Raw genomic sequence first — 55,913 nt, forward strand, 5'->3', positions numbered from 1 at the left:
TATCGAACGGGCACTGGAAAAGACGGGAAAGAGCAAGGGCGGGCTTGCCCGAGCAATGGGCGTTCGGGCCGGAGCGGTGTCCGAAATCCTGTCGGGGATCCGCTTGATCAAGGCATCGGAGATCGCCCCGATCATGGAATACCTGGAGCTGAATTCGGTGCCGATCGTGGGCCGGGTCGGCGCCGGCGCCTCGATCCAGCCGGAGCTTGAGCAGGTCCCGCCGGAGGGTCTCGGCGAGATCGAGCTCCCCTTCCCGATGACGGAGGAAACCGTCGCTTTCGAGGTTTCGGGCGATTCGATGCTGCCGAAATACGAGAACGGCGATGTCATCGTGGTGTATCGCGAGCAGCGCTATCCGCTGTCGAGCTTCTACGGAGAGGAAGCTGCGGTCCGGCTGAAGAGCGGCGAGCGCTATCTGAAGACGATCGAGCGGGGCAGCTCGTCCGGCACGGTCAACCTCAAGAGCTTCAATGCCAAGCCGATCAATGGCGTCAAGCTCGAATGGATCGGCGAGATCTGCGTCACCCTGCCCCGCGGCCAGATCGAAAGGCTGCGCGGCAAGACAGCGGCGAAGGGCCGTAAATCCGCCCGGTCGCAGGGCGGACGGTCGTCCGAGAAATAGCAGCGTGGCTTCGGGGACCGGCCTGACCGGTTCGGGTGCCTTCGGCCCGAATCGGTCGGAGCGTCTGCGCCTGGGTTCCGATTATCGTCAATTTCCCTTGACATAATTCCGATTATCGGAAATAATAGCCAACGAACGTCAACGCATCGAACCGCCAGGCAATGCAGTATTTTGTTGTGATGATCGACTATGGCCGCCGTGGCCGCGAGGCGATCGTCGATCCCGAAATGACGCGGCGCGAGGTCGTCTCGCGGGTCGCGTCAGGGGAATACACCAACATCAGCTTCATCCACGAGGTTGCCGAGTGCTCGGTCGAGGATATCACGGACGATATCCTCGCGGAGGCTGCCCTGCCGGAAGTCGCCCTGACCGGCGCAAATCTGCAAGCCAATACACTGGATCACACCCGCGACCTGCGCAAACACGAGCCGGTTTGACGGCGCTCACACGGTGATTGCGAAAACGTGATCTTTCTTGAGCTGGCCACTTGGCCGGAACCCGAAACAGACTAGATAGGGTTCACGCAGAGTCTATTCGGACCGGGCGTGGGTTCCCACTAGATTAGCGATCGTTTTCCCGGGCCGGCAGATTTCAGCTTCAGATGACTTCGACAACAAACGCCGAGATCGCGAGGGCCGATGGCGATCTCAGGATCGCGCTGCTGCTTGGCATCGCAAACTGGTTTCTGTTCCTGGATCACGTTCCGCACAATGTCGTCAACGCGCTGACCATGCGCAATTTCGGCTTTAGCGGCGCGACCGACCTGTTCGTATTCGTTGGCGGTTACGCGACGACGCTGATCTACACAAGGATGGCGGTGGAGCGCGGAATGCTGGTGGCGGCCACTCGCATCTTCAGGCGCGTGTGGCAACTTTACGCCGCCTACATCGTTCTTTTCGTCATCTATGTCGAATTGATCAGCTATGTTGCGGCCCGGACTGCGGCACCCGAGATCATCAGCGAGTTCAACATCACCGGGTTCATCGACCACGGGATCCGCACGCTGATCTACGGTCTGTTTCTGCAGGCCAAGCCACTCAATCTCGATGTCCTGCAACTCATTATCGTTCTGATGGCGTTCCAGCCCATTGTCGTGTGCGGGTTGTTCTATGCTCCGAACGCAACGCTCGCCGGCTCGACGGCCCTTTATGCGACCGCTCGCATGCTCGACTGGAACCTGACGTCATACCCGGATGGACGCTGGTACCTTAACCCCCTCTGCTGGCAATTGCTGTTCGTGATGGGTGGCTGGCTTGCGCTCGTCGGCAAGCGGTTCGCGCCTGAGATTCGCGCGCTGCAGGCCACGCCAGCGCTGCGCGCTGCGGCCCTGTTGTATCTGGTGTTCGCTCTCGCGATCGTCTCCAGCACCGACATTCCGGCACTTGCCCAGATGATGCCGAGCGGATTGAGCGATATGCTCTTGCCAACCGAACGGGAGGACATCGCGCCGCACCGCATCCTGCATTTCCTGGCCCTGACATTCCTGTTCACCCTGCTGGTGCCGTGCAATTGGGAACATTTGCGATCTTACGCCTTGCAACCGATCATCAAGTGCGGCGAGGAATGGCTCGCCGTATTCTGTGCGGGCGTTTTCCTCTCCTTTGCCGCGCACCTGATCCTGATTACAGGCCCGAACTCGGCGGTCAGGCAGGTCGCGGTCAGCATCGTCGGCATCGCGGCGATGATCGCCGTTGCCTACTACGTCTCGTGGTCGAAGCAGCAGGACAACAAATCGACCGTCGGTGCTCATTCCTGAACTCGGCGGTCTAGTCGACCAGCGTCGCGCGCCTCAGCCGTGTCTCACTGTCATGCAGCATTGCGGTGTCGAGGCCCCCTCGCGCAGCTGCATCCGCAGCGCAAGCGAACAGGCGGTAGAACTGCAACCCGTCATAGGCGACCAGCAACAGATCGACACCCGCGTTCAACGCCTCCACGACCGCGGTGCAGACATCGTGCTGGTAGATCGCGCCCATCACCAGATCGTCCGTCATGACGATGCCCTGGTAGTTCCAGCTTTTCCGGATCAGCCCGTCGATGACGGCCTTTGAATGCGACGCCGGCCGTCCGGGGTCGAGCGCACTCACCGCCACATGCCCGACCATCAAGTGCGCGCCGGTCGACGACAGCACATCGCGGAACGGGCGCCAGTCGGTCGCGGCGAGCTCGCCGACCGGCGTATCGAGATCGGCGTTGAAATGATGCGTGTCGGCGTGCACACGGCCCAGTCCCGGAAAGTGCTTTACGGTGGCGCTAACGCCCGCGGACTCGAGACCATGAATGTAGGCATCCGCGATCGCGCTCACCTTGGCCGGGTCATCGGAGATCGCGCGCTGATTGATCAGCGTATTGAAATCGAGCCGGTTGTGCTTCGCCACCGGCCGCAGGTCGAGCACCGGGGCAAAATTCAGGTTGATGCCAAGTGACGCCAGCTCGCGTCCATGGGTGCGCCCGAACTCCTCGGCTTTGGCTTTTTGCTCATCCGGTGCCAGCTCGGCCAGGGAGGCCAGTGCGGGCAGCCTCGTGAGCGGCGGTGCCAGATGCGAAACCATGCCGCCCTCCTGATCCGTCGCGACCATCAGCGGCGGCAGCCTCGCGGCCCGCCGCCTGGCCTGCAGCGTGGCGATCTCCGCCTTCAACGCCTCAGCCGTCCTGCCGGCGACGTTGCGCCGCGTGACATAGATGCCCGCCACGAACCCCTTCTCCACAAGCGGCGCGACCTCGTCGACGACCGATAGCCGATGACGAAATGCTGCCCGAGCGACCGCGCGAGAACCGGCTCAGTTCGGAGAACGCGGTGCTTGCGCACCTCGAACACACCATGCGCGGCAAGCATCGCGAGCGGCGGCAGGCACCACAGGATAACCAGGAGCTTTCCTGCAGGCGCCCGCCTGCGCGACGCGGCGCTGCGGACCAGCACGAACGCGACGGCGATGCTTGCGACCACGACGAGAAGATTGCCCGTCCCGCGCAACGGCACGAGATACGGATCATTGCTGTTGACGCCCGCAAGGACGAATCCGAATCCGGCGATCCAGAGCAGGATAATGCCGATGCATTTGCTGACTTGCATGAGACCACGCGTGGCCGGAGAGGCCGATCGGCGTCGTCCGTATCAGACGAGATTCGCCGGCGCGAGCCGATAAGTGGCGTCTGCACGCAATCTGCATAAGAATCCTGACCTCTTGCTGATCGCATTCTCACCCTCTGCAAATGCATCGCTCAGCTTCGGCACGCTGTGGGCCGGATATCAATCGCTCACGGTGGGCCAACCCGCACGAGCCCTTACCGACCGTTAGGAGGCCGATCCGTTCTTGTCTCCCGCCGCAGTTGCCTTGTAGAACAATTGCAGCAATCGAGAGCAAGGCGTGGCCGGGACGCCGCATTCGGAGATGCCATTGACCCACCGTATTCTCGTTGTCGACGATGATCCGCATATCCGCGAGGTCATTCGCGTCGCCCTCAGGAAAGCCGGCATGAACGTGGCCGAGGCCCGCGACGGCAAGGAGGCGCTGACCCGGTTTGCCGGCGAGCGGCCGGACCTGATCGTACTCGACATCGGCATGCCGGAGTTCGACGGCCTCGACGTCTGCCGCGAGATCCGCAAATCGTCCGATGTGCCGATCCTGTTCCTCTCCGCCCGTGACGAGGAGATCGATCGGATCCTCGGCCTCGAGATCGGCGGCGACGACTATGTGACCAAGCCGTTCAGCCCGCGCGAGCTCGTCGCGCGAGTGAATGTTATCCTGCGGCGCCTGGCCCCGCGGAAGGCGGGGCCAAGGACAGAGACCGGCGTGCTCTCCCCGGGGACATCTCTCGGTTGACCCCGAGCAGCATGTGGCAGCATTCGCAGGCGTGCCGCTCCGCCTGACCGCGATCGAGTTCGGAATTCTGCGCGCCTTCCTGACGCGGCCAACGGCGGTGTTCAACCGCGAGCAGATCATGAGCGCGGCCTACCAGCTCAATATCCAGGTGTCCGACCGCACCATCGACAGCCACATCCGCAACATCCGGGCCAAGCTTTCCGCCGCGAACTGCGACAACGTTATCGAAACCGTTCACGGCGTCGGCTTCAAGCTCGGTCGCTGCGAGCAGCAAGCATGACATCGTTCCGCGCCCGCCAGAAGTGGCGACCGTCGCTTGGTCTGGTCATCTTCACGGTGCTTGCCTCGGTCGCGGCGCTGCCGCTGATGGGGCTGTTCTTCTTCCGCCTCTACGACAACCAGCTGATTCACCAGACGCAGGCCGAGCTGATCGCGCAGAGCCGCGTGTTGGCCGCGATCTATGCGCGGGACGTGCAAGCACGGCTCGGCAATGGCATCCCGCTCGGCGCTTCGGTCCCTCAGGAGGCCCTGCCCGACCCCAACGACCAGGTGACGCCGATCCGACCCGCGCTCGATCTCGCCGGCAACGACCTGCTGCGGCGACGGCCCGATGCGCTGCCGGCGGCGAAGCCGGCGGATCCGGCCTATGTCGAGATCGGGACCGCGCTCATGCCCATCATCCTGGAGACCCAAAAGGTCACACTGGCGGGTTTCCGTATTCTCGATCCGCAAGGCGTGGTGATCGCCGGACGCCAGGAAGTCGGACAGTCGCTTGCCCATATCGAGGAAGTGGCCGCGGCGCTGGGCGGCCAGTATAGCGCCGCGCTCCGTATTCGCATGCCGGACAAACCTCCGCCACCGATCTATTCGATCAGCCGTGGCGTCGGTGTCCATGTCTTCTCGGCGATGCCTGTGATCGTCAACGACCACGTCGCCGGCGTGATCTACACGTCGCGGACGCCGAGCAACATCTTCGATCACCTCTATCAGGAGCGCGGCAAGTTCCTGCTCGCCACATTGGCCGTGCTGCTGGCAACGGTTGCGATCGGGTTGATGTTCTCATGAACCGTCACGCGTCCGATGCGCGAGCTCGTCGATCGCGCCGTGCGGATCGGCCGCGGCGACCGCAACGCGTTTCAGCCGCTGCAGCACTATGGCACCCGCGAGCTCGCCCAGCTCTCCGACAGCTTCCTCGACATGGCCCAGCAGCTGTCGCGGCGTTCCGACTACATCGCCACCTTCTCGGCACACCTGACGCACGAATTGAAATCACCGCTGACATCGATCAGGGGCGCGGCCGAGCTGCTGCAGGAGTCGCTTCAGAGCAAGTCGGACACGCTGACCCGATCCGAGCAACAGAGTTTCATCTCGAACATCCTTGGCGACGTCGCGCGGCTTGACGTGATGAGCCAGCGGCTGCGCGAGCTGGCGCGCGCAGAGAGCGCTCCGCAGAACGAGCAGACCCCGCTCTCCGGCGTCATCGCGAACCTGAAGCGCCGCTTTGCGCAGCGGACAATCGTGGCCAGCGGCGACCTCGACCGCCCGATCGGGATGTCCGGCGAGAAGGCGCTGATTGTGCTGGCGCACCTAGCCGACAACGCGTTCCGTCACAATGCCAGATTGGTGCAGCTCGAAGCGACCGCCGAAGCCTCAACCGTCAGGGTGACGGTGAGCAACGATGGCGACGCGATCTCCCACGCCAACAGCGACAAGATCTTCGATGCCTTTTTCACCACCCGCCGCGACAGCGGCGGCACCGGCATGGGGCTCGCGATCGCGCAAGCCGTCATGGTGACACATGGAGGTACGATCCGTCTGCTGCCCGCCAGCCAGGGCGTCGCTTTCGCACTGGAGTTTCCCGCGGTCTAACCGGCTTCAATCCCGCTCGATGATGATCGCGGCCGCCGTGCCGCCGGCGGCGGCGCTGAGCCGTCGAGCACACCGGAGGAATTTCCCGCGCGGTGGACAAAATTGATCGAGATCTGGTTGCCTCTCAGCATCCGCTTCTAGCCGGTCGGCCGTCGCGCGCTCACTGCTTGAAATCAAGCGCATCGACGTCCTCGTGTGATCCCTTCCGCCCTCGCGGTCGCGTCGGCGCAAGGCCGCCCGCGCTCTCCGGTTGTCCGCTCAGGCATGCTCAGCCGAGCCCTGCTTGACGCGCAAATTCGTTTGTGCGCAGCTGCTCAAAACAACAAGGCTACTCAGGGGCAGGAAAAATGGGCGGGCTTCGACAGGCGCTGGCCGGTTACGGCTTCCTCATCGCATCGATTAATCTGGCTGCAGCAGCGGAGCCGATCAAGCTGCGGGTCGCTGACTCCTTTCCGAAAGGCCACTATCTCGTTCGCCTTGTGCTCGAGCCCTGGATGGCCGAAGTCCAGAAGCGCACCAACAACGCCGTGACGTTCGAGCACTATCCCGCCCAGCAGCTCGGCAAGGCCGCCGACATGCTCAAGCTGACGCAAACCGGCGTTGCCGACATCGGCTATGTCGCGCCCGCCTATGTGTCCGACAAGATGCCGGTCTCCGAAGTCGCGATGCTACCCGGCGCGTTCGAGCATTCCTGCCAGGGCACGCTCGCCTATTGGAAGGCCGCGCGGAGCGGCGTGATTGCACAGCAGGATTATACCGCAAACGGGATACGCCTGCTGCTCGCGGTGAGCCTGCCGCCCTATCGTATCCTGACCGTGAAGCAGCCGGTGAAGGACATAGCCGACATCAATGGACTGAAGCTGCGGTCGACCGGCGGCGCGCAGGACCTCACCTTGCGCGCGATCGGCGCGGTGCCGGTGCGCATGGCGGCACCCGATGCCTATGAGTCGCTGTCGCGCGGCACGATGGACGGCCTGCTGTTTCCGCTCGAGAGCGTCGTCGCCTATGGCGCCGACAAGCTCGTGAAACATTCCACCGACGGCTTTGGCTTCGCGAGCTTCGTGGTCGCCTATTCGATCAGCGAGAACGCCTGGAAGAAACTGTCGCCCGAGATCCAGAAGGCGATGATCGACACCGCCGAGGAAATCCTGCCGTCCGCCTGCAAGGAAGTGCAGAAGCAGGACAGCGAGACCATGAAGTCGATGGAAGCCGCAGGCGTCAACTTTGACACCCTGCAGCCTGACGTCGTCGCAAAGCTGAAGGACCTGACGAAGGGCGTCGGCAAGGCATGGGCCGACGGGCTCGACGCGCGCGGCAAGCACGGCAGCGACGCCCTGAAGGAATTCAGCGCCGCCGTTGCGACCGTGCCGGTTCAGTAACGCGGACGGAGCCCAACGTGATCAAGACAAGTCTGAAGGCTCTGACTGCCATCGAAAAGGTGACCTCGGCCATCGCCGCGGCGATGATGTTTGCGATCATGATCATCGTCTTCTCCGATGTCGTGATGCGCTACGTCTTCAACCGGCCGTTCTCCTGGGCCTATGATTTGATCTCGCTCTACGTGATGGCCAGCGTGTTCTTTCTCTCCCTCTCCGGCACCTACGCGGTCAACGGCCATATCAGCGTCGATATCCTGCTGCCGCGCTTCTCGGCGATCATCCAGCGCCTCTGCGTCATCGTCTCCAACCTCGTGGGCCTCGCAATCTTCGTTCCGATCACCTGGCTCGGCTATCAGCGCGCGCTCGACAATTATGTCTCGGGCGACGTCATGGCCGGCGCGATCCCGTGGCCGACCTGGGCGTCCTCGATCTTCGTCCCGGTCGGTGCGGGAATTCTCGCGCTGCGCCTCGCCGTTCATCTCATTGCCAATACCGCAAGCCTGCTGACCGGCGAAAACCTGCTGCCGCTGCCGGCCATCTCCGGTCATTCGGACAAGGCTGCCGGAGGTTTCGAATGATCCCGACCTTCATCCTCGCGCTGCTGTTCTTCCTGCTCGCGATCGGAACACCGGTCGCGTTCGCCATGGCATTCTCCGGCGGGCTCGGCCTCTATCTGACCGGCGGCCTGCCGATCCTGCTCGGCGTGCTGCAAACCACGCCGCTGTCGGCCGTCACCTCCTACGAGTTGATCACGATCCCGATGTTCCTGTTGATGGCAGACTTGGTGCTGCTGTCGGGCGTCGCCGACGATCTCTTCAAGACCGCTGCGGCCTGGGTCGGACGCATCCCCGGCGGTCTCGGCATGGCGACCGCGCTTGCCGGTGCCGGCTTCGGCTCGATCTGCGGCACCAGCACGGCTTCCGCCGCGACGCTGTCCTCGACCAGCCTGCCGGCCATGATCCGCCAGGGCTACGAGCCCAAAATGGCCGCCGGCGTCGTCGCGATCTCGGGCACGCTGGCGATGCTGCTGCCGACCTCGGTGGCGCTGGTGATCTTCGGCCTGCTTGCCGAGGTGAACATCGGAAAGCTTCTGATCAGCGGCATCATCCCGGCGATCTTCGTCACTATCATCATCATGTCGACGATCTATATCCTGGTGTTGCTCGATCCCTCCCGCGCACCGACGATATCGGCTGTGACATGGTCGGAGCGATTCAGCCTGCTCTGGCAGGTCAGCCCGATGGTGGTCCTGTTCTCGATCGTGACAGGCACGATCTATCTCGGGATCGCGACGCCGACGGAAGCCTCGGCGTTCGGTGCGTTCGGGGCGTTCTGCCTCGCCTGCTGGAAGCGCAAGATCAACCTGACCTCGCTCTACACGACATTACGGCATGCCGCCCAGGGCACCTGCATGATCGTGCTGATCATCATGTGCGCGCACATCTTCGGCTATTTCTTCACCCTCACCCAGGTCACGCAGAACATCGTCGGCTGTCGCAGGGCATGAAGGTCATCAATTTCAGCGCCGACGACAAGAAGGTGTTCGACGCCGCCTTCAAGTCGGTGGCGCAGGATTGGGCGAAGGACGTCGACAAGCGCGGCAAACCGGGCACCGACGTCTTCAAGGCCTTCAGCGAAGCACTGGCTGCAACCCATTGAGCCCGGCATCGACGAGAGACAAACCATCCGCGCCGGCGGGCCCGCTCGCTGGCGTCAGGATCGTCGACCTCACCAGCGTGATGATGGGCCCTTACGCGACCATGATCCTTGGCGACTACGGCGCCGACGTGATCAAGGTCGAGAGCCCTGATGGGGACGTCATGCGCCACGCCGCCCCGATGCGCCATCCCGCGATGGGCGCGATGTATCTGCAGGGCAATCGCAACAAGCGCTCGATCGTGCTCGACCTGAAGAAGGCCGGCGGTCACGCGGCGCTGCTGCGGCTTGCCGCGGACGCCGACGTGTTCGTCCACAACGTCCGTCCTGCGGCGATGGCACGGCTGAAGCTCGGCGCCGACGATCTCCTCGCCACCAACCCTCGGCTGGTCTATGCCAGCCTTCACGGCTTCGGCGAGACCGGGCCCTATGCCGGCCGTCCCGCCTATGACGACCTGATCCAGGGATTGACCGCCCTGCCCGCGCTGACCGGCAGGATCACCGGCGAGCCGCGCTACTCTCCGGCGACCATGGCCGACCGCATCGTGGGTCTTAATGCTGTCCACGCAATCCTGGCGGCACTGTTTCACCGCGCGCGCACCGGAGAAGGCCAGGCGATCGAAATCCCGATGTTCGAGACCATGGCGCAGTTCGTGCTCGGCGATCACATGGCCGGTCGCAGCTTCGAGCCACCGATCGGGCCGCCCGGCTATTCCCGGCTGCTGTCCCCCGACCGCCGCCCGTACCAGACCAGCGACGGCTACATCTGCGCGCTGGTCTATTCCGACAAGCAGTGGAACGCGTTCTTCGCCAAGATCGGGCTCATCAATGAAGCCGACCGCGACCCGCGGCTGAACAGCATTTCGGCACGAACGCGGAACTACGACTTCGTCTACGACTGGTTCTCGCGGATGATGAAGACCCGCAGCACCGCCGAATGGCTGCGCTTCTTTGCAGAGGCCGACATTCCGCACGCGCCGCTGCATGATCTCGACAGCCTGATCGACGATCCGCATCTGCAAGCCGTGGGGCTGATCCAGTCGCTGGATCATCCGACCGAAGGCACGCTGCACCTCGCCGGCCCGGCCGCCACCTGGAGCAAGACGCCGCCATCGATCCGGGCCTATCCACCGAACCTCGGCGAGCATGGCCGAGAGATCCTGCGCGAGGCGGGACTTGCGGATGCGGAGATTGCCGCCCTCCTCGAGGAGGGCGCGCTGATCGAACCCGACTGACTATTTCCTGCGCGACGCCAGGATCTTCTCGGCAGCGCGCAGATGCGGCTTGTCCAGCATTTTGCCGTCCATCTTGGCGACACCAGATGGATTGTCGGCGAACGCAGCAATTACCCGCTCCGACCAGGCGATCTCCTCGTCGGTCGGCATGAAGGCCGCGTTGACGACATCGACATGCTTGGGATGGATCACGGCCTTGGCGAGGAAGCCGTCCTGCCGGGCGGCGATCGCCTCCGCCTTCAGCGCATCGAGATCGTTGATATCGGTGGCGATGGTATCGATCGCAACCACGCCGGCGGCGGCCGCGCCGATCAGACAGAGATCGCGGGCGAGAATGAAGGGCGAATGATAGCGGCCGTCGGTGCGGTTGCGGGTTGCGCCGAGTGAGGCGGCAAGGTCCTCCGCGCCCCACATCATGCCCCAGAGCCGCGGGCTCATGTTCTCGAAGTCGAGGATTTTCAGCACCGCCCGCGCCGTCTCGGTGGCCACCGTGACGATCCGCGTGGTTCCCTGTGCGATACCTGAGGCGGCCTCGAATGCATCGAGATAGAGCGCGAGCTTGTTGACGTCGGCGGCGCCCGCGCATTTCGGCAGCACGATGCCATCGGGCCTCCCGGGCATCACCGCTGCGAGGTCGCCGAGCGTCAGATCGGTGTCGAGCGCGTTGACCCGGATATAGAGCTTCTGGTCCGGATTGCGCGCATCGAGCATCTCGCGCGTGATGCCGCGCGCAACGACCTTCTGCTCCGGCGCGATGGAATCCTCGAGATCGAGGATCAATGCGTCGGCCGCGGTCTTCTTCGCGCTCTCATGTTTCCGGGTGCTATCGCCGGGAACGAACAGGAACGATCGCATCGTCTATGCCTTCGGCTTGCAGTGCATCAGGCCGGTGCGGCGGCAGCTTGCCACCACCTCGCCGCGCTGGTTGGTCATGGTGTGCTCGAATTCGACGATGCCTTGGGTCGGCCGCGACTTGCTGGCGCGCTTGCCGATGATCCTGGTATGCGCTTTCAAGGTATCGCCGTGAAAGACTGGTTTCGGAAACTTGACGTCGGTCATGCCGAGATTTCCGACTGTGGTTCCCAAGGTCGTGTCGTACACGCTCATGCCGATCATGATGCCGAGCGTATAGAGGCTGTTGAACAGCCGCTGGCCGAACTCGGTCTTCTCGGCGAAATGCGCGTCGAGGTGCAGCGGCTGCGGGTTCATCGTCAGGAGGCTGAACATGGTGTTGTCCATCTCCGTCACGGTCCGGCTGAACTCGTGATGGAATTCCTGCCCGACCTCGAACTCTTCGAAATACAATCCAGCCATTTACCGTCCCTTGTAGTTGGGCGTTCGCTTTTCAACGAACGCATTCAGCCCTTCCTGGCAATCTTCTGTCGAGGCGACCACCACGAAGCTTTCCGCCGTGTTCTCCACCGAGCGGCGGAAATCGGCATCGACCGCACGCATGAAGGCGTCGCGGCCGATCTTCATCACGATCGGCGATTTCGCCGCCAGCTTCCGTGCGATCTCGCGGGCCCGCTCCAACGCAGTGCCCTTCGGCACCACTTCGCTGAGCAACCCCATGCGATAGGCGGTTGCGGCGTCGAACGGCTCGCCGAGGAACAGCGGGCCGAACGCCTGGTGCTTCCCCACCAGCCGCGGCAACTGTACGAAGTGGATCGCCGGGATCAGGCCGACATCGATCTCGGGATAGCCGAAGGTCGAGCTGTCGCCCGCAATGATCATGTCACATGATATCGCGATCGTCATGCCGCCGGCGCGCACCGCGCCGTCGATCGCCGCAATCGTCGGCTTGCCCATGCGGTACTGCGTATCGTTCAGCGCGAAATACAGCCGCTCGAGGAATGCCTTGGTCTCGATCGCGGGCTTGCCCCTGACGATGTCGAGGTCGAGGCCGGCGCAGAACACCTTGTGGGCGCTGCTGATGATGACGGCGCGCACCGCGTCATCATCGCGTGCTTTCGCCAGCGCCGCCAGCAACGCGTCGATCAAGGGGATGCTGAGCGCATTGACCGGCCCGCGGTCCAGCACGATTTCCGCAATCTGGTTGCTGACCGAGTAACGAACGAGGTCCGTGCTCATGATGTCTTGCCTCCTATCATCGCTTTGGCCTGCCGCACCGCGCCCGACAGCAGCAAGCCGTCGATCTCGACCGAATCAAAACCAGCCTCCGTCAGCACCGCGCGGCTGTCCTGCCCAACGTCCGGCGCGGGACAAAGATGATCCTCGGACAGGCTCGCGATCCCCGGCGTCCGCGGCGAATAGACCGCGCCGACGCCGGGCGTATCCTGGCGGACCGACGCGCTGGTCGCCTCGACATGCGGGTTGCGCAGCCATTCGCCGGGATTGAGGATCCGCTCCGCGATGATATCGGCGGCGTGCAGCCGCGCGAGCCACGCATCCGTCGGCTGCGTCAGGAACACCTCGCGCAGCTGCGGGATCAGCGTGTCGGCCGCGTCCGCACGCCTGGCGAAGTCGGCGAAGCGGGGATCTGTGGCCAGAGCCTCGCGGCCGATCGCACTGCACAGCCGCTTGTATTGCGGCTCGTTCACCAGCGTGACCATCATCCAGCCGTCCTGCGTCTGGTAGGTGCCGGCCGGCACATTGAGCGCGCGCGGGACACCGCCCTCGAGGATAAACTCCGCGACCTTGTGCCCGAGCAACGCCGATGTCGACTGGCAGAGATTGACGTCGATCCAGCGACCAGTGCCGACGGTCGCACGCGCGAACAGGGTCGTGGCAATGGCCTGGAACGCGTAGACGCCGGTGACGACGTCGGAAATCGTGGTGCCGACCCGGTGTGGCACGCCATCACTGCCGACATTGACCGACACCAACCCCGAGAACGCCTGCGCCACCGAGTCCGAGCCGGGGCGCTTCGAGTATGGCCCACTCTGCCCAAATCCGCTGACCGACAGATAGACCAGGCCCGGATTGTCGCGCGACAGGCTCTCATAACCGAGCCCGAGCCGCTCCGCGACACCGGGGCGAAATCCTTCAATCAGCACGTCGGCCTCGCGCGCCAGACGCTGTGCGATCGCGATCCCGTCCTTGTGCTTCATGTCGAGGCACAGACTGCGCTTGCCGCGATTGTAGACCGCCGACAGCGTCGTATGATTGCCGTAGGTCGTGCCGAGATAGCGCGACCAGTCGCCCTCAGGCGGCTCGACCTTGATGACGTCGGCGCCATAGACCCCAAGCAGCATCGCACAATAGGGCGAGGCGATTCCCTGCCCGAAATCCAGCACTTTCAACCCGCGATACGGCGCCTCGTGCGTCGGCGTCAACTTGCCCGCCATTTGTCCTCCCATGACAGTCGAAGAGCCCTACAGCGCCAGGTAACGCTGCCGGATGTTGTCGTTGGCCTTCAGCTCATCGATGGAGGATGTGTAGACGATCTGTCCCTTGTCGATAACCGTCGCGTGGCTCGCAAGGCCAAGGCAAAAATGCATGTTCTGCTCGGCGATCAATACTGTGGCACCCGTGCCGCGGAGCTGCCGCAGCAGTTCGCCGATGCGCTGCACGATGATCGGCGCCAGCCCCTCGCTCGGCTCGTCCAGCAGCAGCAGCACCGGATTGCCCATCAGCGTGCGGGCGATCGCCAGCATCTGCTGCTCGCCGCCGGAGAGCCGGCCGGCGATGCGATGCCGCAGCGGCTCCAGCAGCGGGAACACGTCATAGACGCGGCGGATCGACCACTCATCCTCGCCGTCGGGCCCTTTCTTCTGGCCGATCACGAGATTGTCCTCGACCGTGTGCTCGGGAAAGATTTGGCGGTCCTCCGGCACGAAGCCGAGCCCGGCCCGCGCGATGTGATGCGGCCTCATCCCGGATACTAGCTGATCGCGCAAGGTCACCTTGCCGCGGCGTGCCGGCGCCAGGCCCATAATCGCCTTCATGGTGGTCGACTTGCCGGCACCATTGCGGCCCAGCAGAGCCATGGTCTCACCCTTCCGCACGGACAGACCGACGCCGAACAGGATCTGGCTCGTGCCGTAGTAGACGTCGAGGTCCTCGACCTGCACCACCGGTTGAGCGCTCATGCGACCGCTCCCGCGTGGTCGTCGCTGCCGAGATAGGCCTCGATGACGGCCTCATTCCTGCGGATCGCATCCGGCGTTCCGGTCGCCATGATCCGCCCATAGCATAGCACGACGATCTCAGGCGCGATCTTGAACACGATATCCATGTCGTGCTCGATGAACACGACGGTGATCTTTTGCTTCTCCCAGAGCTCGCGCACCTTGTCGATCATGCGCCAGCGTTCTTCGGTGCCCATGCCCGCGGTCGGCTCATCGAGCAGCAGCACCTTGGGATCGAGCACCAGCGCGAGCGCGATATCGAGCAGCTTCTGGTCGCCATGCGACAGCGTCGCGGCGGTCCTGTTGCGCTTGCCGACGAGGCCGAGCAGCTCCATCGCATGCTCGGCGCGGTCGCGCGTCTCGGCCAGTGGAAAGCGGCGATGCATCACGCCGGCGCGACGCTGATCGGCACAGACCGCTGCCAGCATCGTCTCCTCGACCGTCAGCGACGGAAAGATGCTCGCGACCTGGAAGGCGCGGCCGATACCGTGGCGCACGATCTCCGGCGGAGTCTTGCCCGCCATGTCGACGCCATTGAGCAGGATCTGGCCGGCATCCGGCCGCAGCGCGCCCGTGATCAGGTTGAAGAAGGTGCTCTTGCCGGCGCCGTTAGGGCCGATCACGGCGGTGAGTGAGCCGTCGGCGAAATCGAGCGAGACGTTGTCGGTCGCCTTGACGCCCCCAAAGGATTTCGAGAGGGCGCGAATCTCCAGCATGGCTAACCGCGCCCCTCGCCGCGACGCTGCGCGAACCATTCGACGACGAAGTCCATCAGGCCCTTCCGCAGGCCGATGGCAAAGAACAGGATCACGATGCCGAGTACGATGCCGTGATACTCGGTCAGGCGGGTGACGGTGTCGTTAAGGATCAGCAGCAGCACCGTTCCGACCATCGGCCCGAGGAAGGTGGTCACGCCGCCGAGCATGTTGATGAAGATGCCCTCGCCCGAGACCGTCCAGTACGCGAATTCTGGATAGGCCCCGGAGACGAACAGCGCCATGATGATGCCACCGGTCGCCGCGAACAGCGCCGCCAGCACGAAGATTACTAGCTTTGCGCGCCAGACGTCGATCCCGATGAAGCTCGCCCGCGTGGCGTTGTCGCGGATCATGCGCAGCGTGTACCCGAACGGCGACTGCGCGATCTGGCGCATCAGCAGCAGCCCGATCACCAGCAGCGCGCAGCTCGTGATGTAGAGATGCAGATGGTTCGAGAGGTCGATGCCGAGGAACGGCGGCCGCGGAATGCCGCCGCGCAAACCCTGGTCGCCGCCGGTCAGCGACTGCCACGACAGGATGGTCGAGTGGATCAGCATCTGGAACGCCAGCGTGACGAAGGCGAAATAGATCTCCTTCAGCCGCACGCAGATCGCGCCGATGACGACGGCGACGACGACGGTTATCGCCAGCGTGGCGACAAAAGCCACCGGGATCGGCACGCCAGTCTTCTGCATCATCAGGCCGAAACCATAGGCGCCGAGGCCGAAGAACATGCCATGCCCGAACGAGATCAGCCCGGTGTAGCCGACCAGAAGGTTGAGCGACGTCGCGAACAGACCGTAGGCCGCGCAGCGGATCACGAAGTCGAGCAGCTGCTTGCTGCCGAAGACCATCGGGAGCAGCACGAGCACGGCAAACGCCGCGAGCGCGATCAAAAGATCGCGATAGCGCTGCGGCCTGGCGTCGATCCGGGGCACTTCGAGCGGCTGTGCGCCTTGGCCTGCCTGCAACTCGGTCATGCGACCTCCTTGCCGAACAGGCCGGTCGGACGCGACACCAGCACGATCACCATGAAGAGATACATCAGCCCCTCGGTGAACAGCGGGAAACCAAGCGATCCGAAGGAGCGGATCAGGCCGATCAGGAGGGCGCCGATCAGGGCCCCCAGGATCGAGCCCATGCCGCCGATCACGGTCACGATGAAGGACTCGATCAGCACCGAGAAACCCATGCCCGGCGTCAGCGAGCGCACCGGCGCGGCAAGCGCTCCCGCCAGTCCCGCCAGCATGCCGCCGAGCGCGAACACGCCGCCATAGATCAGCCCGGTGTTGATGCCGAGCGCCGACACCATTCCGGGATTGTGCGCAGCCGCCCGGATCACCTTGCCGATCCGGGAGCGTGCCAGCCCCAGCCCGAGAACCACCGCGGCCACGAGCGCGACCCCGATCAGCAGCAGATAATAAGGTGGCACCACGCCGCCGGCGATGAACAGCGGCGGCACCTGGAACGCGGCCGGCATGCCCATCGACCTGAATTCAGGTCCCCAGATCATGCGAACAACGTCGTCGAAGATCAGCACGAAGGCGTAGCACACCAGAAGCTGCATCAGCACGTCGCGGCCGTAGACCCGGCTCATGAAGGCGCGCTCGAAGATCAAGCCGAGGAGCGCGGTGCCGACGGCGCCGCCCAGGATCGCCAGCGCAAAGCTGCCGGTGAACTGATAGGCCGTCATCGCGAAATAGGCGCCGAACATATAGAAAGCGCCGTGGCTGAAATTGACCACCTTGAGCACGCCAAAGATCAGCGTCAGCCCGACGGCGACAAGGAACAGCAGCATGCCAATGATCAGGCCGCTGGTGGTCTGCGTCACCAGGCATGCAGGACTGGTGAGGCAACTGGCGAGCGCGTCGAGGTCCACGAGAAACATCCATTACGGCGGGCCGTAACGCCGGCGCGCGACAAACTTCAGACGAAGGGCGGAGGCAGCGGGTCGCTGCCTCCGCGCCGCATGCGGATCAGGTGTAGCCCTTGCTCTTCTTCCACTCGGCCTCGAGCTCGAAGATGGACTTCCAGTCCCCGGCCTTCACGTCGGGCACGTAAGGCTCCTGCGGGATCGTGGTGCCCCAACCGATCGCGTAGCCGACCAGCGTGTGGTCGTCGGCGCGCATGGTGACGGTGCCGTCGGCACCGAACGGACACTTGATGGTGAGCCCGGTGAGGGCCTCCGCGACCTTCTTGCCGTCGGTCGAGTTCGCCTTCTTGACCGCCTCGTTGAGGAACATGACCGCCGTCGCGTTCTGCCAGGACCAGTTGGTCGGGTACTCGTTGTACTTCGCCTTGTAGGCATCGCCCCAGGCTGCATTCTCCGGCGTCGGCGGGAATGTCTTGATGTAACGATCGCCGGAATGGATGCCCTTCGGCAGGTTCTTCACCACCGTGAGCGCGGTGTAGTCGGCCATGTTGACCGCGAACACCTCCATCTGGGTGAACATCGCGTAGATGTTGGCCTGGTCGATATAGGAGGTGAGATCGCCGCCCCACAGGCAGGAATAGAGCGCCTGCGGCTTCGCCTGGAGGATCTTGGTCACCACCTCGGTATAATCGGGCTGGAACAGTTTTGGCCAGGACTCGCTGATGATCTCGACATCGGGCGCGAACTTCTTCAGATACAGCACGAACTCGCCGGTGGTGTCGCGGCCATAGGCGTAGTCGGGCGAACAGGTCGCCCATTTCTTCAGCCCCTTGGCCTTGGCGATTCCTGCAGCGTAGCCGGCGCCGACGATCGAGTCGTGAATGCCCTGCCGGACGCAGCGGAAGGCGTTCGGGATGTGCTGCTTGGGATCGGCCGTCAGGGACGAGGCTTCCGAGCAGGTATGGATGCAGAGCACACCGAGGTCGCGCGCCACCTCGTGAACCGCGAACGATCCCGACGATGCCTCGCCGTCAAGCAGCATCTCGCAGCCGTCGGTGTTGACGAGCTCGCGCGCGATCCGCGCGGCTTCCTGCGGCTGTCCCTTGGAGTCGCGGATCACCATCTCGATCTGCCGCCCGGCAAGGCCGCCGGCGGCATTGACCTTCTCGACTTCCAGCATCACCGCATTGCGCGAGGACGTGCCGAGTTGCGCGACGCGACCCGACAGAATGGTCGGCATGCCGATCTTGATGGTCTTGGCCTGTGCACGCGCCACCCATGGCGCAGCAAAGGTCGCCGCACCGGCGCCCATCAGCGCAAGCGTCGAGCGCCGGCTGATGCCCGGTTTCCGGGTCCTCGTCATATTCCCCTCCCTGTCGGGTTCGCGTTCCCAAAATCCCTTGCGGAGATCGTTCCGTCTCCATGGCCGCGATGTTTTCAGAGCAAGGGGGGTGACGTCAAGCCAAAGATGAATTACGACTCATAATTCATCTAGGGAGAAAGCGGCGCCGGAATCGGCCCGACGGACGGCAAATGATCAATCTTTCCAGCTTCATCGCATTTCATGCCAGGCGGACTCCGGACCGCTGTGCGCTGAAATATCGCGGCGAAGATGTCTCCTACGCAGATTTTGATCTGCGGATCCGGCAGGTCGGCAGCTGGCTCGCAGCACGCGGGATCGCTTCGGGCGACGTCGTCGCCGTCCTGATGAAGAACAGCACGGCGTTTCTCGAACTGGTGTTCGCCACCAGCCATATCGGCGCGGTATTCCTGCCGATCAACTATCGTCTGTCGGCCGATGAGATCGGCTACATCGTTGGCAATTCCGGCGCGCGGCTGCTGGTCGCCGACGAGGAATTTGCCGCGATCGCAGCCGGTGACGCTCCGGTCGTGCTGCTCGGTGAAGTCGCGCAGTCCAGCCTCACCAACCTTGCGCCCGACATCGCGCCGGCGCCGATCCATGTGCGCCAGCCGCGCGACCTGATGCGGCTGATGTACACTTCGGGCACGACGGATCGCCCCAAGGGGGTGATGCTCACTTACGAGAACATCTACTGGAAATCCGCCGACCAGACCCTGGTGCTCGGGCTTAGCGCCGATACGCGGCTGCTTGTCGTCGGCCCGCTCTATCATGTCGGCGCGCTCGACCTGCCCGGCATCGCCGTGCTCTGGCACGGTGGCATGCTGTGCATTCATCGCACCTTCGAGCCCGAACCGGCGCTGGCCGCGATCGAGCGCGAGAAGTTGAATGCCGCATGGTTCGCGCCGGTCATGACCACGGCTCTCCTCACCTGCCCGAACCGCGAGCGTTACGACGTCTCCAGCCTGCAATGGGCGATCGGTGGCGGCGAGAAGACGCCGGAGGTCCGCATCCGCGCCTTCTCCGACTACTTCAAGAACGCGCGCTACATCGATGCTTACGGCCTGACCGAAAGCTGCGGCGGTGATACCTTCATGGATGCCGGCCGCGAGATCGAGAAGATCGGCTCGACCGGCCGCGCCATCGCCCATGTCGAGATCGAGATCCGCGACGAGGCCGGCAAGCGCCTGCCCGCCGGGCAGAATGGCGAGATCTGCCTGCGCGGCCCGAAGGTCACGCAGGGCTATTGGAAGGATCCGGAGAAGACCGCATCCGCCTTCTTCGGCGACTGGTTCCGCACCGGCGACGTCGGCTATCTCGATGACGACGGCTTCCTCTATCTGACCGACCGCAAGAAGGACATGATCATCTCCGGCGGCGAGAACATCGCCTCATCCGAGGTCGAGCGCGTCATCTATGAAATCCCCGGGGTGCGCGAAGTCGCGGTGATCGGCCTGCCCGACGACCGCTGGGGCGAGAAGCCGGTCGCCATCGTGGTGTTGGCGAACGACGCCAAGCTCGACCTGCCTGAGCTCACCGAATTCTGCCGGACACGGCTCGCAGGCTTCAAGGTGCCGCGGCAGTTGATCATCCGCGACAGCCTGCCCCGCAATCCATCCGGCAAGGTGCTCAAACGCGTGCTCCGCGCCGAACTCGAGGCCACCGCATGACGCAAGCCACATCCGCCAAAGTGACAAAACTCAACCGGGTCGAGCGCAACGCCTGGACCAAGCAGAAGATCTTCGACGCCGCGACCAAGGTCGTCGGCAAATATGGCTATGCCGAGGCCTCGGTTGCGCGCATTACGGAAGCTGCCGGCGTGGCGCAGGGCACGTTCTACAATCACTTCGAGAACCGCCAGGAGTTGCTCGATCAGCTGCTACCGAAGATCGGCCTCGACATGGTCCGCTTCATCCATGCGCGCACCGGCACCGCCAACGAAGCCCGGCAGGAAGTCGAGCGCTTCAGCGCCTTCTTCGATTTCATCCGCGAGGTCCCCGAGTTTCTCCGCATCCTCAACGAGGCCGAGTTCTTCGCGCCGACCGGCTACCAGAAGCACTTCGACAACATCTCGAATGCCTATGTCCGGATCCTGCAGCGCGCGCGGGCTGCGGGAGCGACCAACACTTTCAGCGACGAGGAATTCGAGGCCATCGTCCAGGTCTTGATGGGTGCGCGCGGCTATCTCAGCCGCCGCTATTCCTATTCCGAGCAAGGCGTCACCGCAGTCCCCGACTACGTCATCACGGCCTACCAGAAGCTGGTCACGCGCGGCCTGTTCACCACGAGCGACAGGGGAAGAAAGTCATGAACGCCGACGGCACCATCCTCGTCACCGGCGGCAGCCGCGGCATCGGCGCGGCTACCGCAACGCTGCTCGCCGATCAGGGCCATCGCGTCGTCATCGTCGACATCGCGCCCGAGCCGCTGGTCGGAACAGCCGCCATCCTCTGGCCGGCACCGTTCGACGTCGCGAACGAAAGCGCCGTCGTCACTGGCATCGCCGATATAGAGAAGGCGCACGGCTCGATCACCGGCCTCGTCAATGCAGCCGGCGTGTTCGGCAAGATGCACACGATCGAGCGGGTGCGGATGGAGCAATGGGACCGCGAGGTCAATATCGACCTGCGCGGCACCTTTCTGGTCGCGCGCAGCGTCGGCATCGGCATGGCGAAGCGGCGGCACGGCGCGATCGTCAACGTCGCCTCGGTGGCCGGCATGACGTCGGGTCCGATCCACGCCTATACCGCGGCGAAGGCCGCCGTCATCCAGATCACGCAAACGCTCGCCGCCGAATGGGGACGTTCCGGCGTACGCGTCAACGCGGTGTCGCCCGGCTTCACCCGTACAGTGGCGCTCGAGGCGGGTATCGCGTCGGGCGCCCTGAACAAGGATCTGCTGGCCCGCCCGACAGCGATGAACCGGCTGGTCGAGCCGATGGAGGTGGCGCAGGCGATCGCCTGGCTGCTCTCGCCGCAGAGCAGCGGCGTGACCGGCATCAACCTGCCGGTCGATGCCGGCTACATCGTGGGCACCACCTGGGCCGCCTATGGCGGTCTGCCCGACGCACCGGCCAGCTGAGGACAAGGCATGAATATCGAGCTTTCGCGCCAACACCTCGATCTGTCCTCCGCCATCGCCGAGGGCGATATCCGCGTGCTGCTGATGGTGCTGGTGCACATGACCGGCGACGAGAAGTGGCTGGAGCCACCGTACAAGCCGAAGCGCGACGTCCGCCTGATCCCCGATCCGGACGCCGGCGTGCCGAAGGAGATCCAGGACGAGATCCGCGCCGCCGTGCTGAACCTGTTCGCGAACGGAACGCCTAGGCCCGTCATCACCGATCCCGGCGACGAGTTGATGCTGCGGATGATGCGCGCGACGCTCGGCGAGCACGTCGCGCCGGAATATGCGCCGTTGATGCGGGAAGAGATGGGATTCGTTCCTCGCGACGCGCGCTGGCGCGAACGCCCGTCCGATGAGCGGCTGGCCCAGCAGCACGTGCTGATCGTCGGCGCCGGGGTCTGCGCGATCGCGCTCGGCGTTGCGCTCGGGCGGCTCGGCATTCCCTACACCATCGTCGAGAAGCAGGACGAGATCGGCGGCACCTGGTACGTCAACCGCTATCCCGGCTGCGGCGTCGATACGCCGAACCACTCCTATTCCTTCTCGTTCGGCGCCCGCAACCCGTGGACCCGCTACTTCGCGCAGCGCCAGGAACTGCTCGACTATCTGCTCAAGGTCGTGCGCGAATACGGCATCCGTCAGCATGTCCGCCTCTCGACTGAGCTCGTCGCTTCGCGCTGGGATGAAGCCAAGCGCCGCTGGATCTCGACGCTGAAGACCGCGAACGGTGAGGAGACCTTCGAGTCCACCGCGCTGGTCAGCGCGATCGGGCAACTCAACGATCCCTCGCCTGCCTCTTTCAAGGGCGACGGAGATTTCACCGGTTTGAAGGTCCATTCGGCGCTGTGGTCCGACGATATCGAGCTCGACGGCAAGCATATCGCCGTGATCGGCACCGGTGCGACCGCGATGCAGCTGGTGCCGTCGATCGCCGACCGCGTCGCCTCGGTCACTGTCTACCAGCGCACCGCGCAGTGGGCGCGGCCGGTGACGGGCTATTCCGATCCGATCACGGAGGGCGCGCAGTGGCTGCTGGCGCATCTGCCGTTCTATGTGCAGTGGTACCGCTTCAACATGTTCTGGCGCTACGGCGACGGGCTGCTGCCGTTCCTGCGCAAGGACCCGGCCTGGCCTCATCCGGACCGCGCCGTCAACAAGGGCAACGACCGGCACCGCCAGGAGCTCGCCGACTTCATCCTCTCCGAGCTGAAGGATCGCCCTGATTTGATCGAGAAGTGTATGCCGACCTATCCGCCCTACGGCAAGCGCATCCTGCTCGACAACAACTGGTTCAAGACGCTGACCCGTCCGAATGTCGAGTTGGTCACCGACAAGATCGATCATTTCGCGGCTGGTGGAATCGTCACAGCCGACGGCACATCGCGGCCGCACGACGTCATCGTGATCTCGACCGGCTTCAAGGTGTCGGAGATGGCGGCGCGTCTCAACATCACCGGGCGCGACGGCAAGAACCTCAAGCAGGCCTGGCGCGACGACAATCCAACCGCCTATCTCGGCCTCACCGTGCCTGACTTTCCCAATCTGTTTGTGATGCTCGGCCCCAACTCGGGGCCTGCGCATGGTGGCAGCGTGATCTTCCAGTCGGAATGCCAGAGCCGCTACATCTCCGCCTGCCTCGTCGAGATGATCGAGAACGATATCGCGGCGATCGATGTGCATCCCGAAGCGCATGACGAATACATCCGCAACGTCGATGCCGAACATGAGCAGTTGATCTGGACGCATCCGGGCATGACAACCTACTACCGCAACAGAAGCGGGCGCGTGTTCTCGGCAATGCCGTGGCGGTTCGTCGACTACTGGAAAATGACGCACGATCCGGACTTCACACAGTATCGAAAGACCAAGGCGCGACAGGAAAGCTGACCTGAAATACCCCGCTCGTTAACTTGACAGCAGGCGATATCTGCCGCAGCATTTCGTCGACTGCACCTGTTGGGGTGCGGGAGCGCCTGCTCCCCGCGTCGCAGGAATTGACGGACGATTTTGGAATCGGCCGCCAGGCAGATAAGCGGACAGAGGTCCGTCGGCCCACCCTTGGAGAGGAGCATGACGCCACCGGCGAAAGCCAGCGACCTTGCTCGGCAAGGTCTCGGTGCACGTTGAGGCGAACAGCAGCTGCTAGCCGCGTGCGCCGCCGACAATCTGAACATATCCGCAGGACGAGAGCGCAAAGGCCAAGCGCTTTTAGGTCCCGAAACACCACTGGTCTACACCAGAGATCCTTCGCTAAAACGAAGTAGCAGGGCCCCGCGATGCTTGAATGCACCGGGGCCCATTCGTTTGCGCGCCGTCTCCCCTTCGTCGCACCGCATTGCGTCATCGCGCGGGATCGGGAACAATTGTCCCGACAGGTAGGCAACAATGATCGAAAAGCCGCGCGTACGCGTCTACACCGACTACAAGTCTCCCTATGCCTATGTCGCCAACAAGCGGCTGTTCGAGCTCGAGGAGACCCTTGGCGTCGAACTGGAGTGGCTTCCGTACACGCTTCGCATTCCCGAATTCATGGGCACGGTTGAGGCGCGCACGCCGCACTTCTGGCGCAAGGTGCGTTATTCCTACATGGATGCGCGACGGTTCGCGAATGCGCAGGGGCTCGTCATGAAGGGCCCGCGCCGGATCTATGACGCGTTCTATTCGAGCGCCGGGATGTTGTTCGCGCAGCGCCATGGACTGTTCCGGCCCTATCATGACACGGTGTTCCGGAGGTTCTGGAACCACGAGCTGGAGATCGACGAATTGTCGGAGATTGCCGGCGTGATCGCAGCGATCGGCGGTTCCACCGAGGCGTTCGAAACCTATGTTCGCGGCCCTGCTCGTGCTCAGCACGACCGCATCATCGATGAGGCCGAAGCGCTCGGCGTGTTCGGCGTGCCCAGTATGGTGTTCAACGGCGAGCTGTTCTGGGGCGGCGATCGCATCGACATGCTGGTCGAGCGGATCAGGCATCCGGAATCGGTCGCCGCCGCACTCGGGAGCAGGCACCGGACTTAAGCTCACGCCGTATTGAACCTGGTTGCCGTCCGTGATCGATCAGCCACCATTCAGGATCGCCCAGCATCCCGTACGTTCGAGCACCGGCTTCAGCGCCGCGCGATCACCAGCATCCAGCACGGCAAACTTCTCGCGCAGCTGCTGCAGGCACTTGACCTGATATTTGAACGGCGCCAGCGCGTAAGGCAGTTCCCAGACAGTGATCTCAAGCCGCTCGAGGCCTTTCGCGAATGCATCGGCATTGGCGGCAAGGAACGGCAGATAGAGCTCGCCCGCAATCCGCAGCAGCGCTTCGGCAAACCCGCCGAGCGCCCGCTCGCGCGGATACCAGGTGCCTTCGACACCGGACGCATCATCGAGCCGCCGCACCCAGTGATCGGTGAATGGCGCGCGCTCGCGCATGATCCGCATCGGCGTTGGGTCGGTTGCCATCTCGCTGAGCTGGCCAAACCAGGCGAAATCCGCCAGCGATGGCCGGCTGCCGAACAGATAATTCGTCATGCCGACATGCGGCTCGAACGCCGCAAGCGTCCGGCGATAGCTCTCCTCCAGCAGCGGCCGGTTCTCCTCGGTCGCGCCGAGAATGACCATGCGCGAAATCTGCCGCTGCCGGAATTCCTCGATCTCCGCGCGGCTGCCGGTCACGGCGTCCGACGTCGACCACTCCTCGCCGGCCCAGCGCGACACATAGGCCTGATCTTCCGGATCCCACCATCGATAGAGAAACAACGGCTTCACCGCCCATTCGTCGGCGAGATCCTCGAGCAGATCGCAGACGAAGGCTGTCGCCTTGTCCTCCGGGATCACCGACCGCCCTTGATGCCGCGCTTCCAGATCATAGGCCAACGTCGTGGTCTCGCCGCGGTAACTGCCGTCGGGATATTGCAGCACCGGGATCAGCATCGGCTTCAGATGCGCGGTCGCCGCGCGCAGCGCCTTGGTCATGATCACCCAGTCGTGCGGGATCCGCCGGTAGCGCAGCAGCGCCCGCAACTTGATCGCATAGGGCGACGCGGTCGATCCGATCAGGCGGTAGCGGCCCTCTGTCATGACGACGACTCCGGGAACGCCGGATTGCCGTACGGGTAGAACCGTGTGAGGTCGACGTTCCTGTAAGGCAGCTTGTCCAGCCGCGTCGTGCCGAGGAACGGCTGGTCCGGCTCGACCAGCAGGATCGTCTTGGCAAAGCCGTTGTCGTCGAAGCCACGCCGGAAATGCACCCGCGACTTGATCGCCATGACATCGAAAGTGCCGATGTCAGGCACCAGCGCCTTCAGCGAGAACGGCTCCATGACCTGCACCAGATAGGTGGAGAGGATCAGCGCATTGTTGCGGCCGAAGCGCACGCAGACCCAGAACTGCCCGTATCCGTCACCCGCTGCCGAAATCGTGCCCTGAATCCGGACCGGATCGCCCGCCGACTCGTCGGCGCGGCCGCCGATCTCCATGTCGAAGGCATCGCCGGCCTTGGCGCCGGCCGCCTTCAGGCTTGCCGTCGCCCTGGCATCGGCAATCGTGGCGATCACCGTGTTGGCGAGGTCCTGCGCGATGATCTCGCGCAGCAGCCAGGTTGCCGATCCCGAACGGTCGCTGTGATCGGCCAGCACCACCGGCGTGTTGCCATCGGCAACGGCCTGCCTGGCCAACGCGACGCCCTCGGCAATGCTGTGTAGTTTCGTCGACTGCAGCAACGCCTCGCGCAGCCGCCAGATCGTGCCGGCGAGATCGCGCGCGACCTGCTCCGCGAGCTTTGGATTGTCGTTGGTCAGGACCTGCACGGTCATGCCGACGTCGGGAACATCGGCGAACGGAAAGCCGAAGAAGATGTTGACGTAGACGTCGACCTCGCGGGCCTCCCAGACCAGGGCGCGCTGCACGAGATCCATCCAGGGACACGCGCCGGTCCATTGCAGCACGGTCGGCGAGATCACCGGAACCTTGATGGTCTTATGCGCCGGCTTGTAGTCGCCGCGGATCGCCCGCACCAGCATGCGCGCCGCCCGTTCACCCTGCAGATGTGCGTCGTAGTGCGGGAAATATTTCACGGCGAACGCCATGTCGGCCTGTTCGAGGAACGCCTCGTCCTCATTGCCATGAGGATCGAAGGTCGCGGCGATGAAGGCGGAGCGGCCGACCACCTCGCGGACCTGCCGCGCCAGATCGGCCTCTGGCCGCGGCACGTCGCGCACGGCCATCGCACCATGCAGGCACAGATAGACCCCGTCGAACGGCCCCTCCTCCTTCAGCCCGGCAATCATCTTGCCGACGAATGTCCGGTAGGCTTCCTGGGTGATCCAGCCCGATCCAGTATAGGTCTTCGGCCAGAGCGGGGATTCGATGCCGACCAGCTCGACCTCGGAGAACTCGCGCGCGACCCGCACGAAGCCGCCCATGTAGTTCTTCGGATCGAACTGCAGCAGCGCCTCGCCCTTGGCCGGCGAGCCCGGATAGATGAAGTCGTCGAGCGTGGTCTCGTTCGGCAGGAACGAGACGGTTTCGTGGGAGAAATGCAGGACGGCAATACGAATCTTGCGTTCGCTCATTTTAAGCGCCTCGGCCATTTTCCCGCATCCTGACATCGAAGGCGCGGTGCGCCAATGCCGCATTCGGTTTTTGCCCGCCAGACCTGCAAATAAGCAGACGCGCCGCCGCTTGCCGCCGCGACGATTCTGGTATGGTCCACACCAACAATCGGGCCTCGGCCCCGCAGACGTCTCAAGGAGAGAACGCCATGAATCCACCCGTCAGCTCACCCGCGATCAAGGTCGTGAAATCCGTTCGCGACCAGGTGAGCGCCGAGGAGTGGCAAGCTCGTGTCGATCTCGCCGCCTGCTATCGGCTCACGGCCATGTACGGCATGACCGAGATGATCGCGAACCACATCTCCTGCCGCGTGCCCGGCACCACCGACCAGTTCCTGATCAATGCCTACGGCATGCTGTATGAGGAGATCGACGCCTCCAGCCTGATCAAGGTCGACGTCGAGGGCAATACGCTGCTCAACGCCACCGACTATGACGTCAACGTCGCGGGCTTCGTCATTCACAGCGCCATCCACATGGCCAAGCACGACATGGACTGCGTGGCGCACACCCACACCCCCGCCGGCATGGCCGTCTCGGCGATGGAATGCGGCCTGCTGCCGCTGGCGCAGACCTCGATGCGCTTCCTGCACATCGCTTACCACGACTTCGAAGGCATCGCCGACAATGTCGACGAGCGCGAACGGCTGGTCCGCGACCTCGGCGACAACGAGGCGATGATCCTGCGCAACCATGGCCTCCTGGTTGTCGGCCGCACCGTGCCCGCCGCCTTCAACGTGCTGTTCCGGCTCGAGCGCGCCTGCCAGACCCAGGTGATGGCGCTGTCCTGCAACACCAAGCTGATCTATCCGTCGCGAAACATCCTCGAAGACACCTACGAGCGGATGCTGCCCAAGCCCGGCCGCGCCGCGCGCAACGGCGAACTCGCCTGGCCGGCGCTGCTGCGCAAACTCGACCGCGCCGATCCGTCCTATCGGGACTGAGGCGAAATCGCGCCTTCGCATCAACTTTGGGCGTCGCTTGCCCGCTATTTGAGCGCACGTTTTGCCGACATCGCCGATGCTAGAAGTCGGCGAGACGGCAGGTGCGTGCGATGAAGACCTTCATTCGCGTTGTTGAACTGTGGGTGCCCGATCCAACGCGGACGCGGCTCGAATTCGGCGGCAGCCTGCACAGCTCCGAGTTCGCGGAGTTCAACGCGGTCAGCGAGAACGCGCTGTTCGCCTATGACGAGGGCCTTGCCGGCAAGGCCTGGGCGCGCGGCCATCCGGTCATCCTGACCGAATTCGCCAACTCCTATTTCAAGCGAACCGACGAGGCGCGCGAGGCCGGCCTGACCTGCGCCGTCGCGCTTCCGGTGTTCGCCGGCGAATTCCTGATGGCGGTGATGGTGCTGCTCTGCGGTGACGACAGGAAGCATGTCGGGGCGATCGAACTCTGGCACAACGACCCCGACCGATCTCACGAGATGGCGCTGGTCGACGGCTACTACGGCACCGCCGACATGTTCGAATTCAACTCGCGTCACACCAAATTCCCGCGCGGCTTCGGGTTGCCCGGCCGGACCTGGAAGGCCGGCATGCCGCTGATCATCAAGGATCTGCACAATTCCAAGGGATTCCTGCGCTGGGAGGACGCATCCGAGATCGGCATCAATTGCGGCGTCGGCATCCCCTACACGACCGGCGACCAGACCTGGGTGGTGACATTCCTGTCGGCCCAGGCGACGCCGATCGCACGCCGGTTCGAGATCTGGGTGCCGAACGAAGAGCGGTCGGCGTTGGTGTTTCACTCCGGCGATTGCAGCGAGCAGTCCGATCTCGCCACGCTCTACGCGGCCAAGACAATCGGCCGCGGCGAAGGCTCTATCGGCGGCGCATGGGCCACCGGCATGCCCGCGCTCACCGAGCATCTGAAGCAGGATGAATCGATCGCGGCTACCCTGGCGCGCAGCTCCGGCCTGAACCAGGTGGTCGCGCTGCCGGTGATCGAGAACGCCCGGCTCAAGGCGGTGCTGGCCTGGTATTTGTGATGGTCGTGTTTGCAATCGCCGGCTCCCCGACATTCGTCGTCCCGGCGAGAATGCGTGCGAGGCCGCCCTGCGACTGTCATGCGGTTCGGAACCCTGGCTCCGCGATTTCCGGACGAAAGCCGAAATCCGTTCAATCGCAACTGCTTATGTGCTCGCGCAAGTTGCAGCCAAGGTTCGGCGCCTGCCCGGTGAGAGCCCTCCTCCCGCCTATTCTGTCTGACGCGTGTCTTTCGATCAGCCCGTCGGAGCCATTTGGAGCAGGCGCTCACCACGCACAATGCTTCCATGGTCCTGCTCCACGCATCGCGGCGACACAAATTATTTGGTGCCGGTCGCCATCGACACCACGTGAGGACCTTGCGCTGGACGTGCTGCCGATGATCAACTCGCAGTTCGGAATGTTCCTGCGCCGTTGGGGGAAGCATGTTCAAGATGATTGCGATCGCGGTTGGCCTCGGGCTCGCACTCGCCGCCTCGGCGGAGGCCCAGACACCGCGCAAGGGCGGGACCATTCGCATGACGGCGCCCTACGGCTCCAGCTTCACCAGCATGGACATCCACACGACACCGCGCGCCCAGGACGAGATCTACGCCAAGGCCCTGCACCGCTCGCTCTATATCTGGGACTCGACCGAGGGCAAGCCGGTGCTGGAGCTTGCCAAGGAGGTTGTCGTCTCGGGCGGGGGCCTCATTCATACCTTCAAGCTGCACGACGACGCGTATTTCCACAACGGCCGCAGGATGACGGCCGATGACATCATCTGGTCCTACAATCGCATCATGGACGGCACCAAGGCCTATCCCGGCGCGCGCTTTGTGCGCATGATCGAGGGCGCGGCCGAGGTCGAGAAGGGCCAGGCCAAGGAAATCTCCGGCCTGAAGAAGATCGACGACTTCACCCTCGAAATGAAGCTGACCGAGAAAGTCGATCCCGCCTTCTATTTCTTCACCGCGCTGACCTCGATCTATCCTGCCGATGAGGGCGGGAAGGAAAGCTTCCTCCAGAAGCCGATCGGTCTTGGTCCATTCAAATTCGTCGAGCACGTGCCGGGATCGCGCATCGTGCTAGAACGCTGGGACCGTTTCTACAAACCCGGCAAGCCCTATGCCGACAAGATCGTGGTATCGCTGATGGGCGAAGCCGCGGCACGCGATGTCGCCTTCCGCAACAAGGAGATCGACACCTCGGTGCTTGGGCCCGCACAGTATGTCGCCTATCAGGCCGACCCCAACCTCAAGGGCACCATCGTCGAGGTCGCCGAGGTCTTCACCCGCTACATGGGGATGAATCCCGCGTTCAAGCCGTTCTCCGACAAGCGGGTTCGGCAGGCCGTCAACTACGCGATCGATGCCGATCTGATCATCAACAGGCTGGTCAAGGGCAAGGCCTATCGCGCCACGAGTTGGCTGCCCTTGACCTCGCCGGCGTACGACAAGGCCATGAAGCCCTACCCCTACGATCCAGCGAAGGCGAAGCAATTGCTTGCGGATGCGGGTTATCCTAACGGCTTTGAATTCGAATGGACCACCAGCCAGAACGAAAGCTGGGGCCTGCCGATCGTCGAAGCCGCGATCCCGATGCTGGACAAGGTGGGCATCAAGGTCAAGGTCAAGCAGGTCGAGACCGCGGTGCTGGCGGAGGTCATTCGCAAGGGCGACTTCCAGGCCTTCATCTATTCCCAGGCGACCGGCCCGGATCCGCAGGCGGCGCTCAAATGCTTCCATTCGGCGACGCCACAATCGGCCTGCAACTACACGACTTTCAAGAACCCGGACTTCGACAAGATGATCGATGCAGCCGGACAGACCGACGACCCCGCAAAGCGCGTCCAGCTGCTGCAGAAGGCCAATGCGCTGCTCCAGGAGGAAGCGCCGATCTGGTTCTTCAACTACAACAAGGCTGTCATGGCGGTGCAGCCCTGGCTCAAGGGAATCCAGCTGGACGCAACGGAACTAACCCATCAGAACGTCGAAGACCTCTGGGTCGACGACACCTCGCCGGCGAAGTGACAGCTGCCATCGCTCTCCCTCGATCATGTGAAATGATGGAGGGGATGAGGAAAACGTCCAATGCTCTCCTTCGCGATCCGTCGAGTCCTGCAGACCATTCCGACCGTGCTGGCCGTCGTGCTGCTGATCTTTGTGCTGTTCAGCATCGTACCGGGCAGCATCGCGTCGAGCATGGGCGATGACGGCCGGGGTCCGACAGACCCGCAGGTCGTGGAACGCATGAAAAAGCAGCTCGGCCTGGACGATCCCGTCTACGTGCGCTTCGGCTCCTATATCGCCAAGCTCATGACGGGTGATTTCGGGACGTCGTTCCGGACCCGCGAGCCGGTCACGACCATGGTTGCCAAACGGATGTGGCCAACGCTGCAGCTGATCTTCGCAGCGCTGGCGTTCGCGATTGCGGTCGGCGTTCCGCTCGGTTTCATCGCCGCACTGAAGCCAGGCAGCATCGTCGACACGCTCTCGATGGTCCTGGCGGTGTCCGGCCTCTCGATGGCCAAATTCTGGCTCGGGCTGCTGCTGATGTATCTGTTTGCATTGAAGCTCGGCTGGCTTCCGAGTTTCGGCTATGGCGATGGCAGTCTCAAATATCTGCTCTTGCCTGCCGTGACCCTCGGTGTCTCGCCGATGGCGCTGCTGGCGCGGACGACGCGGGCAGCGGTGCTCGAGATCATGACCGCGGATTTTGTCCGGACGGCGCGCTCGAAGGGCATGAGCGAGACCCGGGTCGTCACGTGGCACGTGATGCGCAACGCCCTCGTTATCATTCTCACGGCGATCGGCCTGCAATTCGGCGTCGTGATGGGCCAAGCCGTCGTCGTCGAGAAACTGTTTTCCTGGCCGGGCATCGGCTCGCTGCTGGTCGACAGCGTCCTGCAGCGCGACATTCCAGCCGTCCAGGGCACCATTCTCGTGGTGGTGCTGTTCTTCCTCACCGTCAATACACTGGTTGACCTGCTCTACGGCGTGATCGATCCCAGGATCAGATACGCATGAACGGCCGCCAGTCTCACCACGCCGGCGCACGCTCGACCGTGCAACCTGTTACGGCGGAGCGGTCGCGATGAAGCTTGGAACCAGCGCCATCATCGGCGGGTTGCTGTTCGCGCTTGCGATCTTCGTCGGCCTGTTCGCGCCTTGGCTCGCACATACAGATCCGGTGATGGGCGCCAACCTCATGAATGCGGAAGAACCGCCGAGCTGGATCTGGTGGTTCGGTACCGATGCGCAGGGTCGCGATATCTATTCCCGTGTCGTGCACGGCGCGCGCATCTCGCTGACGGTCGGCATCGTCTCGCAACTCGTCAATAGTGTGATCGGCGTGACGCTGGGCCTGACCGCGGGCTATTGGGGCGGCTGGTGGGACGATGTCGTCAACGGGCTGACCAATCTGATGCTCGCCATCCCCTCGCTGATCTTTGCACTGGCCATCATGGCGGTGCTTGGGCCCGGCCTGACGAGCTTGCTGATCGCGCTCGGATTGACCAATTGGTCCTTCACCTGCCGGATCGCACGCGCCTCGACGCTGTCGCTCAAGAGCCAGGGCTATGTGCAGGCTGCGCGCGTGCTCGGCTATGGAGATTTGCGCATCATGATCACGCAGCTGCTCCCGAACATGGTCGGCCCCATCATTGTCATCGGCACGCTCGGCATGGGCGGCGCGGTACTGGCAGAGGCCTCGCTTTCGTTCCTCGGCCTCGGCATCCGTCCGCCCTATCCGAGCTGGGGCAGCATGCTGTCGGAGGCCCGCGACCAGATCACCACGGCGCCGTGGCTGTCAGTGTTCCCGGGCCTCGCCATATTCCTGACGGTGCTCGGGCTCAACCTGCTTGGCGATGGCTTGCGTGACGTGCTCGATCCGCAATCGCGGAGCCGGCGCGCATGACGGCTCCTCCGCTGATCGAAGTTGAGGATCTGCGCATCGATCTCGACGACGGCGCCAAGCATGTTGCGGCGGTTGAGGGCGTTTCATTCCGCATCGATCGCGGCGAGACATTCGGCCTTGTCGGCGAGTCCGGCTGCGGCAAAAGCATTACGGCTCTCGCCTTGATCGGCCTGCTGCGCCGGCCGCTCTCGGTCGCCGCCGGCACTATCCGTTTCGAAGGCCGCGAGATTCAGGGGCTTTCCGCGGCCGAGCAGCGGGCGCTGCGTGGCAACCGCATCGCCATGATCTTTCAGGAGCCGATGACGGCGCTCAATCCGGTCTCGCCGGTCGGCCGGCAGATCGCAGAGATGTTCGTGCTGCACAAGGGCAAGAGCTGGCGCGAGGCAAACCGGCTGGCGGTTGAGGCGCTGGCGAACGTGCGCGTCCCGGCACCGGAGCGGCGGGTGAAGGATTACCCGCACCAGCTTTCGGGCGGCATGCGCCAACGCGTGATGATCGCCATCGCGTTGGCATGCGATCCGGATCTTCTGATCGCCGACGAGCCCACCACCGCGCTCGACGTGACGGTGCAGGCGGAGATCATCGAGCTGATGCGCAATCTGTGCGCCGAGCGGGGCACGGCGATCCTGATGATCAGCCACGATCTGGGCCTGGTCGCCAACGTCTGCCGCCGCGTCGGCGTCATGTATGCCGGTCGCATTGTCGAGGAACGCGGCTCGGACGACATCTTCCGCGCCTGCGCGCATCCCTACACGCAAGGCCTGGTCGACTCGCTGCCGCGGCTGGGGAGCCGCGCAGCACTCGGCCGGTCGCGGCTCAGGGAAATCGCCGGCGTGGTCCCGGCGATCGCGGACTTTCCAGGCGGTTGCCGCTTCAATCCGCGTTGCGCGCAGGCGACCGAGATCTGCCGGACCACCGCACCGGAGACGACATGGCTCGGTGCAGGCGGCCTCGTCAGGTGCCACCACCATGCATGAACCCGCGGCGAGGCCCGGCGACGATGTCATCCTCAGCGTGGAGGATCTCGCGGTGCATTTTCCGTTCGGTGGCGGCTTGCTGGGCGGCGGCCAGCGGCTGCTGCGTGCGGTCGACGGCATCGATCTCGAACTGAAGCGCGGTGAGTGCCTCGGTCTGGTCGGCGAATCCGGCTGCGGCAAGTCGACCGTCGCCCTTTCGCTGCTCGGGCTGCTGACGCCGACACGCGGCAGGATCGTGCTCGACGGGCACGTCGTGACGGGCCAGCGATCGGTAGATCGAAAGCTGCTGGCCCGTACCGCCCAGATGGTGTTTCAGGATCCCTACGCCTCGCTCAATCCACGGCAGACCGTTCGCCGCACGCTGGAAGACCCGCTGCGGCTGCACGGCGTGACCGCCCAAAGCGAGATCGACGGACGCATTGCCGCCATACTCAAACATGTCGGCTTGCGGCCCGAGCAGGCCGGGCGCTACCCGCATGAATTCTCGGGTGGCCAGCGCCAGCGCATCGGCATCGCCCGGGCGCTGATCCTCAATCCCAAGATCGTCATCTGCGACGAACCGGTCTCGGCGCTCGATGTCTCGATCCGTGCCCAGATCATCAATCTGCTGCTGGAGTTGAAGGAGAGTCTCGGCCTCTCCTACATCATGATCAGCCACGACCTCGGGGTGGTCGAGCACATGAGCGACAGGGTCGCTGTTATGTATCTCGGCCGCATTGTGGAGACCGGCGGCTGGCGCGAGATCTTCGAACGGCCGGCGCACCCGTATACGCAGACCCTGATCGCCGCGATTCCCGATCCGCTACGCCGCGCACCGCTCGCGACGACAAGGGGCGAGCTTCCCAATCCGCTCAATCCGCCGGACGGATGTGCATTCAGTCCACGCTGCCGCTACGCCGAAGCGGTGTGCCAGCGCGAGCCCGGGCCCTCGCTTCAAACGCGCGCCGACGGACACGCGGTCCGGTGCTGGCGCGCTGACGAGATTGCCGGTCAACCTCCAAGCTGAATGGTCCGTTCCAGCGCAGCGGCGAAGCCGTTGAGGGGGACATTGAAGACGACAGCCTGCCCGTTGCCAATGTTCTGCGCGGCGACGGTGAGCATTTTGCCCTTGCTGATGGTGTCGGTCACAACCGTGGGAAAGGAAACCGGAAGCAAACAGCCTTGCGCGGTGCAGGTGGAGAACCGGGTCTGCTCCAGATCCATGCCGTCGAGCTTGAGAACGGCTCCAGCGTCAAACTTCAGCCCGAACGGCATCAGGATGTTGCCTTCGGCCTTTCCGTCCCTCGGAATCAGCTCGATGGCGAAGATCTGCTGATTGGTCTCCTTGGAGGTCTGTGTCTGTCCCAGGGTGCAGAGCTTGGCACCGCCATCGAGCAGGCATTTGACGATCCAGTCTCCGTAGGTCTCGCTGACCGAGGAAGCGCCCTTGGGAAGCTGGACGGCGCGCACCACGCCCTCCATCGCGGACGTCTGGCTCGTTGTGTCGATCGGAATAAAGACCGTGCCCCCGCTGGCATCCGATTTATCAGAGGTTCGAGCGGCCTGCGCCGAACCGATGCCGGCGATGACGACGAGTGCTGCGATCGCCCGAAGACGTCTGTCTGTTGCGCTGACTCTCACCATGCCTTCGCTCCGCCTCGTCACATCTCGAAACCGAGATTCGCTTTGCGTGGGCATACTTCCCACGTATGTGAGGTACGTGTACGTGGAGAGCCGCCGACATGCAAGAGATTATCGCCGCCGCCGTGATTGTTGCGATTATTGCATTCTGCGGCGGGTATTTCTGGTCCGTTGCGCGCGAAGCCAGGATCTCGAACAAGACCTCGAACAAGCAACAGCGGAAATGGTAGAGCCGACAGCGGTATCCCCGCCAGCCACCGCACAACTCCGTCATTTCGGGGCTCGCGATGCGAGAAACCCGGCATCCATTCATCCACAAGGCCCGCGGCGCGATGGATTTCCGGGCTCGTGCTTCGCACGCCCCGGAATGACGAGGCCGACCCGTGTCATGGGTGGATTAACCACGCGCTACGGAGCTAACGCGCCTCTACCCTTCCTCCTGTGATTTGCCCGAGGGCCGCGTTTTCAACTAAGGTCGCGGGATGGACATGCTCGTCAAGCTCTACGCCCTGCCCGATTCCCGGCCTGCCTATGATCGGTTGCTCAAGGCCGGAGTTGTCATGCGCCGTGCGCTCGCGCCCGAAAAGCACAAGGTGGTGGCCTGGGTGCGGGAAACGTTCAGCGAGGCGTGGGCGAGCGAAACCGAGGTCGCGTTCAGCCGCCAACCGGTCTCCTGCTTCATCGCGGTCCAGCAGAAGAAGATCGTGGGATTCGCCTGCCACGACGCGGCGTGTCGCAACTTCTTCGGTCCGACCGGCGTCGCACCGAAGGCGCAGCAGGGTGGCATCGGCAAAGCACTGCTGTTCGCCTGTCTCGAGGACATGAAGCACCAGGGCTTCGGCTACGCCATCATCGGCGGCGTCGGGCCGGCCGAATTCTATGCTAAGGCCGTCGGCGCGGTGGCCATCGAAGGCTCCGCGCCGGGGATTTATCGGGGATTGTTATAGCTGCCCCGCAAGGTCACGGAGGTCGGATAACCCAAAGATGGGCGGTGGGTTGAAGATCACGACCGGCATCATCGCCGCGGTGCTGGTCACTGCGGCGGTAGCTCAGGCACGCAGTGTACTCGCTCCGCTCGCGGCCGCCCTGTTCATCATTGCGATCGTCTGGCCCATTCAGGAGCGACTTCAGTCGTGGCTGCCGAAACTCCTCGCACTCGCCATCACGGTCGTTGTGACGACCGCAACCTGCGCCGCGTTTGCCTCACTGGCGGCGTGGGGATTCGGCCGCGTCGGGCGCTACCTGATTGCGGATGCGGCGCGGTATCAGGCCCTCTACGACGCCGCGGTGATCTGGCTGGATGGCCATGGCATCTCCTTCGCCGGCCTTTGGGCGGAGCATTTCAATGTCGGCTGGCTGCTGCGCACCACGCAATACGTCACGGGCCGCATCAACACTACGTTGAGCTTCTGGCTCATCGCGCTGGTCTATGTTGTGCTCGGGCTTCTCGAGGTCGAAGACGCGGGTCGACGAATCCGGCGGATGGAGAACCGCACGGCTGCGCGCGTGCTGCTCAAGGGCAGCGAGGCGACGGCCGCCAAGTTCCGGAAATATATGTTGGTGCGGACGCAGATGAGCGCGGTCACGGGTCTCTTGGTCGGCCTGTTCGCTGCCGTGACCGGACTGCCTTTCGCATTCGAATGGGGCGTGATCGCATTTGTCCTCAACTACATTCCTTTCATCGGCCCTTTCATCGCGACCCTGTTCCCCACCCTGCTGGCCATGACGCAGTTCGAGAGTTGGCCCGCGGTGTTTGGTGTCTTCGCCTGCCTCAACGTCATCCAGTTCGTGGTCGGCAGCTACATCGAACCGCGGGTCGCCGGCTCGACGTTGTCGATCTCGCCGTTCCTGGTGCTGTTTGCGATCTTCTTCTGGAGCTCGCTTTGGGGCCTGTTCGGGACTTTCATCGGCGTGCCAATCACGCTCGCTATTCTGACCTTCTGCGCCGAGAGCCCATCGGCCGCCTGGATCGCCGATCTGTTCGGCGGTTCGCATGAAGATAAGCCGAAAACATCCTAGTTTTTGGCAATTTCCACCCGCTCGGGCTCCGCGAGGCAGAGCTTCCCATCCGGCCCGACCGTCATTCTGTGGATGTAAAAATAGATGACTGCATCGTCGGCGCCCATCACCGGCGATGGGGCCGAGACGATCTTCGACGCACCACATGTACCGATCCAATCGATATGACGGTGACCGTGCATCACGACCGAACGATCGGAAAACTTTTGCAACCTGCGCACAAACCAGCTGCCGTTGATCAAGGCTGTCCCGATGCGCTCGGCGAAGGTCTTCACCGGCATGGGATATTCCATCAGGTGATGATGTAGCGCGATGGTCCAGTACGCCGTCGGAAAATGACGGATCGCAGCCTCCAATCGCCGCGTTTGCGCTTCCGAAACCAATCCGAGCGCGTTGGTAAAGGAGAAGTGAGTTTCGGCATTGGAGTTGAGAATGGCGATTCCTAGGCCGCCATCATGGTCCGGCGGCAGGATCATTGGAAACTGATCATCGAACAAGCCGCGGAGCGCAGCTGCGCGGCGCACGCCGCCGCGCTGCGCAAATTGCGTTATCCGATCATGATACGGCGCCAGCGCCTGATTCAGCGTCACCGATGGTTTGCCGGAACCGCCGATGACGCGGACGCGATCGCCCTGGACAGCCGCGATCGCCGACAGGGTGCGCATCTGCCGTAGCCGCTTGCTTGGGCTGAACGGCAGGTCGAGGCGCGCGGGATTGGCGCGGTCCACGACGTTAACGTCATGATTTCCCGGAAGCATGACGACGCGTGCGGCGAGTTCGGGATGACCTGCCAATGCATCAAGAAATTCAGCCCATTCGCCGGGCCGGCCGGCATCCGTCATGTCGCCGCTGATCAGCACGTGGTCGAGCGGATCAACAGCGTGAATTTCCGCAAGCCTCGCCAGCACGCGATTGAAGCGTTCGTTTCCCTGCGGACCAGCCGTCCCGCTTTCGATGCGGAAGCCGTATCGCTCGCCGACCACGTGGAGATCGGACAGATGTGCAAGGCGCCAGAAGCGGCCTCCGGGTGGCGTCGCGTCGAACGCGGCAAGATCAGCCGGTTGGTCCATGCTGGCGTCGGCCACGCTCCAGGCCAGTGATGCGACCGCAAGATAGCAGGACACCAGCACCACAGCGTTAGCGAACGTCGGCATCACAAGACGATGGATCAGAACCAGATCGTTGATGGTCGCAGTCCATTGCGAAGCAGGCCAAGCCAGGGCCGCGACCAATGCCGCACCTGCAGCGAGCAGTATGCCAGCACCGACGGAGCAGCCGCGGCGCAGCCTCATGCGAGAGGCAGGAGTTGCGCCGGTGCGCCAGAGCAGCTCCGCCAGATGGCCCAGCGCCTCGCGCGCGAACGCGTAGCTCGGTTGAACCGCGAGCGCGTTGAGTGACCAAAAGCTGGTTTCCGCGATTTGAACCAGCGGCCGCCCGCCGAGCCATCCTAACGCCGCGATCGCAACCAGCGCCAGCACAGCGCCCACTTCCGACAGTGCAAGAACGTGTTGCGAAAGGCTCGAAATCCAGACGGACGCGACCAGCGGCGCAAGGCCGAGCAACACGCCCGGAAGCAGGATCGAAATCGTCCAGGCAAATAGCAGTTTCGCCGGGCTTATCTCGACGAGAAGGCTGCCCACGATCGCGAACAACGACCGCTGCTCGGGGCTGACGGCATTGTCCTCAAAGTCGCCGTCGCGGGGGTCCAGCAGCACGCCGACGTCCCTCCGTTGGGTTTTGCTTCGCTCTACCTATTCTACACGGCTAGCGCAGCTTCCCGAAAAACTCGCGCACTTCGCCAACGAACAGCTCGGGCTGCTCGAACGCCGAGAAATGTCCGCCCTTCGGCATCTCGCGCCAGTGCTGGATGTTGGTAAAGTTCGTCTCCATCCATTTGCGGACCGGCGTAACGATCTCCTTGGGAAATACCGCAACGCCGGTCGGCACGCTCACCTTGTGCGGGGTTCGCTTGCCGGGCCCAAAGCTTTCCCAATAGAGCCGTGCCGACGATGCGGCCGTCTCGGTCACCCAGTACAGCATGACATTGTCGAGCAGTTCGTCGCGGCTGAGGATGTTTTCCGGATGCCCGTCGCAGTCGGTCCAGGCCCAGAACTTCTCCAGGATCCAGGCCGCCTGCCCGCTCGGCGAATCCGTCAGCGCGTAACCAAGCGTCTGCGGCCGGGTGGATTGCTGCTTGGAATAGCCGGAATCCCAGTCGGCATAGTATTTGATGCCGTTGAGTGCCCGCGTTTCCTCCGGCGTCGGCTGCCCTTCGACATTGGGCCGGGTCGACATCGCTAGCGTGATGTGGATGCCGGCGCAGTGCGCCGCGTCCTGGCCGCCGATCGCGGTGGTGACCGCGGAACCCCAATCGCCACCTTGCGCGAAATACCTGGTGTAGCCTAGCCGCTCCATCAGGACGGCCCAGGCTGTGGCGATACGATCGACGCCCCAGCCCGTTGCGGCCGGCTTGGCCGAGAAGCCGAAGCCCGGCAAGGACGGACACACCACATGGAAGGCATCGGCGGCGCTGCCGCCGTATGCCGTCGGATCGGTCAGCGGTTCGATCACCTTGTGGAATTCGACCACCGACCCCGGCCAGCCATGGGTGATAATCAATGGCCGCGCCTCGGGATGCCTCGAGCGGACATGGATGAAGTGGATGCCGAGCCCGTCGATTTCGGTCGTGAACTGGCTGAAGCGGTTGAGCTGGGCCTCGCGCTGTCGCCAATCATAGGTCTCGGCCCAATACTGGCAGACCTCCTTGATCCATTGCAGCGGCGCGCCCTGGCTCCAGTCGTCGACCAGCTCGGCCTCCGGCCAGCGGGTCCGGCGCAGCCGGCTGCGGAGATCCTCAAGGACACCGTCGCTGACGGCGATGCGGAACGGGCTGATGGCGGTATTCATGGCGTCTCCCCGGGATGCAGAGCTTTCCGGGAAGATAGGCGCGCGCGGGCCGCCGATCAAACCCGCGCCGTGCCATTCGCGAGCCATCGATTGCAGCGGTATCGGGCCCGCGTGCCAGACATCGGCAAGAGCACGGCTGCGGCTACCCTGTCGGTCTGCATAAACCCTGCACGACAAACCGCGAACTCTGCACGACAAAATCCATCATCGGCGCCGCCATGTTGTTACGACAGCGGACGCGATCGATCGAACCGACATGAATCGCGAACGATCGAAGCACTCATGTCGCAACGCAGGGAGCTGGATGTGGCACTCTACCTGACGAGCATCATGAACGCGCAAGACGTTCTGTTGAAGCTGGGCGTGCCGCTTGTCGTCATGTTCGTGTCGGGATGGATCATCATCAGGGCTTGGGTGAACAGGTCCGGCGTCGATTCGTCAGGGTTCTCGCCGGCAGCGTCGTCGGCCCTGTTTGCCCCTGTTCTCTTCGTCATGTACTTTTTCCTGCTGCAATCCTTCACGCAGGAAGGCCTTGCCGCTCGCGCGGAGCTTGTCATTTTATACGGCGCGATTTTCGCACCGACATTTCTTCTGCTGCTTCCATTCGGAATCACCTCCCTCGTGAGGGTGCGTCGACGCAGCGCATCGCTCGGCAATGGCCTGTTATGCAGCGCATTCGCGGTCTGGCCGATCCTGCAGGTGGTGTGGATGTGTCTGCTGTTTGGAGAGTGGGAATAGCGTGCGGACCTACCTGCCGATCGCCGTCTCCAGCAGCGCCTGGGCCTGCTTGGTGGCTTCGGCGAATGCCGGTTGCTCCGTGGCGTGCTGAACGAAGCAGCGCTTGAATGCGTCCTCGCCCTGCTGGCGCAGGTTGCCGAGCTTGTCATGGGCCTTCCGGGTGATCTGCTTGCGCTCGAGCTTCTCGGCCGCCTCGGTGGCCTTCTTGTTGTAGTCGGTCCGGATCGCCGTACAGGCCGGCACGTTCACGGCGGGCTCGATCTCGCCGTAGGCGATGTAGAACTTGCCGTTGGCGAGCGCGGCGACAAATACCTCGTCGGCGGCCTCGGGGGTTGTGTCCTGGGTGCGGCCAGCCAGGAAACCGTAAGTCAGGGTGGCCGACGCCGGCTTGGTGACCGGCAGCTCGTTGAAGTTGATCACCGCGGCGTCGGTCGAAATCGCCTGCGTGTAGAGGCCCTCGAACTTCAGGGCTGGTTCGATCTGCTGCGGCACGTTCTTGCTGCCCTTGTCCCACCACGTCTTGTGCTCGTGCAGCCAGCGCGTGAACAGGGCTTCGGAGGTGACGATGATATGGGCTTTCGGCTCGACGAAGCTGCCGTCAGCCCGCTTTTCGCCGATCTTGCCGCCGTCCCTGCCCTTGTCCGCATCGAAGCGCAGGCCGTCCAGCATGCCGAACCCCATATCGCCCTTATAGAGAGTGTCGAGATTGAGTTGGGCGGGCGTAAAGCCCGGCCGGGCGGGTTGGGACAGGATCGCCATCAGCCGCCCCTTCAACTCCTCGCGCGCGGCCGCCTCGGCCTTGTCGACGGCCTCGTCGATCTTGCCGTCCTTCTCCTGCTTGGCGAATTTGGCGATCGCGGCGTCACGCGCGGCAATGTAGCGGTCCTCCGGCGACGCGGCGCGGGCCGGCGAAAGGACCAGGATCGGGGATAGGACGAGGGCAAGGCGGAAAACAAAATGCATGCCCTGTGGTCGCCCGCAGGGCATGCAAGGTTCAAGGTCACGGGTACTACCAGCATATCCGTCGCCGGCAGGCCCTCTGCCGACGCAGGATCTCGTCAAGGCCGCCCGGTCGCGCCGCCCTTGTCAGGCGGCCTTGGTCAGGCTGCCTTGTTGGTCAGGCTGCTTTGGATTTCGCCACGTGGGTGGCGATCGCGTCCATCAGCGGCGGCGACAGGCAGTCATAGGGCTCGAGCCCAAGCTCCTTCAGCCGCGACCTGATCCCCGCCATATCGGCCGGCTTGACGCCGGACTCGATCACCGACGACACGAAGGCGGCAAATCCCGGAGCCGCTGAGCCGGACTCCTGGAACAGCTCGGGGTGGATGAAGTCGAGGCCATAGAACGGATGGCCCTTGTTCTCGATCCGGCCGTACATATGCGTGCCGCATCCGGTGCAGGCGTGGCGCTGAATCACGGCAGCCGCATCCACGATCTTCAGCTTGTCGCCGTTCTCCAGCACGGTGACGTTCTCGCGCGGCACCACCGCAACCACCGAGAATGTGGCGCCCGAAGGCTTCCAGCATTTGGTGCAGCCGCAGGCGTGGTTGTGGGCGACGTCGCCCTTGACCCCGACCTTGACCTTCTTGTCCGCGCATTTGCAGACAAGCGTGCCGCCGGCAAAGCTGCCGGTGCCTTGCTTGACGCCGTTGTCGATTGACGGGTGGATATGAACAGTCATTGACCTATCCTCCTAGTGCTTGCTGTTTTGATTTTAGAACACGACGACCGAACGGATCGATTTGCCCTCGTGCATCAGATCGAAGCCCTTGTTGATCTCGTCGAGCTTCAGCACGTGGGTGATCATCGGATCGATCTGGATCTTTCCATTCATGTACCAGTCGACGATCTTCGGCACGTCGGTGCGGCCGCGCGCACCGCCGAACGCGGTACCCTTCCAGACGCGTCCGGTGACGAGCTGGAACGGCCGGGTTGCGATCTCCTTGCCGGATTCCGCGACGCCGATCACGACCGACACGCCCCAACCGCGGTGGCAGGCTTCCAGCGCCTGGCGCATCACGTTGGTGTTGCCGGTGCAGTCGAAGGTGTAGTCGGCGCCGCCGTCGGTCAGGCCCACCAGGTGCTGGACGATATCGCCGCTCACCTTGGTCGGGTTGACGAAATGCGTCATGCCGAACTGGCGGCCCCAATTGTCCTTGGAATCGTTGATATCGACGCCGATGATCTTGTCGGCGCCGACCATCTTGGCGCCCTGGATCACGTTGAGGCCGATGCCGCCGAGGCCGAACACCACGACGTTGGAGCCCGGCGTCACCTTGGCGGTGTTGACGACGGCACCGACGCCGGTGGTGACGCCGCAGCCGATGTAGCAGCTCTTGTCAAACGGCGCGTCCTCGCGAATCTTCGCCACCGCGATCTCAGGCAGCACGGTGAAGTTCGAGAAGGTCGAGCAGCCCATATAGTGGAAGACCGTCTTGCCCTTGTAGCTGAAACGCGAGGTGCCGTCGGGCATCACACCCTTGCCCTGGGTGGCGCGAATCGCGGTGCAGAGATTGGTCTTCTGGCTCAGGCAGCTTTTGCACTGGCGGCATTCGGGCGTGTAGAGCGGGATCACGTGATCGCCAGGCTTCACCGACGTCACGCCGGCGCCGACCTCGCGAACGATGCCGGCACCTTCGTGCCCGAGGACCGAGGGGAAGATGCCTTCGCTGTCGAAGCCGTCGAGCGTATAGGCATCGGTGTGACAGATGCCCGTCGCCTTGATCTCGACAAGGACCTCGCCGGCCTTGGGGCCTTCCAGGTCGAGCTCGACGATCTCAAGCGGCTTCTTGGCTTCGAATGCGACTGCGGCGCGGGTCTTCATCTTGGTCTCCACAAAACATCAAACAGGTTTGTCATTCGCGCCGGTCACGCTCAGTTCTTGTTGCCCATGCAGGCGTCTTCGGCCTTTCCATAGGCATCCGACTTGTCTTCGTGCTTGGCCGGCCGGACACGCCCAACCGCATCATTGGCGCGGGCGCGCAGGTACACATAGAGGTCGTCCATGTAGCAGGCAACGTTCGGGTTATCGCCGAATGCCGGCATGACGTTTTCCTGCGCGGTCGACACGTTCTTGCGCCCGCTCGCGACCACGCCCATGAAGTCGGCATAGCTCATGGTCTTCAGCGAATCCTTCAACGCCGGCGCGTAAGTCGAGCCCATGCCGTCGGGTCCGTGGCAGACGTGGCACTCCGAATGATAGCGGCGGTAGCCGGAGTAGGTGTACCAGTCCACCGTACCGTCGGACGTCACCTTGAACGTCGGGTTGCCATCCTTGTCGAGCCACTTGCCGTCCTCGGACTTGACGGCGGTTGGATCACCTACGTCCTCGGCGGAGGCAACTCCTCCCATTGCCACGACGAAGATCGCGGCAGTCACAAACCAGATCTTACGCAAAAGCATATCCTCGCGTGCAGATTGAAGACGGACCGGCGCATGGAGATCGCCCCATGCGCCGGAACGAGCTTGCTCAGCTCACTGCTGCGGCAGCGAGAACACGGTGAGCGTTCCGCCGAGCGCGGTGTAGTTGCTCAGCGCCGCATAGCCACCGACTGCACCGAGACCGGCCGTCGGATCAGTCAGACCGGCCGCGAGGCCGATGCCTGCCCAACCGCCAACACCCGACAGCACGGCGATGTACTGCTTGCCGCCGTTCTCATAGGTGGTGACGTTGCCGATGATGCCGGACGGAGTCTTGAACTTGTAGAGCTCCTTGCCCGTCTTGGCGTCGACTGCCTTCAGGTAGCCTTCCAGCGTGCCGTAGAACACCACGCCGCCGGCGGTCGCGAGTGCACCTGACCAGACCGAGAACTGCTCCTTGTTCGACCACACGATCTTGCCGGTCTTGCCGTCCCAGGCGATGAAGTTACCCATGTTGGTCTCACCGGGAGGCGGATACATCGACAGCGTCGCGCCGACATAGGGCTGACCTGCGGTGTAGCTCACCTTGAACGGCTCGTAGTCCATGCAGACGTGGTTGGTCGGCACGTAGAACAGCTGCGTGTCCGGCGAGTAGGCCGCCGGCTGCTCGTCCTTCGAGCCCAGCGCCGCCGGGCAGATGCCCTTGACGTTGTGGTCTTCGCCGGCCTTGTCGGTCGACGCTGTGTCAAGAACCTTCGGACGACCATAGGTCGGCGAGTCCTTCTTCATGTCGACGCCGGAGGTCCAGTTCACCTTCGGATCATACTTCTCGGCAACCAGCAGTTCGCCGGTGACGCGATCGAGCGTGTAGCCGAGGCCGTTACGATCGAAGTGCGTCAGCAGCTTGCGTGCTTTGCCGTCGATCGACTGATCCGAGAGGATCATCTCGTTGACGCCGTCATAGTCCCATTCGTCATGGGGCGTCATCTGGTAGACCCACTTGGCGACGCCGGTGTCCGGGTTACGCGCCCAGATCGTCATCGACCATTTGTTGTCGCCGGGACGCTGCTTCGGATTCCAGGTCGAGGGGTTGCCCGATCCGTAATAGACGAGGTTGAGTTCGGGATCGTAGGAGATCCAGCCCCAGGTCGCGCCGCCGCCGATCTTCCACTGATCGCCTTGCCACGTCTTCAGGCTCGAGTCCTTGCCGACCGGCTTGCCGAGCTCGGTGGTCTTGTCGTCGACCAGGATCTGGTCATCCGGACCTTCCGAGAATCCGCGCCAGACCAGCTTGCCGGTCTTGAGGTCGTAGGCCGTCATGTGGGCCTGAACGCCGAACTCGCCGCCGGAGATGCCGACCAGGACCTTGTCCTTGACGACCATCGGCGCCGACGTACCGGTCGATCCCTTGCTCGGATCGCCGTTCTTGACGCTCCACTCCACCTTGCCGGTCTTCGCATCGAGTGCAACCAGCGTGGTGTCGGCCTGATGCAGGATGATCTTGCCGTCACCATAGGCAACGCCGCGATTAACCGTGTCGCAGCACATCACCGGAATGACGTTCGGATCCTGCTTCGGCTCGTACTTCCAGACGATCTGGTTGTCCTTGGAAAGGTCAATAGCGTAGACCTTGTTCGGGAACGGAGTATGCACGTACATCATGTTGCCGATGATCAGCGGGCCGCCTTCGTGACCGCGCAGCACGCCGGTCGAAAACGTCCACGCTACCTGCAACTTTCCGACGTTCTGGGCGTTGATCTGATTCAGCTTCGAATAGCGCTGATTGGTGTAGTCGCCGGTCGGCATCACCCAGTCTTTCGGGTTCTGCGCCATCTTGTGGAGTTCGTCATTGGCGTTGGCAGCTCCGGCGGCGAACACCGCCATTGCCCCAAGGCTGGTCGCGTAAAGCAACTTGCGCATCGTGGATTTCCTCCCAGGTTCAAGAGCTCAAGGGTTTCCGCCGAAACGGCCCCACTTCTTCCATTTTGGTACCCCAGTGGTAGTCCGATCGAATCCCGCTGACTTGCCCAGCAGCGAAGCGGCGTTTGCTCAGAAGCGAAGCATTGTCAGATTTTTGCGGTTGGGCCGCGAATTGGCGGTAAAGGCTGCTTCATGTTGCAGGGCATCAAACGTTTTCAGTGCTGTTCCGGTGTCGGATAGAACCGGCCCAAGGTTGCGCTTGACGCGCCCAGAACTAAGTCGGAGGATCGCCCGGCTTTGATCGGGAAGAAATCCCGCCGCCTCCCTAAACTGTTCAGAATCAGGGAGAAGGCGCATCATCCCGGACCAGAAGTAGGCGCGATGGGCAGTCACGTTGGGGATCGAATCGGTGGCTGGAAAGATGACCGACACAGTCCATTCACTCAGCACGAACGGATTGACGCCCAAGCGGCAGATCCAGCGCTGGTCGGATGCGCTCACTGACCTCTGCGGTCAGTTCGACGTCGATGCGCTGGAAGGATCCTCGCTCGAGGGCCGGATCAATTTCACGACTGTGTCGCGATTGAAGCTGTGCCAGATCGAGGCAAGCCAGCACCGCATCGCCCATACCGTTTCGCGCATCAGGCTGAGCGAGCACCCCTACATCAAGATCGTATTCCAGACCCACGGCGTCTCGCATTTCGAGCAGGACGGTCTGCACTTCGACATCATGCCGGGCGACTGCTTCGCCTACGACGTGTCGTGTCCGCATACGATCATCAGCCCGTCCCTGACGCGCCACGAGGTTGTCATCGTTCCGAAGGACCTGCTCAAGGAGCGCGGCTTCCAGCTCTCCAAGATGGCGCCATGCAAGCTCTCGGCGCGCAACGGCACCGGCCGCATCGCCTATGATTTCGTCCATGCCGCGTTCGGCGAGGCGCCGACGCTGACCCCGGTCAACGCCGTCGGCGTAGCCGATGCGCTGATCGACCTGCTGCTGCTGCCGCTGCGCGAGACCGGCGCGATGTTCGACCGCGGCAGCGCCGAGGCGACCTATGTGCGGGCCCAAGGTTTCATCCGCGAGCATCTGCGCGATCCCGATCTCTGCATCGATCGCATTTCTGCGGCGCTCGGCTGCTCGAAGCGCTATCTGCACATGCTGTTCAGCGATCGCGGCATGACGGTCAGCGACTACATCTGGAAGGCCCGGCTGCAGAATTGCCGGCAGGAGCTGGAATCGCAGAACGGCAAGACCATCACGGACGTCGCGTTCTCCTGGGGCTTCTCGAGCTCGTCGCATTTCAGCCGCGTATTCCGGAAGTATTTTGGCATCGCACCCTCCTCCGTGCACAAGGGTCTGCACGGCGGCATGCCGGTCGATGTGGTGCTGGAATAGCGCTTCCGCCTGGCGTGCAGGCGCCTCGCCATGCCGTCCATCAAGCTACCCTCAATCAGACTCTCCTCAATCAAGGCTTGGGCGCGCAACCTCAAACGGGACAGCGTTGCGCTGTATCTCGCGTCGCGTGATCCGCGCGTACCATGGTACGCAAAGGCCCTCGCCGTCGCCATCGCGGCCTATGCGCTCTCCCCCGTCGACCTGATTCCGGATTTCATCCCGGTCATCGGCTATCTCGACGATCTGATCCTGCTGCCGCTCGGCATCTGGCTTGCGATCTCGCTCGTTCCGGATGAGGTGATGGCCGAATGCCGCGCCAAAGCCAGCGCCGTCTTGCAGCGCCCGACCAGTCGAGCGGGAATGATCGCGATCATCGTGCTCTGGATCGCCGGCGCACTCGCGCTGGCATGGGCCGTCTTCGCATACTGGCCGCGAGCCGCGCGCTAAGCCTGCACGGCCTTCGGCACCAGCGCCTCGACCGTCACGCCGTCATCGCTGGAATTGATCTTGAGCGTGCCTCCGAGCGCGAGGATTCGCTCCTGCATGCCGGTCAAACCGCGGCCGAGCCGGTGATCCCTGAGCAGGCCGCGGCCGTTGTCGCGGACGCGCACCAGCGCGCAGCCGCGGCTGCCGCGCAGGCCGGTTGGCCGCTCCGCGGGCGCGATCGTGATATCGACCGCCGTTGCGCCGGCGTGGCGGAACACATTGGTGAGTGCTTCCTGGACGATACGATAGATCGTCAGATCGGCCGTCTCGCCGGTCTCGCCGAGATCGGGTGATATCCTGCTCTCGATCTCCACCTCCGGGTGGGTCTCGCCCCACAGCCGCACCAGCGCGCCAAGTGCTTCCGCAAGCCCAAGCTCCGCCAAACCCACCGGTCGCAATCGCTCCAGGATGCGGCGAGTGAACTGCTGAAGCGCGTTGACCTGCTCCAGGATGGCGCTGCCGTGCTTGCGAAGTGCAGCTGGATCGGGCTTTTCGACCTCCGACAGCCGCGTCAGCGCGCTGGCATGCGCGCGCAGCGCGAACAGATAGGGCCCGAACTCGTCGTGCAGTTCGCGCGCGATTTCCTTGCGCTCGGAGTCTTGCAACGAGACCGCACGTTCGGCGAGCTGCCGCTTGCTGTCCACGGCTTCGCCAAGAGTTGCCGCCAAATGGTTCAGTTTGGCACAGATTGCAGCCAATTCAGGCGATCCGCCAAGCTCGACGCGTGCGTCGTAGTCCCCTGCCTCGATACCGGTCATGGCCTGCGACAGCGCCTCCAGCGGCGCAAGTGCGCGGCCGACCACCAGCATGGTGACCAGCAGCAGCGTCACCGCAATCGCGGAGCCGATCTCGAGCTGGGTGACGATGCCGTCCCAGATCTCGGCCATTTCGTCGTCGGGATGCGAGGTGATGACAAGCGATTGCGGCTTGCCGTGAACCGAGATCGGCACCCGCACCGAGGTCTGCTCGGGATGCACCAGCGCGACGAACCACTCCGGCGGGGCGCGCGGATCGCCTGCCTCCTCCGGGTGCTCGGGAGACTTTGCGGTCGCGTCATCCTGCCGCGTGATGCTGACGTGACGCAGCCGGCTCAGATCTTGAACGATCTGCTCGAGCCGTGCATCCGGATCCGGCGCCTCGTCGAGTCCGGCCACCATCGTCGAAACAAACTCGCGCGCCAGCCGGATCACGCTCTGGTCCTCGGCCTGGACGCGCGGCCCCGCCTCCAGCACGAGCCGCGCAATATTGATGCCCAACCCAAGCGCCAGTATCAGCGCCAGCAACAGGTTGATCCGTGCGCGCAAGGATAGCTTTTGCCACATGACGTTGCCCCCGACCGCGATGCCTCCTCCGAGAGGATCGTTGACAGCCAAATTTGCCCGGCTATCTAATCGCACCCTATCGCAATCTCGTGCGAGGTGCACAACCGGTCGGAACCGAGGTGTTCTTCGCGCAAATCGATGTAACGAAGAGTGAACCGAAGCAGGTCGCCGGAACAACGCCATGCGCATTCTGATCGTTGATGATCATCCCATCGTTGCCTCCGGTTGTCGCACCGTGTTCGCCGACGATCCCGAGATCGTCCTGCTGGAAGCCGCGGATGCCGAAAGCGGTGAACGGGCGTTCGTCGCGGAGAAGCCCGATCTCTGCGTGATCGACATCAACCTGCCGACCGTCTCCGGCTTCGAGCTGGCCCGCCGTATCTTGGGCCGCGATGCATCCGCGCGCCTCATCATGTTCAGCATGAACGACGACCCGGTGTTCGCTGCCCGCGCCATCGACATCGGCGCCAAGGGCTACGTCTCGAAGACCGGCGATCCCAACGATCTGGTGGAGGCGGTGCGCGAGGTCGGCAATGGCGGCGTCTATCTGCCGCCGGCGATCGCACGCAACGTCGCCTTTGCGCGGCCGGGCTTTGCGCAAAATCCACTTTCCAAGCTCACTTCACGCGAGATGGAGATCCTGCGCCTGCTCAGTTCCGGCAAGAGCCTGTCGGAGATCGCCTGGCTGGTGCATTCGTCATACAAGACGGTCGCGAACACGTCATCGATCATGCGTCAGAAGCTTGGCGTGCGCACCTCGGCAGAACTGGTGCGGCTGGCGATCGAGAGCGGCGTCGCCTGACGTGGCGCTCCAACACAGAGGAACATGGCAATGCAGACGGTTTCCCGGAACAAGTCGCATGGCGGCACGCAAGGCGTTTACCGGCATCCAAGCCGCGAAACCAAGACCGACATGACCTTCTCGGTGTTCGTCCCCGATCATGCGACCGGCGCCAAATTGCCCGTCGTCACCTATCTGTCGGGCCTGACCTGCACGCACGCCAACGTCACCGAGAAGGGTGAATTCCGGCAGGCATGCGCCGAGCTCGGCCTGATCTTCGTCGCGCCCGACACCAGCCCGCGCGGCGAAGGCGTCCCCGGCGATCCCGCCAATGCCTATGATTTTGGCCTCGGCGCAGGCTTCTATGTCGATGCGACGGAGCAGCCGTTCGCGACCAACTACCGGATGTGGAGCTATGTCACCGAGGAATTGCCAAAACTGATCGCCGAGCAATTCCCGGTCGATACGAAGCGGCAATCGATTCTCGGTCACTCCATGGGCGGCCATGGCGCACTGACGGTGGCGCTGCGCTATCCCGACCGGTATCGCGCGGCGAGCGCGTTTGCGCCGATCGTGGCGCCGTCGCAGGTACCGTGGGGCAACAAGGCGCTGGGCGGCTATCTCGGCAGCAACAAGCAGGCGTGGCGCAAGCACGACGCGGTCGCATTGATCGAGGACGGCGCCCGCTTCTCCGATCTGCTGGTCGACTATGGCGATGCCGACGGTTTTCTCACCGAACAGCTGCGCCCCGAGCTCCTGAAGGCCGCCTGCGAGAAGGCCAATATTCCGCTCACGTTGCGTCGTCAGCCGGGCTACGACCACAGCTATTACTTCATCTCGACCTTCATGGCCGATCACCTGCGCTGGCACGCCGCGCGGCTGAAGGCGTGATGCTTTCCCCGGCCAAGGCGGCGCGATGCCAAAATATCGAAAACAACCCCATGCAAAGTAGCCGGCGGCGGCGTTCAACCAGACGAGTTGACACGTCAGGCAACTCAGGGTTATTCTAATATTCCGAAATCGTCCGAGCACCCGTCGCTCATCGTGCCTGCGGCGCGCCGTAATTCGGCGCGAGCAGGCGGTTGCGCACGAGGTAATCGGTGGCGCGCGACCAGGATTCGTCGGTATTGCCGCGCATGTCGGCGCTCACTGCTGCCACCAATTGCCCGGAATGGACGTCGCGCAGATAGAGATTGATGTTGAGGATCAGGTTGGAGACCTTCTGCACCACTCCGGTCATCGCAAGATCGGCGCCCAGCTCGCCGGCCAGCTTCGCATCACATCCGCCGCAAGCCTGAAGATTGCTGCCGTGCGCCGCAGCATTGACCGGTGCGATATCGATCACGTGGAACTTGCCGGACTCCGCAAGCTCCTTGCGTACCTGATCGCCGGTGCGGAGCAACCGCGCCTGCTCATCGGTCCGCGGCCCGTTCACCTCCCCTTGAAGGCTGGTGTCGATCATCTCGAGATCGAATACCGCGAGCTTGGGCGGTTCGGCGCGCGCCGCCGCAGACATCAGCAGCAAAGATATGACGAAGACGAACGCTGATCTCATGATTGTGAACCAATCCAGATTTGGTACCACGCAACGACAAAAAGCGGGGTTGCAAGCCAGGCCAATTCCGGCATCTTGCATGTCAACGCATGGCTCGACAACGCCAGCCGAGTGAAGAATGACTACGGGAGGAATTATGTTCCGATGGCTGATCGGCACGATCGCGCTCAGCATGGTGGCGACCGGAGCGCTGGCGGCTGATCCCGTCGAAATCCATATCGGCTATCTCGGCCATGCCGGCATCAAATCGACGCTCTCGCTGATCCAGCAACCGGCCGACAATGACGGCATCGCCGGCGCACGCCTTGCGATCGAAGACAACAATACGACCGGAAAATTCCTCAACCAGCGCTTCACACTCGACGAGATCAAGGTCAAGGACAGCGACGATGTCGCCAAGGTTGCGACCGATCTCGCCGGCCGCAACGACTATATCATCACCGACCTGCCCGCCGACGCCCTGCTCAAAGTCGCCGACGCGCTGCGCGACCGCGGCACCGTGCTGTTGAATGCCAGCGCGATCGACGATCGGCTGCGCGAGCAGGACTGCCGCGCCAACGTGATCCACGTCGCACCGACCCGCTCGATGCTGGCGGACGCGCTGGGCCAATACCTGGTGTGGAAGCAATGGAAGCGCTGGCTGCTGGTGACCGGCTCGCACGATCAGGACAAGCTCTACGCCGATGCGCTGCGCCGCGCGGCCACACGCTTCGGCGCCAAGATCGTTCAGGAACGGACATTCGAGGACACCGGCGGCGCGCGCCGCACCGACTCTGGCGTGACGCTGATCCAGCGTCAGATGCCGGTGTTCACGCAGCAGGCGCCGGCTTACGACGTGCTGGTCGCCGCCGACGAGAGCGAGGTGTTCGCGAACTATCTGCCCTACCGGACCTGGGACCCGCGCCCCGTGGCGGGCTCGGCGGGCCTGGTTCCGACCAGCTGGGACGCGGCGCATGACCAATGGGGGGCGGTCCAGATCCAGAACCGCTTCGTCAAGCTGAACATGCGCCGCATGACGGCGCTCGACATGCAGGCCTGGACGGCAGCCCGCATGATCGGAGAAGCCACATCCCGCACCAATTCGAGCGATCCCAAGAAGGTCATCGCCTTCCTCAAGGGCAAGGATTTCTCGATCGCCGCCTTCAAGGGCACGCGATTGACCCTGCGAGACTGGAATCTGCAGCTCCGCCAGCCGATCCTGCTGGCCGATGGTCGTATGGTCGTTTCGGTCTCGCCGCAGGAAGGTTTCCTGCATCAGGTCTCCGAGCTCGACACGCTCGGTGTTGACCGGCCTGAAACGAAGTGCAAGCTGCAGTGAGGGAGATGAAACGCATGTGGCGCCGCTGTCTGTTGCCCGGGATGCTGGTTTGGCTTGCCGCAACACCGGCGTCCGCCTTCGTTGCCTACGTCTCCAACGAGAAAGGCAACACGGTCACGGTGATCGATACCGACAGCTGGACGGTGACAAAGACCATCAAGGTCGGTCAGCGGCCGCGCGGCATCGAGTTCTCGCGCGACGGCAAGTTCGTGATGGTCGCGGTCGGCGATGACGACACGATCCAGGTGATCGATACCAAGACCCAGGAGATCGTCGACACCCTGCCCTCCGGCCCCGACCCGGAATTGTTCACCCAGGATGCCGCCGGCAAGACTATGTATGTCGCCAACGAGAACGACAACACGGTCACCGTGATCGATCTCGAGAAGCGCGCCCGGCTCGGCGACATCCAGGTCGGCGTCGAGCCGGAGGGAATGACGATCAGCCCGGACGGCAAGATCCTGATCAACACCTCCGAAACCACCAACATGGCGCATTTCATCGACACGACGACGCGCCAGATCGTCGCCAATGTGCTGGTCGATTCGCGGCCGCGCTTCGCCCAGTTCAAGCGCGACGGCTCCGAATTATGGGTTTCCTCCGAGATCGGCGGCACGGTGTCGATCATCGATCCGGTCAAGCGCGAGGTGACCGGCAAGATCACCTTCGAAATTCCGGGCCTGCGCAACGAAGCGATCCAGCCGGTCGGCATCGGCATGACCAAGGACGGCAAGACCGGGTTCGTCGCACTCGGCCCCGCCAACCGCGTCGCGGTGGTCGACGGCGCGACCCACAAGGTCCTCAAATATCTCCTGGTCGGCCAGCGGGTCTGGCACATGGATTTCACCCCGGACGAAAAATATCTGATGGTCACCAACGGGGTCTCGAACGACGTCTCGGTGATCGACGTCGCGGCCCAGAAGGTGATCAAGACCATTCAGGTCGGCGAACTGCCCTGGGGGATCACGATCGCGCAGCCATGACCGCAACCGACGCCCATATCGCGAGCCAGTCCTCGCCGGATGCAGGCCCTGTAGCGGCCGTGCAGCCGGCGCTGTCGATCGGCAATGTCAGCCACAGCTATGGTCCGCGGCGAGCGCTGATCGATGTCAACTTCACGGTCGCGCCTGCGAGCTTCACCGCATTGCTGGGCCTCAACGGCGCCGGCAAGAGCACGTTGTTCTCGCTGGTGACACGGCTGTTCGGGATCCAGAACGGCCAGATCAAGATCTTCGGCCACGACATCAGCCGGACGCCGGGTGAAGCGCTGCGGCTGATGGGCGTCGTGTTCCAGCCACGCACGCTCGATCTCGATCTCTCGCTGACGCAGAACCTGCTGTATCACGCCGCGTTGCACGGCATCTCGCGGCGCGAGGCGCGGCTGCGCAGCGCCGAGGTGCTTGGCCGCATCGGGCTCGCCGACCGCGCCACGAGCAAGGTGCGCGATCTCTCGGGCGGCCAGATGCGGCGGCTCGAGATCGCCCGCGCGCTGCTGCACCGTCCGCGGCTCTTGCTGCTCGACGAGGCCACCGTCGGGCTCGACGTCAAGGCGCGCGCCGACATTCTCGACCATGTCCGGCAACTCGTTGCTGAACAAGGCATCGGCGTACTCTGGGCGACGCATCTGTTCGACGAGATCATGCCGGGCGACGACCTTGTCGTGCTGCATCAGGGCCGGATGCTAGCGCACGGGCCGATGTCGCGCGTGATCGCGGACGCAGGCGCCCAGGACGTCAACACCGCGTTCATGCGCCTGACCGGAACGGCAACCCTCACCGGAAAACCGCCAACATGAGCAGCACGACGGTTACGCCTGAGCGAAGCGGCTTCTCGGTGTCGGAATACATCGTCTGCCTGAACGGCATCGTGTGGCGCGAGGCGCTGCGCTTCCTGCATCAGCGCGAGCGCTTCGTCTCGGCGCTGGTCCGGCCGCTGGTCTGGCTGTTCATCTTTGCGGCCGGCTTCCGTCAGGTGCTCGGTATCTCGATCATCCCGCCCTATGAGACCTACATCCTCTACGAGGTCTATATCGCGCCCGGCCTGATGGCGATGATCCAGCTCTTCAACGGCATGCAATCATCGCTGTCGATGGTCTATGACCGCGAGATGGGCAACATGCGCACGTTGCTGGTCAGCCCACTGCCGCGCGGCTATCTCCTGTTCTGCAAGCTGCTCGCCGGCACGGCGGTATCGCTGCTCCAGGTTTACGCCTTCCTGCTGATCGCATGGTTCTGGG

General features: G+C 63.5%; 54 protein-coding genes and 3 pseudogenes (2 of these 57 cut by a window edge). 34 read left to right on the forward strand and 23 right to left on the reverse strand.

Features of this window, described 5'->3' with window-relative positions; all coding sequences use genetic code 11:
* The 3 genes from ACVIGA_RS07635 to ACVIGA_RS07645 all read left to right on the forward strand — a co-directional run.
* Positions 1–622, forward strand: partial view of a LexA family transcriptional regulator gene (locus tag ACVIGA_RS07635; protein WP_223969030.1) — the 3' portion only. It extends 17 nt beyond the left edge of the window; only the last 622 of its 639 coding nucleotides appear in the window; its start codon lies beyond the left edge, outside the window; it ends in the stop codon at positions 620–622.
* A gap of 161 nt (positions 623–783) precedes the next feature.
* Positions 784–1,059 carry a hypothetical protein gene (locus tag ACVIGA_RS07640; RefSeq protein WP_456665901.1) on the forward strand — a complete coding sequence of 92 codons (276 nt, stop codon included), beginning with the start codon at positions 784–786 and terminating at the stop codon, positions 1,057–1,059.
* A gap of 164 nt (positions 1,060–1,223) precedes the next feature.
* Entirely contained in the window at positions 1,224–2,378 is a 1,155-nt protein-coding gene (locus tag ACVIGA_RS07645) for an OpgC domain-containing protein (RefSeq protein WP_456665902.1), read from the forward strand.
* Between the two features lie 10 nt (positions 2,379–2,388).
* Here ACVIGA_RS07645 and ACVIGA_RS07650 read toward each other — a convergent pair whose 3' ends face one another.
* A complete protein-coding gene (locus ACVIGA_RS07650) occupies positions 2,389–3,327 on the reverse strand; it encodes a glycoside hydrolase family 3 N-terminal domain-containing protein (RefSeq protein ID WP_456665903.1) in 939 nt (312 codons plus the stop codon).
* Positions 3,328–3,368: 41 nt separating this feature from the next.
* Between ACVIGA_RS07650 and ACVIGA_RS07655 the strand changes: the two genes are divergently transcribed.
* The 8 genes and pseudogenes from ACVIGA_RS07655 (at position 3,369) to ACVIGA_RS07690 (ending at position 10,582) form a co-directional block, all read left to right on the forward strand.
* Positions 3,369–3,791 carry a hypothetical protein gene (locus ACVIGA_RS07655; protein ID WP_456665904.1) on the forward strand — a complete coding sequence of 141 codons (423 nt, stop codon included), beginning with the start codon at positions 3,369–3,371 and terminating at the stop codon, positions 3,789–3,791.
* Positions 3,792–4,017: 226 nt separating this feature from the next.
* A pseudogene (locus ACVIGA_RS07660) lies at positions 4,018–4,723 on the forward strand (response regulator transcription factor).
* Positions 4,720–6,312: pseudogene (locus ACVIGA_RS07665) on the forward strand (ATP-binding protein). The pseudogenes ACVIGA_RS07660 and ACVIGA_RS07665 overlap by 4 nt, the downstream one beginning before the upstream one ends.
* A 347-nt stretch (positions 6,313–6,659) precedes the next feature.
* Complete coding sequence (locus ACVIGA_RS07670) at positions 6,660–7,691, forward strand: TRAP transporter substrate-binding protein (protein ID WP_456665905.1); 1,032 nt, start codon at positions 6,660–6,662, stop codon at positions 7,689–7,691.
* A gap of 17 nt (positions 7,692–7,708) precedes the next feature.
* A complete protein-coding gene (locus ACVIGA_RS07675; RefSeq protein WP_456665906.1) occupies positions 7,709–8,269 on the forward strand; it encodes a TRAP transporter small permease in 561 nt (186 codons plus the stop codon).
* Positions 8,266–9,180: pseudogene (locus tag ACVIGA_RS07680) on the forward strand (TRAP transporter large permease); the annotation flags it as partial. The gene ACVIGA_RS07675 and the pseudogene ACVIGA_RS07680, both read left to right, overlap by 4 nt.
* A 14-nt stretch (positions 9,181–9,194) precedes the next feature.
* Entirely contained in the window at positions 9,195–9,350 is a 156-nt protein-coding gene (locus ACVIGA_RS07685; RefSeq protein ID WP_456665907.1) for a hypothetical protein, read from the forward strand.
* Positions 9,347–10,582, forward strand: coding sequence for a CaiB/BaiF CoA transferase family protein (locus ACVIGA_RS07690; protein ID WP_456665908.1), 1,236 nt, complete (start codon positions 9,347–9,349; stop codon positions 10,580–10,582). Before ACVIGA_RS07685 ends, ACVIGA_RS07690 begins: the two co-directional genes overlap by 4 nt.
* On the opposite strand, the gene ACVIGA_RS07695 is transcribed toward ACVIGA_RS07690, so the two are convergent.
* From ACVIGA_RS07695 to ACVIGA_RS07735, 9 genes are all read right to left on the reverse strand, one after another.
* The gene (locus tag ACVIGA_RS07695; protein ID WP_456665909.1) at positions 10,583–11,437 is read right to left on the reverse strand and encodes an HpcH/HpaI aldolase/citrate lyase family protein; all 855 of its coding nucleotides are present in this window, start codon (positions 11,435–11,437) and stop codon (positions 10,583–10,585) included. It abuts the gene before it with no gap.
* Positions 11,438–11,440: 3 nt separating this feature from the next.
* Positions 11,441–11,896: a MaoC family dehydratase gene (locus tag ACVIGA_RS07700; protein ID WP_176530014.1), complete on the reverse strand. Its 456-nt coding sequence runs from the start codon at positions 11,894–11,896 to the stop codon at positions 11,441–11,443.
* Positions 11,897–12,673, reverse strand: a complete 777-nt coding sequence (locus ACVIGA_RS07705) for an enoyl-CoA hydratase/isomerase family protein (protein ID WP_456665910.1) — start codon at positions 12,671–12,673, stop codon at positions 11,897–11,899.
* Complete coding sequence (locus tag ACVIGA_RS07710; RefSeq protein WP_456665911.1) at positions 12,670–13,890, reverse strand: CaiB/BaiF CoA transferase family protein; 1,221 nt, start codon at positions 13,888–13,890, stop codon at positions 12,670–12,672. The genes ACVIGA_RS07705 and ACVIGA_RS07710 overlap by 4 nt, the downstream gene beginning before the upstream one ends.
* Before the next feature lie 27 nt (positions 13,891–13,917).
* The gene (locus ACVIGA_RS07715; RefSeq protein ID WP_456665912.1) at positions 13,918–14,634 is read right to left on the reverse strand and encodes an ABC transporter ATP-binding protein; all 717 of its coding nucleotides are present in this window, start codon (positions 14,632–14,634) and stop codon (positions 13,918–13,920) included.
* Positions 14,631–15,389, reverse strand: coding sequence for an ABC transporter ATP-binding protein (locus ACVIGA_RS07720; protein ID WP_456665913.1), 759 nt, complete (start codon positions 15,387–15,389; stop codon positions 14,631–14,633). Before ACVIGA_RS07720 ends, ACVIGA_RS07715 begins: the two co-directional genes overlap by 4 nt.
* Positions 15,390–15,391: 2 nt before the next feature.
* Complete coding sequence (locus tag ACVIGA_RS07725) at positions 15,392–16,411, reverse strand: branched-chain amino acid ABC transporter permease (RefSeq protein ID WP_456665914.1); 1,020 nt, start codon at positions 16,409–16,411, stop codon at positions 15,392–15,394.
* Entirely contained in the window at positions 16,408–17,310 is a 903-nt protein-coding gene (locus ACVIGA_RS07730) for a branched-chain amino acid ABC transporter permease (protein WP_456665915.1), read from the reverse strand. Before ACVIGA_RS07730 ends, ACVIGA_RS07725 begins: the two co-directional genes overlap by 4 nt.
* A 97-nt stretch (positions 17,311–17,407) precedes the next feature.
* On the reverse strand, positions 17,408–18,667 hold the full coding sequence (locus ACVIGA_RS07735) for an ABC transporter substrate-binding protein (RefSeq protein ID WP_456665916.1): 1,260 nt from the start codon (positions 18,665–18,667) through the stop codon (positions 17,408–17,410).
* Between the two features lie 170 nt (positions 18,668–18,837).
* Between ACVIGA_RS07735 and ACVIGA_RS07740 the strand changes: the two genes are divergently transcribed.
* The 5 genes from ACVIGA_RS07740 to ACVIGA_RS07760 all read left to right on the forward strand — a co-directional run bounded on the left by ACVIGA_RS07740 (position 18,838) and on the right by ACVIGA_RS07760 (position 24,808).
* Positions 18,838–20,334: an AMP-binding protein gene (locus ACVIGA_RS07740; RefSeq protein ID WP_456665917.1), complete on the forward strand. Its 1,497-nt coding sequence runs from the start codon at positions 18,838–18,840 to the stop codon at positions 20,332–20,334.
* Positions 20,331–20,975: a TetR/AcrR family transcriptional regulator gene (locus tag ACVIGA_RS07745; RefSeq protein ID WP_456665918.1), complete on the forward strand. Its 645-nt coding sequence runs from the start codon at positions 20,331–20,333 to the stop codon at positions 20,973–20,975. The genes ACVIGA_RS07740 and ACVIGA_RS07745 overlap by 4 nt, the downstream gene beginning before the upstream one ends.
* Positions 20,972–21,745 carry an SDR family NAD(P)-dependent oxidoreductase gene (locus tag ACVIGA_RS07750; RefSeq protein ID WP_456665919.1) on the forward strand — a complete coding sequence of 258 codons (774 nt, stop codon included), beginning with the start codon at positions 20,972–20,974 and terminating at the stop codon, positions 21,743–21,745. The genes ACVIGA_RS07745 and ACVIGA_RS07750 overlap by 4 nt, the downstream gene beginning before the upstream one ends.
* A 9-nt stretch (positions 21,746–21,754) precedes the next feature.
* Complete coding sequence (locus ACVIGA_RS07755; RefSeq protein ID WP_456665920.1) at positions 21,755–23,677, forward strand: flavin-containing monooxygenase; 1,923 nt, start codon at positions 21,755–21,757, stop codon at positions 23,675–23,677.
* A gap of 501 nt (positions 23,678–24,178) precedes the next feature.
* Positions 24,179–24,808, forward strand: coding sequence for a DsbA family protein (locus ACVIGA_RS07760; RefSeq protein WP_456670756.1), 630 nt, complete (start codon positions 24,179–24,181; stop codon positions 24,806–24,808).
* A gap of 39 nt (positions 24,809–24,847) precedes the next feature.
* Here the strand turns inward: ACVIGA_RS07760 and ACVIGA_RS07765 are convergent, their stop codons facing one another.
* The gene (locus tag ACVIGA_RS07765) at positions 24,848–25,858 is read right to left on the reverse strand and encodes a glutathione S-transferase N-terminal domain-containing protein (protein WP_456665921.1); all 1,011 of its coding nucleotides are present in this window, start codon (positions 25,856–25,858) and stop codon (positions 24,848–24,850) included.
* Positions 25,855–27,351: a M81 family metallopeptidase gene (locus ACVIGA_RS07770; protein WP_456665922.1), complete on the reverse strand. Its 1,497-nt coding sequence runs from the start codon at positions 27,349–27,351 to the stop codon at positions 25,855–25,857. The genes ACVIGA_RS07765 and ACVIGA_RS07770 overlap by 4 nt, the downstream gene beginning before the upstream one ends.
* A 188-nt stretch (positions 27,352–27,539) precedes the next feature.
* Here ACVIGA_RS07770 and ACVIGA_RS07775 point away from each other — a divergent pair, with 188 nt between their 5' ends.
* The 7 genes from ACVIGA_RS07775 (at position 27,540) to ACVIGA_RS07805 (ending at position 35,261) form a co-directional block, all read left to right on the forward strand.
* A complete protein-coding gene (locus ACVIGA_RS07775; protein WP_456665923.1) occupies positions 27,540–28,334 on the forward strand; it encodes a class II aldolase/adducin family protein in 795 nt (264 codons plus the stop codon).
* A 110-nt stretch (positions 28,335–28,444) separates the two neighbouring features.
* Positions 28,445–29,383, forward strand: coding sequence for a GAF domain-containing protein (locus ACVIGA_RS07780; protein ID WP_456665924.1), 939 nt, complete (start codon positions 28,445–28,447; stop codon positions 29,381–29,383).
* A 423-nt stretch (positions 29,384–29,806) separates the two neighbouring features.
* On the forward strand, positions 29,807–31,393 hold the full coding sequence (locus ACVIGA_RS07785; protein ID WP_456665925.1) for an ABC transporter substrate-binding protein: 1,587 nt from the start codon (positions 29,807–29,809) through the stop codon (positions 31,391–31,393).
* A gap of 60 nt (positions 31,394–31,453) precedes the next feature.
* Positions 31,454–32,389, forward strand: coding sequence for an ABC transporter permease (locus ACVIGA_RS07790; RefSeq protein WP_375775834.1), 936 nt, complete (start codon positions 31,454–31,456; stop codon positions 32,387–32,389).
* Positions 32,390–32,456: 67 nt separating this feature from the next.
* Positions 32,457–33,278 (forward strand): ABC transporter permease, encoded by an 822-nt coding sequence (locus ACVIGA_RS07795; RefSeq protein WP_223968980.1) that lies wholly within the window; start codon positions 32,457–32,459, stop codon positions 33,276–33,278.
* Positions 33,275–34,255 (forward strand): ABC transporter ATP-binding protein, encoded by a 981-nt coding sequence (locus ACVIGA_RS07800; RefSeq protein WP_223968978.1) that lies wholly within the window; start codon positions 33,275–33,277, stop codon positions 34,253–34,255. Before ACVIGA_RS07795 ends, ACVIGA_RS07800 begins: the two co-directional genes overlap by 4 nt.
* Positions 34,248–35,261, forward strand: coding sequence for an ABC transporter ATP-binding protein (locus tag ACVIGA_RS07805; protein WP_456665926.1), 1,014 nt, complete (start codon positions 34,248–34,250; stop codon positions 35,259–35,261). Before ACVIGA_RS07800 ends, ACVIGA_RS07805 begins: the two co-directional genes overlap by 8 nt.
* On the opposite strand, the gene ACVIGA_RS07810 is transcribed toward ACVIGA_RS07805, so the two are convergent.
* Entirely contained in the window at positions 35,246–35,878 is a 633-nt protein-coding gene (locus ACVIGA_RS07810) for an invasion associated locus B family protein (protein WP_456665927.1), read from the reverse strand. The two genes, ACVIGA_RS07805 and ACVIGA_RS07810, sit on opposite strands and share 16 nt — an antisense overlap.
* A 479-nt stretch (positions 35,879–36,357) precedes the next feature.
* On the opposite strand from ACVIGA_RS07810, the gene ACVIGA_RS07815 reads away from it, so the two are divergent.
* Complete coding sequence (locus ACVIGA_RS07815) at positions 36,358–36,822, forward strand: GNAT family N-acetyltransferase (RefSeq protein ID WP_456665928.1); 465 nt, start codon at positions 36,358–36,360, stop codon at positions 36,820–36,822.
* Between the two features lie 37 nt (positions 36,823–36,859).
* A complete protein-coding gene (locus ACVIGA_RS07820) occupies positions 36,860–37,894 on the forward strand; it encodes an AI-2E family transporter (RefSeq protein ID WP_456665929.1) in 1,035 nt (344 codons plus the stop codon).
* Here ACVIGA_RS07820 and ACVIGA_RS07825 read toward each other — a convergent pair.
* Both ACVIGA_RS07825 and ACVIGA_RS07830 read right to left on the reverse strand, forming a co-directional pair.
* Positions 37,891–39,609 (reverse strand): metallophosphoesterase family protein, encoded by a 1,719-nt coding sequence (locus ACVIGA_RS07825; protein WP_456665930.1) that lies wholly within the window; start codon positions 39,607–39,609, stop codon positions 37,891–37,893. The two genes, ACVIGA_RS07820 and ACVIGA_RS07825, sit on opposite strands and share 4 nt — an antisense overlap.
* Positions 39,610–39,658: 49 nt before the next feature.
* On the reverse strand, positions 39,659–40,801 hold the full coding sequence (locus ACVIGA_RS07830; protein ID WP_456665931.1) for an epoxide hydrolase family protein: 1,143 nt from the start codon (positions 40,799–40,801) through the stop codon (positions 39,659–39,661).
* A 306-nt stretch (positions 40,802–41,107) separates the two neighbouring features.
* On the opposite strand from ACVIGA_RS07830, the gene ACVIGA_RS07835 reads away from it, so the two are divergent.
* On the forward strand, positions 41,108–41,539 hold the full coding sequence (locus ACVIGA_RS07835; RefSeq protein ID WP_456665932.1) for a hypothetical protein: 432 nt from the start codon (positions 41,108–41,110) through the stop codon (positions 41,537–41,539).
* Positions 41,540–41,548: 9 nt separating this feature from the next.
* Here the strand turns inward: ACVIGA_RS07835 and ACVIGA_RS07840 are convergent, their stop codons facing one another.
* From ACVIGA_RS07840 to ACVIGA_RS07865, 6 genes are all read right to left on the reverse strand, one after another.
* On the reverse strand, positions 41,549–42,502 hold the full coding sequence (locus ACVIGA_RS07840) for a hypothetical protein (RefSeq protein ID WP_456665933.1): 954 nt from the start codon (positions 42,500–42,502) through the stop codon (positions 41,549–41,551).
* Positions 42,503–42,656: 154 nt separating this feature from the next.
* A complete protein-coding gene (gfa, locus tag ACVIGA_RS07845; RefSeq protein ID WP_223968961.1) occupies positions 42,657–43,220 on the reverse strand; it encodes an S-(hydroxymethyl)glutathione synthase in 564 nt (187 codons plus the stop codon).
* 33 nt (positions 43,221–43,253) lie between these two features.
* Positions 43,254–44,363 carry an S-(hydroxymethyl)glutathione dehydrogenase/class III alcohol dehydrogenase gene (locus ACVIGA_RS07850; RefSeq protein ID WP_050405342.1) on the reverse strand — a complete coding sequence of 370 codons (1,110 nt, stop codon included), beginning with the start codon at positions 44,361–44,363 and terminating at the stop codon, positions 43,254–43,256.
* 50 nt (positions 44,364–44,413) lie between these two features.
* On the reverse strand, positions 44,414–44,890 hold the full coding sequence (locus ACVIGA_RS07855; protein ID WP_456670757.1) for a c-type cytochrome, methanol metabolism-related: 477 nt from the start codon (positions 44,888–44,890) through the stop codon (positions 44,414–44,416).
* A gap of 123 nt (positions 44,891–45,013) precedes the next feature.
* Positions 45,014–46,819 (reverse strand): lanthanide-dependent methanol dehydrogenase XoxF5, encoded by a 1,806-nt coding sequence (xoxF5, locus tag ACVIGA_RS07860; protein ID WP_223968957.1) that lies wholly within the window; start codon positions 46,817–46,819, stop codon positions 45,014–45,016.
* 129 nt (positions 46,820–46,948) lie between these two features.
* Entirely contained in the window at positions 46,949–47,287 is a 339-nt protein-coding gene (locus tag ACVIGA_RS07865; protein ID WP_456671015.1) for a hypothetical protein, read from the reverse strand.
* On the opposite strand from ACVIGA_RS07865, the gene ACVIGA_RS07870 reads away from it, so the two are divergent.
* Both ACVIGA_RS07870 and ACVIGA_RS07875 read left to right on the forward strand, forming a co-directional pair.
* The gene (locus tag ACVIGA_RS07870; RefSeq protein WP_223968955.1) at positions 47,241–48,215 is read left to right on the forward strand and encodes a helix-turn-helix domain-containing protein; all 975 of its coding nucleotides are present in this window, start codon (positions 47,241–47,243) and stop codon (positions 48,213–48,215) included. The genes ACVIGA_RS07865 and ACVIGA_RS07870 overlap by 47 nt on opposite strands.
* 30 nt (positions 48,216–48,245) lie before the next feature.
* The gene (locus ACVIGA_RS07875; protein WP_456665934.1) at positions 48,246–48,662 is read left to right on the forward strand and encodes a YkvA family protein; all 417 of its coding nucleotides are present in this window, start codon (positions 48,246–48,248) and stop codon (positions 48,660–48,662) included.
* On the opposite strand, the gene ACVIGA_RS07880 is transcribed toward ACVIGA_RS07875, so the two are convergent.
* Positions 48,659–50,023: a histidine kinase gene (locus tag ACVIGA_RS07880; RefSeq protein WP_456665935.1), complete on the reverse strand. Its 1,365-nt coding sequence runs from the start codon at positions 50,021–50,023 to the stop codon at positions 48,659–48,661. The two genes, ACVIGA_RS07875 and ACVIGA_RS07880, sit on opposite strands and share 4 nt — an antisense overlap.
* A gap of 181 nt (positions 50,024–50,204) precedes the next feature.
* Here ACVIGA_RS07880 and ACVIGA_RS07885 point away from each other — a divergent pair, with 181 nt between their 5' ends.
* Both ACVIGA_RS07885 and fghA read left to right on the forward strand, forming a co-directional pair.
* The gene (locus ACVIGA_RS07885) at positions 50,205–50,825 is read left to right on the forward strand and encodes a response regulator (RefSeq protein ID WP_456665936.1); all 621 of its coding nucleotides are present in this window, start codon (positions 50,205–50,207) and stop codon (positions 50,823–50,825) included.
* A gap of 24 nt (positions 50,826–50,849) precedes the next feature.
* The gene (fghA, locus tag ACVIGA_RS07890; RefSeq protein ID WP_456665937.1) at positions 50,850–51,695 is read left to right on the forward strand and encodes an S-formylglutathione hydrolase; all 846 of its coding nucleotides are present in this window, start codon (positions 50,850–50,852) and stop codon (positions 51,693–51,695) included.
* Between the two features lie 148 nt (positions 51,696–51,843).
* On the opposite strand, the gene ACVIGA_RS07895 is transcribed toward fghA, so the two are convergent.
* The gene (locus ACVIGA_RS07895) at positions 51,844–52,320 is read right to left on the reverse strand and encodes a DUF3280 domain-containing protein (protein WP_456670758.1); all 477 of its coding nucleotides are present in this window, start codon (positions 52,318–52,320) and stop codon (positions 51,844–51,846) included.
* 175 nt (positions 52,321–52,495) lie between these two features.
* Between ACVIGA_RS07895 and ACVIGA_RS07900 the strand changes: the two genes are divergently transcribed.
* The 4 genes in view from ACVIGA_RS07900 to ACVIGA_RS07915 are tightly spaced (at most 5 nt apart) and all read left to right on the forward strand, a layout consistent with a single transcriptional unit that may run on beyond the window.
* Positions 52,496–53,677: an ABC transporter substrate-binding protein gene (locus ACVIGA_RS07900; RefSeq protein WP_456665938.1), complete on the forward strand. Its 1,182-nt coding sequence runs from the start codon at positions 52,496–52,498 to the stop codon at positions 53,675–53,677.
* A gap of 5 nt (positions 53,678–53,682) precedes the next feature.
* Positions 53,683–54,660, forward strand: a complete 978-nt coding sequence (locus tag ACVIGA_RS07905) for a YVTN family beta-propeller repeat protein (protein WP_456665939.1) — start codon at positions 53,683–53,685, stop codon at positions 54,658–54,660.
* The gene (locus tag ACVIGA_RS07910) at positions 54,657–55,472 is read left to right on the forward strand and encodes an ABC transporter ATP-binding protein (RefSeq protein ID WP_456665940.1); all 816 of its coding nucleotides are present in this window, start codon (positions 54,657–54,659) and stop codon (positions 55,470–55,472) included. The genes ACVIGA_RS07905 and ACVIGA_RS07910 overlap by 4 nt, the downstream gene beginning before the upstream one ends.
* On the forward strand, positions 55,469–55,913 hold the 5' portion of the coding sequence (locus tag ACVIGA_RS07915; protein WP_050405241.1) for an ABC transporter permease. Its footprint extends 404 nt past the window's final position; only the first 445 of its 849 coding nucleotides appear in the window; its start codon is at positions 55,469–55,471; its stop codon lies beyond the right edge, outside the window. The genes ACVIGA_RS07910 and ACVIGA_RS07915 overlap by 4 nt, the downstream gene beginning before the upstream one ends.

The organism is Bradyrhizobium sp. USDA 3240, from assembly GCF_054063295.1.

What these genes read in the sequence shown, in the direction of transcription:
- ACVIGA_RS07685 (WP_456665907.1), top strand. Translation starts at nt 9,195, where the DNA reads ATGAAGGTCATCAATTTCAGCGCCGACGACAAGAAGGTGTTCGACGCC.
- ACVIGA_RS07905 (WP_456665939.1), top strand. Translation starts at nt 53,683, where the DNA reads ATGAAACGCATGTGGCGCCGCTGTCTGTTGCCCGGGATGCTGGTTTGG.
- ACVIGA_RS07850 (WP_050405342.1), bottom strand. Translation starts at nt 44,363, where the DNA reads ATGAAGACCCGCGCCGCAGTCGCATTCGAAGCCAAGAAGCCGCTTGAG.
- ACVIGA_RS07790 (WP_375775834.1), top strand. Translation starts at nt 31,454, where the DNA reads ATGCTCTCCTTCGCGATCCGTCGAGTCCTGCAGACCATTCCGACCGTG.
- ACVIGA_RS07870 (WP_223968955.1), top strand. Translation starts at nt 47,241, where the DNA reads ATGACCGACACAGTCCATTCACTCAGCACGAACGGATTGACGCCCAAG.
- ACVIGA_RS07735 (WP_456665916.1), bottom strand. Translation starts at nt 18,667, where the DNA reads ATGACGAGGACCCGGAAACCGGGCATCAGCCGGCGCTCGACGCTTGCG.
- ACVIGA_RS07810 (WP_456665927.1), bottom strand. Translation starts at nt 35,878, where the DNA reads ATGGTGAGAGTCAGCGCAACAGACAGACGTCTTCGGGCGATCGCAGCA.
- ACVIGA_RS07720 (WP_456665913.1), bottom strand. Translation starts at nt 15,389, where the DNA reads ATGCTGGAGATTCGCGCCCTCTCGAAATCCTTTGGGGGCGTCAAGGCG.
- ACVIGA_RS07640 (WP_456665901.1), top strand. Translation starts at nt 784, where the DNA reads ATGCAGTATTTTGTTGTGATGATCGACTATGGCCGCCGTGGCCGCGAG.
- ACVIGA_RS07785 (WP_456665925.1), top strand. Translation starts at nt 29,807, where the DNA reads ATGTTCAAGATGATTGCGATCGCGGTTGGCCTCGGGCTCGCACTCGCC.
- ACVIGA_RS07740 (WP_456665917.1), top strand. Translation starts at nt 18,838, where the DNA reads ATGATCAATCTTTCCAGCTTCATCGCATTTCATGCCAGGCGGACTCCG.
- fghA (WP_456665937.1), top strand. Translation starts at nt 50,850, where the DNA reads ATGGCAATGCAGACGGTTTCCCGGAACAAGTCGCATGGCGGCACGCAA.
- ACVIGA_RS07895 (WP_456670758.1), bottom strand. Translation starts at nt 52,320, where the DNA reads ATGTCTGCGGCGGCGCGCGCCGAACCGCCCAAGCTCGCGGTATTCGAT.
- ACVIGA_RS07805 (WP_456665926.1), top strand. Translation starts at nt 34,248, where the DNA reads ATGCATGAACCCGCGGCGAGGCCCGGCGACGATGTCATCCTCAGCGTG.
- ACVIGA_RS07910 (WP_456665940.1), top strand. Translation starts at nt 54,657, where the DNA reads ATGACCGCAACCGACGCCCATATCGCGAGCCAGTCCTCGCCGGATGCA.
- ACVIGA_RS07695 (WP_456665909.1), bottom strand. Translation starts at nt 11,437, where the DNA reads ATGCGATCGTTCCTGTTCGTTCCCGGCGATAGCACCCGGAAACATGAG.
- ACVIGA_RS07750 (WP_456665919.1), top strand. Translation starts at nt 20,972, where the DNA reads ATGAACGCCGACGGCACCATCCTCGTCACCGGCGGCAGCCGCGGCATC.
- ACVIGA_RS07655 (WP_456665904.1), top strand. Translation starts at nt 3,369, where the DNA reads ATGCTGCCCGAGCGACCGCGCGAGAACCGGCTCAGTTCGGAGAACGCG.
- ACVIGA_RS07715 (WP_456665912.1), bottom strand. Translation starts at nt 14,634, where the DNA reads ATGAGCGCTCAACCGGTGGTGCAGGTCGAGGACCTCGACGTCTACTAC.
- ACVIGA_RS07840 (WP_456665933.1), bottom strand. Translation starts at nt 42,502, where the DNA reads ATGCATTTTGTTTTCCGCCTTGCCCTCGTCCTATCCCCGATCCTGGTC.
- ACVIGA_RS07855 (WP_456670757.1), bottom strand. Translation starts at nt 44,890, where the DNA reads ATGGGAGGAGTTGCCTCCGCCGAGGACGTAGGTGATCCAACCGCCGTC.
- ACVIGA_RS07800 (WP_223968978.1), top strand. Translation starts at nt 33,275, where the DNA reads ATGACGGCTCCTCCGCTGATCGAAGTTGAGGATCTGCGCATCGATCTC.
- ACVIGA_RS07645 (WP_456665902.1), top strand. Translation starts at nt 1,224, where the DNA reads ATGACTTCGACAACAAACGCCGAGATCGCGAGGGCCGATGGCGATCTC.
- ACVIGA_RS07780 (WP_456665924.1), top strand. Translation starts at nt 28,445, where the DNA reads ATGAAGACCTTCATTCGCGTTGTTGAACTGTGGGTGCCCGATCCAACG.
- ACVIGA_RS07795 (WP_223968980.1), top strand. Translation starts at nt 32,457, where the DNA reads ATGAAGCTTGGAACCAGCGCCATCATCGGCGGGTTGCTGTTCGCGCTT.
- ACVIGA_RS07755 (WP_456665920.1), top strand. Translation starts at nt 21,755, where the DNA reads ATGAATATCGAGCTTTCGCGCCAACACCTCGATCTGTCCTCCGCCATC.
- ACVIGA_RS07830 (WP_456665931.1), bottom strand. Translation starts at nt 40,801, where the DNA reads ATGAATACCGCCATCAGCCCGTTCCGCATCGCCGTCAGCGACGGTGTC.
- ACVIGA_RS07880 (WP_456665935.1), bottom strand. Translation starts at nt 50,023, where the DNA reads ATGTGGCAAAAGCTATCCTTGCGCGCACGGATCAACCTGTTGCTGGCG.
- ACVIGA_RS07710 (WP_456665911.1), bottom strand. Translation starts at nt 13,890, where the DNA reads ATGGCGGGCAAGTTGACGCCGACGCACGAGGCGCCGTATCGCGGGTTG.
- ACVIGA_RS07875 (WP_456665934.1), top strand. Translation starts at nt 48,246, where the DNA reads ATGCCGTCCATCAAGCTACCCTCAATCAGACTCTCCTCAATCAAGGCT.
- ACVIGA_RS07705 (WP_456665910.1), bottom strand. Translation starts at nt 12,673, where the DNA reads ATGAGCACGGACCTCGTTCGTTACTCGGTCAGCAACCAGATTGCGGAA.
- ACVIGA_RS07820 (WP_456665929.1), top strand. Translation starts at nt 36,860, where the DNA reads ATGGGCGGTGGGTTGAAGATCACGACCGGCATCATCGCCGCGGTGCTG.
- xoxF5 (WP_223968957.1), bottom strand. Translation starts at nt 46,819, where the DNA reads ATGCGCAAGTTGCTTTACGCGACCAGCCTTGGGGCAATGGCGGTGTTC.
- ACVIGA_RS07745 (WP_456665918.1), top strand. Translation starts at nt 20,331, where the DNA reads ATGACGCAAGCCACATCCGCCAAAGTGACAAAACTCAACCGGGTCGAG.
- ACVIGA_RS07670 (WP_456665905.1), top strand. Translation starts at nt 6,660, where the DNA reads ATGGGCGGGCTTCGACAGGCGCTGGCCGGTTACGGCTTCCTCATCGCA.
- ACVIGA_RS07765 (WP_456665921.1), bottom strand. Translation starts at nt 25,858, where the DNA reads ATGACAGAGGGCCGCTACCGCCTGATCGGATCGACCGCGTCGCCCTAT.
- ACVIGA_RS07725 (WP_456665914.1), bottom strand. Translation starts at nt 16,411, where the DNA reads ATGACCGAGTTGCAGGCAGGCCAAGGCGCACAGCCGCTCGAAGTGCCC.
- ACVIGA_RS07770 (WP_456665922.1), bottom strand. Translation starts at nt 27,351, where the DNA reads ATGAGCGAACGCAAGATTCGTATTGCCGTCCTGCATTTCTCCCACGAA.
- ACVIGA_RS07900 (WP_456665938.1), top strand. Translation starts at nt 52,496, where the DNA reads ATGTTCCGATGGCTGATCGGCACGATCGCGCTCAGCATGGTGGCGACC.
- ACVIGA_RS07885 (WP_456665936.1), top strand. Translation starts at nt 50,205, where the DNA reads ATGCGCATTCTGATCGTTGATGATCATCCCATCGTTGCCTCCGGTTGT.
- ACVIGA_RS07815 (WP_456665928.1), top strand. Translation starts at nt 36,358, where the DNA reads ATGGACATGCTCGTCAAGCTCTACGCCCTGCCCGATTCCCGGCCTGCC.
- ACVIGA_RS07775 (WP_456665923.1), top strand. Translation starts at nt 27,540, where the DNA reads ATGAATCCACCCGTCAGCTCACCCGCGATCAAGGTCGTGAAATCCGTT.
- gfa (WP_223968961.1), bottom strand. Translation starts at nt 43,220, where the DNA reads ATGACTGTTCATATCCACCCGTCAATCGACAACGGCGTCAAGCAAGGC.
- ACVIGA_RS07700 (WP_176530014.1), bottom strand. Translation starts at nt 11,896, where the DNA reads ATGGCTGGATTGTATTTCGAAGAGTTCGAGGTCGGGCAGGAATTCCAT.